The organism is Pedococcus sp. P5_B7 (assembly GCF_054049895.1).
This window is the reverse complement of the sequence record NZ_JBFULM010000007.1, coordinates 56,632-112,941: the sequence shown is the minus strand read 5'-3', so window position 1 is coordinate 112,941 and position 56,310 is coordinate 56,632. Positions and strand designations below refer to the sequence as shown.

The window sequence follows — 56,310 nt, the reverse complement described above, 5'->3', positions numbered from 1 at the left end:
GCCCGCCGCGATCTTGCCGGTCGCGGCGTCGATCACGACGATGACCGAGATGAAGCCCTCGTCACGCAGGATGCGGCGGTCCTTGAGCAGCGCCTCGTCGAACTCGCCGACCGACGACCCGTCCACGTAGACGTAGCCGCACGGCACGGCACCGACGATGCGGGCGACGCCGTCGACCAGGTCGACGACCACGCCGTCCTCGGCCAGCACGACCTGCTCACGCGGCACACCGGTCTGGACGGCGAGCTCGGCGTTGGCCACGAGGTGGCGCCACTCGCCGTGCACCGGCATGACGTTGCGGGGCTTGACGATGTTGTAGCAGTAGAGGAGCTCGCCGGCGCTGGCGTGACCCGAGACGTGCACCTTGGCGTTGCCCTTGTGCACGACGTTGACGCCGAGCCGCATGAGGCCGTTGATGATGCGGTAGACGGCGTTCTCGTTGCCGGGGATGAGGGACGAGGCCATCAGCACCGTGTCACCCTCGCCGACGTCGATGCGGTGGTCGCGGTTGGCCATCCGGGACAGGGCTGCCATCGGCTCACCCTGCGAGCCGGTGCAGATGAGGACCACCTGGTCGTCGGGGAAGTTGTCGAGCTTCTTGACGTCGACGAGCACGCCGTCGGGCACGTGGAGGTAGCCCAGCTCGGCCGCGATCCCCATGTTGCGGACCATCGAGCGACCCACCATGGCGACCTTGCGGCCGGCCTGCTCCGCGGCGTTGAGCACCTGCTGGACCCGGTGCACGTGCGAGGAGAAGCACGCCACGATGATCCGGCGCTCGGCGTCGCGGAAGACCTTGTCGATGGCCGGCGCGATGTCCTTCTCCGGCGTCGTGAACCCCGGGACCTCGGCGTTGGTCGAGTCGGTCATGAAGAGGTCGACGCCCTCCTCCCCCAGCCGGGCGAAGGCGCGCAGGTCGGTGAGGCGGTTGTCCAGCGGCAGCTGGTCCATCTTGAAGTCACCGGTGTGCAGGATCGTGCCGCCGGGCGTCCGCACAAACACCGCGAGCGCGTCGGGGATCGAGTGGTTGACCGCCACGAACTCGCAGTCGAAGACGCCGAGCTTCTCACGCATCCCCTCCTTGACCCCGAGGGTGTAGGGGGTGATCCGGTGCTCCTTGAGCTTGGCCTCGATGAGGGCCAGCGTCAGCATCGACCCGACGACGGGGATGTCGCGCTTCAGCTTGAGCAGGTAGGGCACGGCGCCGATGTGGTCCTCGTGGCCGTGGGTCAGCACGATCGCCTGGATGTCGTCCAGGCGGTCCTCGAGGTACTCGAAGTCGGGCAGGATCAGGTCGACGCCCGGGTGGTGGTCCTCAGGGAACAGCACACCGCAGTCGATGACGAGCAGCTGTCCGTCGTGCTCGATGACCGCCATGTTGCGGCCGACCTCGCCGAGCCCACCGAGCGCGATGATGCGCACGCCGTTCTTGGGCAGCGGCCGGGGCAGGTTGAGCTCGGGGTGGGGATGACTCACAGCAGGCCAGACTCCTTGAGACCGGCGCGCAGGATGTCCAGGTGCTCCGGTGGTGACTCGACGAGCGGCAACCGCACCGTCGCGTGGTCGATGACGCCGAGCTCGACGAGCGCGGCCTTCGCCATGATCGCACCCTGGGAGGTGCTCATGATGGCGTCGACGGCAGGGACCAGCCGTCGGTGGATGTCGCGGGCGGCGGCGAGGTCGCCGCGGTCGACGGCTGCGACCATCGCGGCATAGTCCTTGCCGGCCACGTGGCCGACGACGCTGACCGTGCCCACGGCACCCAGCGCGAGCCAGGGCAGGGTGGTCGCGTCGTCGCCGGAGAAGTAGAGCAGGTCGGTCTCGGCCAGCACGTGGGTGGTGGCCCACGGGTCACCCTTGGCGTCCTTGACGGCCACGATCCGGTCGTGGGCGGCGAGCTCGACGAGGGTGGCGGTGTCGAACGGGATGCCGGTGCGGCCCGGGATGTCGTAGAGCATCACCGGCAGGTCGGTGGCGTCGGCCACCGCGTGGCAGTGCGCGACCAGCCCGGGCTGGGTCGGCTTGTTGTAGTAGGGCGACACGAGCAGCAGCCCGGTCGCGCCGGCATCGACCGCACGGGTGGCCATCTCGACGCTGTGCGCGGTCGCGTTGGAGCCGACGCCGGCCACCACCGCGGCGTGTCCGTCGGCAGCCTCGGCGGCGACCCGGACCATCTCGATCGACTCGTCGTCGCTGAGGGTGGCGGCCTCGCCGGTCGTGCCGTTGACCACGATGCCGTCGTGGCCGCTGTCCAGCAGGTGGGCGACCAGTCGGCGGGCGCCCTCGAGGTCGAGGCTTCCGTCGGCCTGCATCGGGCTGACCATGGCGGTCAGGACGTGGCCGAACGGGGACGAGGTGCTCATGCCTGCAGGCTATCGCCCCGCCGAGCAGGCTCCGTGCGGCGGACACCGACCGGAGCGCAATTTGGCGGGAAGGCGACGCCGAGCTGGCGGCATCGACGCGGCGCCGGAGGTATGCCGATGGCTCGGGTTACGCTGCCTCCGTGCAGCAGTACCTCGATCTCCTCGACCACGTCATGACGACCGGCACGGACAAGTCCGACCGCACCGGCACCGGCACCCGTTCGGTGTTCGGCTACCAGATGCGCTTCGACCTGTCCGAGGGCTTCCCGGTGCTCACCACCAAGAAGCTCCACCTCAAGTCGATCATCGGCGAGCTGCTCTGGTTCCTGCGCGGCGACTCCAACGTGAAGTGGCTGCAGGACCGCGGCATCACGATCTGGGACGAGTGGGCCGACGAGAACGGCGACCTCGGACCGGTCTACGGCTACCAGTGGCGGTCCTGGCCGACTCCCGACGGCCGGCACGTCGACCAGATCGCGAAGGTCATCGAGTCGATCCGGACCAACCCGGACAGCCGCCGCCACATCGTGTCCGCCTGGAACGTCGCCGACGTCGACTCGATGGCGCTCCCCCCGTGCCACACGATGTTCCAGTTCTACGTCGCCAACGGTCGGCTGTCCTGCCAGCTCTACCAGCGCTCGGCCGACATCTTCCTGGGCGTCCCGTTCAACATCGCGTCCTACGCCCTGCTGACGATGATGGTGGCGCAGGTCTGCGACCTCGAGCCCGGCGACTTCGTGCACACCCTCGGCGACGCCCACCTCTACTCCAACCACGTCGACCAGGCGACCCTCCAGCTCACCCGGGAGCCACGTCCGCTGCCCACCATGCGGATCACCCCCGGCAAGGACATCGACCAGTTCGACCTCGACGACTTCGAGCTGGTCGGCTACGACGCCCACCCCTCGATCAAGGCGCCGATCGCGGTCTGACCCGACCGTCCCGTCGGGACGCTCGATAGCCTGTGCCCCATGACCAACGTGACGCTCATTGCCGCGGTCGGCCGCAACGGCGTCATCGGGGCCGACAACGACATGCCCTGGCACCTCCCCGAGGACTTCGCGTTCTTCAAGCGCACCACGATGGGCCACCCGATGGTCATGGGGCGCAAGACCTTCGACTCGATCGGTCGGGTGCTCCCCGGTCGGCGCACGATCGTCGTCACCCGGCAGGCCGACTGGACCCACTCCGAGGTCGAGACCGCGCACTCCCTGAGCGAGGCCCTCTCGCTGGCCGGTCCGGCCGACGAGGTGTTCGTGTGCGGGGGCGGTCAGGTCTATGCCGAGGCGATGCCCTGGGCCCGCCGGCTGCTCATCACCGAGGTCGACCAGTCCCCCGAGGGCGACGTGCGCTTCCCCGAGATCGACCCGCAGGACTGGCAGGAGGTCGCCCGCGAGGGCCGCGAGGGCTTCAGCTGGGTCACCTACGAACGCGCCTGACCGGGTCCTGACCGCGCGCGGGGACGCCGAGCCGTCGATGGAAGGATGCAGGGCATGGCCCACCAGCACGACCACCACGCCCACTCGCCCGGCCCGCTCGCGGACGCGAGCGTGCGCGTGGCCCGCGAGACCGACGCCCCCGCCGTGGGCCTGGTCCAGGCGGTGGTGTGGCGGGAGGCGTATGCCGCGGTGCTGCCCGAGGAGGTCCTCGCCACCTTCGAGCCGCAGGCCTTCGCCTCGGTCTGGCGCCAGTCCCTGGCGTCCCCGCCCCAGGGCGTCTACCGCCTGCTCGCGGCCTGCGCCGGTGACCAGGTCGTGGGGTTCGCCTCCATCGGGCCCAGCCAGGACCCCGACGCGTCACCCGAGACCGGCGAGCTGTCCGCGCTCGGCGTGCACCCCGACGCCCGTCGGGTCGGTCACGGCTCCCGGCTGCTGAACGCCGTCGTCGACACCCTGCGCGGAGCCGGGGCCACCCGGATGCATGCCTGGGTCCTGGCCTCCGACGAGGCGACCCGCGGGTTCCTCCTGGCCGGCGGACTCGGTCCCGACGGCGCCTTCCGCGACCGCGTGGTCTCCCCCGACGGCGACACCGCCCGTGAGGTGCGGCTCGTCGCCGAGCTCGGCCCGGAAGAGCCCGGCCCGGAAGAACCCGCCCCGGCGCCTCCGGCTCGGTGAGCGCGGTCCCGGCCGCCTCCACCGGCGCACTCGACCCGGACGAACGTCGCCGCGTCGTCCGGCAGTCGGTGTCCGTCGCGGTGGCAACCGGCACCTACGGCCTCAGCTTCGGCGCCCTCTCGGTCGCGGCAGGCCTGTCCGTCCTGCAGACGCAGGCGTTGTCGCTGCTGCTCTTCTCCGGTGGGTCGCAGTTCGCCTTCGTGGGTGTGCTGGCGGCCGGTCCCGCGGGGGCAGTGGCCGCCATCGCGACCTCGACCCTGCTCGGCGTGCGCAACGCCCTCTACGGTCTCCAGGTCTCCCGCATGCTGGGGGCCCGGGGGCTGCGCCGCGCAGCCGCCGCCCAGCTGACCATCGACGAGTCGACCGCCGTGGCCGTGGCCCAGCCCGGCCGCACCGCCGCCCGGGTCGGGTTCTGGACGACCGGGATGGGCATCTACCTGCTGTGGAACCTCATGACCTTCGTCGGCGCGGTCGTCGGTGACGCGATGGGCGACCCGCGTCGCTACGGCCTCGACGCCGCCGCTGCAGCGGCCTTCTGCGCGCTGCTCTGGCCCCGGCTGAAGTCGGCCGACGCGTTCGCGATCGCCGCGGTGGCCGCCCTGACCGCGGTGCTCGTGGCGCCGCACGCTCCCGCGGGTGTGCCCGTCCTCGTGGCGGCGGGCACCGCCCTGCTGGCCAGCCTGTCCCGGCGGACGCACCACGACCCGGCAGCACCGCACCAGTGGGAGGACCCGGCATGAGCACCTGGACCGCCGTGCTGGTCGCCTCCGGGCTGGCGTTCGTGCTCAAGCTGCTGGGGCACCTCGTGCCGGAGACGTGGCTGGACGGTGACCGCACCACGCGCATCACGTCGGCGCTGCCCATCGCCCTGCTGGCGGCCCTGGTGGCGGTGCAGACGCTGACCACCTCGACCGGCTCCACCGTGCTCGACTCCCGGGCGGCCGCCGTGGGCGTGGCCATCGTGGCCCTGCTGCTGCGCGCGCCGTTCCTGCTCGTCGTGGTGCTCGCCGCAGCGGTGGCCGCCGGGCTGCGCCTGTTGGGGGTGCCCTGACCTCACGGCGCCGAGGTCACGGCCACTCCCGGGCGTCCTCCTCGAACCGGTCACCGGTCTGGATGCCCACGACGCAGAACACGACGCCGCCCGGGTCGGCCATGATCACGTAGCCGTCCCGGCGCTCCACCACGGTGGCGCCGAGCGCCTCGAGGCGCGCCACCTCGGCCGGGATGTCGTCACTCTCGATGTCGAGGTGGACCCTGGGCTGCCCCTCGTCGAGGCGTTGGACCTCGAGGTTCAGCGACCCGATCTCCCCGACGCTGGCGTACGGCCCGTCAGGGACGGGCCGCACCCCCTGGACCCCGGCCCAGAAGGCCAGGGCCGCGTCGTGGTGCTCGCCGGGGTGGTCGACCAGGACGATTCCGATGCGCGAACGGTGCATGCCACCACGGTATGCCGGGGCGGCGCGGCTGGCGCCCTGATCACCCCACGCGGCTCGCGCGCCACGCCCGTACTGCGGCTCGGTAGTGCCGCTGCTCCCCTGCCCGGTCGCCCGCGACCCGGCTCGCCTCGGCCTGCTCGAGCTCGGCGCCCCAGGCTCCCTCGGCCCCACGCTCGCGGGCCTGCGCCATCATCGCCGAGCCGTCCCTGGCCAACCGCACGAGCGGCACCATGGCCAGGAGCGCGACGACGGGGATGAGGATGACGGCCAGCCCGAGGAGCACGGGGACCGGCCGTCCGTCACGGACCAGCTCGACCCCGCGCCACCCGATCGTGGCGGAGTAGAAGCCCAGGACCACGAGCAGGACGAGGGCGGTGACCTTCTCGCGCACTCAGTCGTCCAGGCCGAGGTAGTGCTCCAGCCCGACGGTGAGGCCGGGGTGGGCACCGACGTGGCGCACCCCCTCGAGGACCCCCGGCATGAACGAGGTGCGGTCGAAGGAGTCGTGGCGCAGCGTGAGCAGCTCGCCCTCCCCGCCCAACAGGACCTCCTGGTGGGCGACCAGGCCACGCAGCCGCACCGAGTGCACGGGAATGCCGTCGACCCGGCCGCCCCTGGTGCCCTCGGGGTCCTGGGTGGTGGCGTCCGGCACGTCGCCGAGGCCGGCGTCCGAGCGGGCCGCAGCGATGAGGTGGGCGGTGCGGGCCGCCGTGCCGGAGGGCGCGTCGACCTTGTTGGGGTGGTGCAGCTCGATGACCTCGACCGACTCGTAGAACCGAGCGGCCTGCTGGGCGAACCGCATCATGAGGATCGCGCCGATGGCGAAGTTGGGCGCGATGAGGACCCCGACCTCGGGGTGCGCGGCCAGCGGCTCCCGCAGGGAGTCCAGCTTCGCGTCGTCCCAGCCGGTGGTGCCGACCACGACGTGCACCCCCTGCCCGACACAGTGCGCCACGTTGCCCGGCGACGCCGCGGGGACGGAGAACTCCACCACGACGTCGGCCCCACTGAGGTCGCCGAGGTCGTCGCCCTGGTCGTACGTCCCGACGAGCGCGAGGTCGGCCGCGGCGGTGACCGCCCGGCATACCTCGGCGCCCATGCGCCCGGCCGCACCGATCACGGCCACCTTGATCGTCTCGCTCACGGGACCACCCTAACGACAGCCGGCCGCACGACAGCGGGCCCGGTGCCCGTGGCACCGGGGCACCGGGCCCGCTGGTCGATCTGGGTTGCTTACTGCACGAAGGCCTTGAGGCCCAGGACCACGGGGTCGTGGTCGGACGAGCGGTACGGACCCGACTGGTGGAAGTCGGTCGAGTGGTAGTTGTACCGGCTGTACTCCAGCGCCACCGACTCACCGGAGTTGATGTTCCAGTGGTCGGCACCCGTCGACATCCGCAGCGCGTAGTCGTTGACGAGGATGTGGTCCAGCGAGCCCGACAGGCCACTGAAGGAGTACGAGTAGCTCGACGGGTCGAAGGTGCTGCCCACGTCGGTGTAGCCGGCCTTGTAGAGCACGTCGAGCGGGTCCTCCATCGTGTAGGAGTTGTAGTCGCCCGCCATGACGATGCCCTTGGCGCCGTACTCCGCCGCGACCGCCGGCACCCAGTCGCGCAGGGCCTGGGCCTGCAGGATGCGGCTGGTCACCGAGGCACCCTGACCGTCGCCGCTGTCCTCGTCACCCGGGAACGGACCGGCCGAGCCCTTGGACTTGAAGTGGTTGACGACGAAGAGGAACTTGTCACCCTTGCCGGTCTTCGTCCGGAAGGTCTGGGCGATCGGCTCACGGGCGTTCCCGAAGGCCTGCGTCGGCCCGCTCTGGTCACCCAGGGCGCGCGAGCGGTCCACCCGCATGACCTTCGCCGGCTGGTAGATGATCGCACTGGTGATGAAGTCCTGGTCGTCGGCGGACGGCAGGTCCGTCGAGGACGGGACGAACGCCCAGGTGCCGGCGCCGGCCTTGGCGTTGAGGGCTGCGACGAGGGCCGCGAGCGCCGTGTCCCGGGGGTGGCCGAACTTGGCGGAGTTCTCGATCTCCATCAGCCCGACGACGTCGGCGTCCAGCGCGCTGATCGCCGACACCTCCTTCTCGGTCTGGCGAGCCAGGTCGCCCGCATCCCACGCGCCGCGGCGGTCGCAGCCGTCGCGGACCGTGACGCCGTTGTCGTCGCGGTCGTAGTAGGCCAGGCAGGTGGGGTCCTGGTCACCGAGGTCGGTGAAGTAGTTGAGGACGTTGAACGAGGCCACCTTCAGGTCGGCCGTGCCGAGCTGGTTGATGTCACCGTTGTCCGGTGCCGCGGTGCGGGTGTTCGTGAAGCTGGCCGGCGACGTGGCGTTGTCGGGACCGACGACCTGGGCCGTCGGCTGGAAGCGCCACAGGCTGAAGCGGAAGTCGACGACGACGGGGGCGCTGAAGGTCGCGGCCTCGCCCACCCGGACCGGCTTGGTGGTGGACACGTAGGCCGGGGTGAGGTCACTGTTGAGCAGGCACGGGATCGGCCGGGTGCCACACACCGCGGGGACGAAGCTGCTCGCCGTGAAGTTGCTCGACGCGCCGTCGTCCAGGGTGACCGCACGCTTGGCGTTGTCGGCCACGACCGCGGCGGCCTCGGGGCTGCCGGGGGCGGCCACCTCGGTGTTCTGGAGCAGCGGGTGGTCACCCACGGCCAGGCCGACCTCACCGAACTGGTTGGTGCCGAAGGTGTTGGTGACGGTGTAGTCGCCGGAGGGCTGGAACAGCATGCCCTCCAGGGACTCACGACCCGCGTCGGTCGCGGGCCACGGGACGGTGAGCGCCTGCACGGGACTGAAGTCCTCGCCCGCGTCGACGATGTCCGCCCCCGCAGCGGTCACCTCGGTCAGCCCGCTGAACTCGCTGACCTTGCCGGTGACCTCGACGTAGTTGCCGAGCACGGCGTCGGCGTCCAACGGCGTGGACGACCCGGACTGGAACACGAAGACGCCGTCCGAGGCACCGGTGGCGCTCGGCTCGGGGCCGGTGCCCTGGGTCTGCAGGTAGAAGCCGTGGAAGCCACCGGTCGGGTAGGCGGCGGTCACGACGCCCTTGATGATGACGTTCTCCCCGACCAGCGGCGAGGTCGAACCGGTGCCCTGCACCTCGGCGATGGTCTTGGGGACCGGGGTGCCGGGGGGCGGCGGGGTGCCCGCGCCGGGTGTCGGAGTGCCGACCGTGAAGTCAGCCGCGTTGTTCGCCGTGTTGGTGCTGGTGCTGTTGCGCGACACCGAGGTGGCGTTCGCCGTACCGGGTGCGGCGGCCGTGCCGGCCCAGTCGTTCGCCGTCGAGCCGTACCCGACGAAGTCGATGACCTGGGGCAGGTCGGAGCAGGCATCGGTGCAGGTGGTGCCGGGCAGGGCGGTCTGGGTGTTGACGAGCGCGACCTTGCCGGCGCTGCCGCTGAGGTTGATGCCGCCCTCGAGGTCCGGGGTGAATGACGCGCCGTTGGCGCCGCCTGCGCCTCCGACGACGAACCGCCCACCGGCCGGGATGGTGCCGGTCAGGTTGGTCTTCGTCGTCCAGCTCGTGCCGGTTGCCGAGGCGTACTGCACGGACCAGCCGGCGAGGTCGACCGCAGCGGTGGTCTTGTTGACCAGCTCGATGAAGTCGCGGTTGAAGGCGGCACCGGAGTTGCCACCCCCGCCGTAGACCTCGTTGATCACCACGGGTGCCCCCGTGGACGGTGCGCCCAGCGCACTCGTCGGGGCCACACCCACTACTCCAGCAGTGAGGGCGATCGCGCCCACCGCTCCCATCACGTGCTTGCGGGGTACGCGCACAGCAGTCCTCCAACAGCGAACTCAGGATTGGCAGCCCCAGGACGGTGGTCCGGGCCGTCGAGCATCACATCACGCGGACGGGGAATGCGGAATGTCTGGAATGGGTCAGGAAGGTAAAGTTCGGGTCAGAGTCTTCAGACGGGACCAGCGAGGCCCGCGAGGTCGACGTCCGGGTCGGCCAGCTGGTCCCGGTCCACGACCGTGCGCGAGCGGATCAGCGCCTTGATGCCGTCGCCGACGTCCCACACGTTGACGTTCATGCCGGCCACCACCCGCCCCTCGCGCAGCCAGAACGCGACGAACTCGCGGTCGGCCAGGCTCCCCCGGACCACCACCTCGTCGTCGGGGCCACCGAGCCCGTGGTACTCCATGCCGAGGTCGTACTGGTCGGTGTAGAAGTACGGCAGCTCGGGCTCGGGGCCGTCCTGGTCCAGCATCGCCGCGGCCACGAGGTCGGGCTGGTTGAGCGCGTTGGCCCAGTGCTCCACCCGCACCCGGTGCCCGAGGAACGGGTGCTCGACGTTCGCGAGGTCGCCCGCGACGAAGATGTCCGGGTCGCTGGTGCGCCCGACCGCGTCGGCCGTCACCCCGTTGTCGACCGCGAGCCCGGCCGCCTCGGCCAGCGCGACGTTGGGGACCGCGCCGATGCCGACGATCACCGCGTCCGCGGGGACGACCGAGCCATCGGCGAGCCGGACCCCGCTCGCGGCACCGTCCGAGCCCTCGATCTCCACGATGGTGACCGAGGTGCGCAGGTCGACTCCGCGCTCGCGGTGCAGGTCGGCGAAGACCTGGGCGACCTGTGACCCGAGCACCCGCACCAGCGGCAGCTCGAGGCTCTCCAGCACCACGACGTCGGCGCCGGCCTCGCGCGCCGCGGACGCCACCTCCAGGCCGATCCACCCGCCCCCGACGAACACCAGCCGCGCGTCGGGCTGCATCAGCGCACGGATCCGGTCGCTGTCCTCGATGGTCCGCAGGGACAGCACCCCACCGAGGTCGTGGCCGGGCAGGGTGAGGGTGCGCGGCGAGCTGCCGCTGGCCAGCAGGAGCCGGTCGTATGCCGTGCGCTCACCGTCCGCGGTGACGACCGCACGGGCGTCGCGGTCGATCGCCGTGACGGTGGTGCCGGTGCGCACGTCGACGTCGTGCGCGGCATACCACTCACGGGGGTGGACGAAGGCCTCGTCGAGGCCCTCGCCGGTCTTGAGGTAGCCCTTGGACAGCGGAGGACGCTCGTAGGGCAGGTGGTCCTCGGACCCGAACAGCACGATCGACCCCTGGAAGCCGCGCTCGCGCAAGGCCTCCGCTCCCTTGGCTCCGGCGAGCCCGCCACCGACGATCACGAACCTGCGCTGGTCAGCCATACCCTCATCCTCTGCGCAGGTGCACCGGTGGCGCCAGCCGGGAGAGCGCAACGGCGCCCGCGAGCAGCCCCACATCACGCAGGGCGACGTCGTAGTAGTCGCCCAGCGTCACGAGATCGACGATGATGCCGGCCAGCCACGCCGCCACGACGAGGCCCCCGACCCGCGGCGCCGCGGCGACGAGCAGTCCGGCCACCACCTCGGTCACGCCGACCGCGTACATCGCCTGCTGCGCCGTCCCGGGCACCAGGTGGTCGATCCACGGCGCGAGGTAGGCCGTCCAGTCGGTCATCAGGTTGGTGAACTTGTCGAGGCCGAAGAGGATCGGTGCGACCGTGAAGGCGGTGCGCAGGACGAGGAAGGCCTGCTTGGCTCCCGGCTGAGCCGGGCTGGTGACGTCGGTGGGAAGTGCTGTGGTGGTTGACGGTGTCGTGTCCATGACTGCTCCCAGACTTTCTATCGGAGTGATATTTTGACTTTACGACCGCAGTGCCAAAATAGTCAACGAATCTGTCCTTTAGAGGTGTCATGACCACCAGCGACGACCTGACCGCCCTCGGCGCGCTTGCCGAGCCTTCCCGACGGGCGCTGTACGACCACGTCGCCGCGGCCGACTCCCCCGTGAGCCGGGAACACGCCGCGACCGCGGTGGGGCTGCCGGTGCACTCTGCGAAGTTCCACCTCGACCGGTTGGTCGAGGCGGGCCTGCTGGAGGTCGAGTTCAAGCGCCTGTCGGGGAGGTCGGGACCGGGCGCCGGGCGGCCGACCAAGCTCTACCGCCGTGCGGGTCGCACGGTCGACGTCTCCCTGCCGCCACGGCGCTACGACCTGGCGGGGGCCATCCTCGCCGCGGCCATCGACGCGGTGACCACGACGGGCGGGACGCTGCCCGCTGCCGTCGCGACGGCGGCAGCCACGACGGGGCGGGAGCTCGCGGCTCAACCGCCGGCGCCCCGGGCCCGCCGGCCACTGGCCAGGGTGGCCCAGCTGTTGGAGCGGCACGGCTATGAGCCGCGGCTCAGCCCCGACGGCACCGAGCTGGCTCTGGACAACTGCCCGTTCGACCGACTCGCCCGGGACCACACCGACCTCGTGTGCGCGATGAACCTCGCCCTCGTCGACGGTGCGATCGAGGGGCTGGGGTGCCCTGAGGTGCGCACCCGCCTCGAGCCGACCCCGGAGCACTGCTGCGTCCGAGCCACGACGACCTGACCGCCATGAGCTGACCGACAGGACCTGACCAACAGGACCTGACCAACACAGAGCGGGCCGGCCCACCTCTCGGTGGACCGGCCCGCTCGTCACGCGTGGGTCAGTCGATCAGCCTGCGGCGTCCTCGGACGTGGCCGGGGCCGCGCCCTCCGCAGCGTCGCCGCCACGGTCGTCGCCACGGTCGTCGCCACGGCCGCCACGACGGCGGTTGCGGCTGCGACCACCCTCGCGACGCTCGCCACGGTCCTCGCGGTCCGCGCGGGGGGCGTCGGTCTGGGTCTCGGACTCGGTGTCGGCGTCGGCGTTCGCGGCCGGAGCCTCGCCAGCCTCGGCGTCGCCACCCTCACCCTCGGCCAGGACGGCCGCCAGCGAGAGCTTGCCGCGCGGGTCGATCTCCTTGAGCTCGACCTGGACCTTCTGGCCAACGGCCAGAACGTCCTCGACGGCCTCGATCCGCTTGCCACCGACGAGCTTGCGCACCTCGGAGATGTGCAGCAGGCCGTCCTTGCCCGGCAGGAGCGAGATGAACGCACCGAACGTCGTGGTCTTCACCACGGTGCCCAGGAAGCGCTCGCCGATCTCCGGCATCTGCGGGTTCGCGATGGCGTTGATCTGCGCGCGGGCGGCCTCGGCCGAGGGGCCGTCGGTCGCACCGATGTAGATCGTGCCGTCGTCCTCGATCGAGATCTGGGCGCCGGTCTCGTCCTGGATCTGGTTGATCATCTTGCCCTTCGGCCCGATGACCTCGCCGATCTTGTCGATCGGGACCTGCACCGAGATGACGCGAGGAGCGAAGGGGCTCATCTCGTCCGGTGCGTCGATGGCCTCGTTCATGACGTCGAGGATGTGCAGGCGCGCGTCGCGGGCCTGGGTGAGCGCGCCAGCCAGGACCGACGCGGGGATGCCGTCGAGCTTGGTGTCGAGCTGGATGGCCGTGACGAACTCACGGGTGCCGGCGACCTTGAAGTCCATGTCACCGAAGGCGTCCTCGGCACCGAGGATGTCGGTCAGCGCGGCGTACTGCGTCTCACCGTCGACCTCCTCGGAGATGAGGCCCATCGCGATGCCGGCGACCGGGGCGCGCAGCGGCACACCGGCGTTGAGCAGCGACAGGGTGGACGCGCAGACCGAGCCCATCGACGTCGAGCCGTTGGAGCCGAGGGCCTCGGACACCTGTCGGATCGCGTAGGGGAACTCCTCGCGGGTCGGCAGCACCGGCATGAGCGCACGCTCGGCGAGCGCTCCGTGGCCGATCTCGCGACGCTTCGGCGAACCCACCCGACCGGTCTCACCGGTGGAGTAGGGCGGGAAGTTGTAGTTGTGCATGTAGCGCTTGCGCGTCACCGGCGACAACGTGTCGAGCTGCTGCTCCATGCGGAGCATGTTCAGCGTGGTGACACCCATGATCTGGGTCTCGCCGCGCTCGAAGATGGCCGAGCCGTGCACGCGGGGCAGGACCTCGACCTCGGCGCCCAGGGCGCGGATGTCGGCGAGGCCACGGCCGTCGATGCGGACCTTGTCGCGCAGGATGCGCTGACGGATCAGCTTCTTCTGCACGGAACGGTAGGCCGCGGACAGTTCCTTCTCGCGCCCCTCGAACTCAGCGGCGAGCTTCTCCTTCATGGAGTCCTTCAGCTCGTCGATGCGCTCCTCGCGCTCCTGCTTGCCGGCAATGGTGAGCGCCTGCGTCAGGTCGTCCGAGGTCGCAGCCTCGACGGCGGCATACGTGTCGTCCTCGTAGTCGAGGAAGATCGGGAAGTCCTGGACGGGCTTGGCGGCCTTGCTCGCCAGCTCGGACTGGGCCTCGCAGAGCGCCTTGATGAACTTCTTGGAGGCCTCGAGGCCCTCGGCGACGACCTCTTCGGTCGGGGCCTGCTTGCCCTCGTTCTTGACCAGGTCCCAGGTGGACTCGGTCGACTCCGCCTCGACCATCATGATCGCGACGTCATCGCCCGCGACCCGGCCGGCGACGACCATGTCGAAGGTCGAGCGCTCGATGTCGGAGAAGTTCGGGAACGCGACCCACTGGCCGTCGATCAGGGAGACGCGGACGCCACCGATCGGACCGGAGAAGGGCAGACCCGAGATCTGCGTGGAGGCGCTGGCCGCGTTGATGGCGAGCACGTCGTACTGGTGGTCGGGGTTGAGCGCGAGCACCGTGATGACGACCTGGACCTCGTTGCGCAGACCCTTGGTGAAGGTCGGGCGCAGCGGGCGGTCGATCAGGCGGCAGGTGAGGATCGCGTCGGTCGACGGGCGACCCTCGCGGCGGAAGAACGAGCCGGGGATCTTGCCCGCGGCGTACATCCGCTCCTCGACGTCGACCGTCAGGGGGAAGAAGTCAAAACCCTCGCGGGGAGACTTCCCGGCGGTGGTGGTGGAGAGGAGCATCGTGTCCTCGTCCAGGTAGGCGGCGACTGCGCCACCGGCCTGCTTGGCCAGGCGTCCGGTCTCGAACCGGACCGTGCGGGTGCCGAACGAACCATTGTCGATGGTTGCTTCGGCGAACTGGATCTCTGGACCCTCCATGGGCCCTCCTTCTCTTCTGTTGAGAGTCTGTCTCTCAGATGACCCTGTGCATCGTCGTTGTGCACGGGTTCTTCTTCGTGGTGGTGCTGTCGGGCGGCACCGAGTGCCACCCTCATGCGAGAGGGACGGTCCTCGTGGCGAGGACCGTCCCTGTCGAATGCTTAGCGGCGCAGACCGAGGCGCTTGATCAGCGAGCGGTAACGCTCGACGTCGACGCTCTCGAGGTAGCGCAGGAGCCGGCGACGCTGGCCGACCAGGAGGAGCAGGCCGCGGCGGCTGTGGTGGTCGTGCTTGTGCTGGCGGCTGTGCTCGGTGAGGTCGAGGATGCGCTGCGTCAGCATCGCCACCTGGACCTCGGGGGAGCCGGTGTCGCCCTCGTGCGTGGCGTACTCGGACATGATCTTCTGCTTGACGTCTGCGCTCAACGGCATGGGTCGGCACTGCTCCTTCGTGTGATCGTTGCGCGGTGCACCAGGGCTGGTTCACCTGGGCTCTCTGAATCCGCGGCCGGTCTACGGCGAGCACAAGGTTACCAGCGGCGTGCTCCGCCTCCCTAATCGCCGTCGGGAGCCGCTGCCGGACCCATCGCCTCGCGAAGGGCCCCAGCGCTAATCCGGCCACGCGCGCCAGTTCCGAGCCGCGGAGCAACAGCCGTCGGGTTGCTACGACACTGCTCGCCCGCTGCGAGCAGTGTCGTAGCAGGGCGCTGGACGTGTGACCTCTGCTCGTGCGGGGGCCGGAGGCGCCAGGTCAGCTCCGCGCGGCCGCGGGTGCGCGCTCCGGCTCGGGGCTCGGACGCGCAGCGCGCGCGTGGAGGAGGCGTCGCGCCGGGCGTTCGACCAGCACGTGCATCAACCAGGCAGCCGCGCCGAGCGCCAGCACGAGGGCGACGACGGCCATCCCGGCCGACCACCAGGCGTCGTCACCCCACTCGCGCAGCCACGTCACGACCGGCCGCATCAGGTAGTGCGTCATGTAGAGGCAGTACGACGCCTCCCCTGCCGCGACCATGAGCGAGGTCGACAGCCAGGAGCCGACCCAGCCGCCGGCCGAGGCCACGACGACGACCACGAGGCCCATCACCGGAGCCATCCAGTAGTCGCCCGACGAGAGGGCCGGCACGAGCGCGACCGCCACCACCGCGACCGGCAGCACGGGCGCGAGCCGACCCAGGGCCAGACCACCCCGCACCCACGCCAGGCAGAGGAACATCCCGGCGATGAACTCCCCCATGATCCGCACGTAGAACATGTGCTCGAGGTTGCCGTTGGGCAGGGCAAAGACCGCGAAGACGGTGAGCATCGCGGCATACGAGAGGACCGCGAGCAGCAGCGAGGTGCGGGCCCGCACCACCCGCGCGACGACCACGAAGAGCAGGGGCGCGAGCAGGTAGGCGAACCACTCCGACGCGATCGACCACGCCGGACCGTTGAAGCTCGGGCGGTCGTTGAACCAGTTGTGCACCATCAGCACGTTCTGCCCGTATGCCGCGGGCGTGCGACGGTGCCCGCCCGCACCGATGCCGAGGGTCCCCGTCGCCACGGCCATCGCCAGGTCGATGTTCAGCGCGACGAAGTGCACCGGCCACACGCGGGCGAACCGGTTGCGCACGAATGACACGGCCGACCCCCGCGAGAAGGTGCGCATCGCGTCGGCGTAGTTGTAGGCGAGGATGAACCCGCTCAGGGGGAAGAACAGGTCCACGCCGAGGTAGCCGGCCCGCATGAAGGTGTCGGCGGGCAGCGTCCACGGGGCGAGCGCCTCGATGTCGGCGCGGTAGTGGAACAGCACCACCCAGACAGCGGCCAGCACCCGCAGCCCCGTCAGTGCCGGGAGCGGGGAGCGACGCTCCCCGGTCCCTGGCGTCGCGGCAACCGTGGCGGAGGTCAGGACGTGGCCCCGGACGTCCACTCGTCGGCGCGGATCGCGTAGACGGCCAGGTCGGTCCACCGTTCCTTGAACCAGGACCCCTTCTCGAAGTACGCCTCGCGCCGCATCCCGAGCCGCTCGCAGATCCGCGACGAGCCGGTGTTCTCCGGCTCGAGCTGCGCCCAGACCCGGTGCGCCCCGAGCTCGGTGAACGCGACCTCGGCGAGGGCACGGGCCGCCTCGGTGGCGTAGCCCTGCCCCTCCACGTCGGGGGTGAACACCCAGCCGAGCTCGACCTGCTTGCCGTCGGAGCCGTCGAGCCCGTTGAAGGCGAGCATGACGTCGCCGATGACCCGACCACCGCGGTCGACCGCGAGCGTGAGGTGTGTGCGCTTGTCGTCGATCAGGCCGGCCGTGGTCGAGTGGGCCACGAGGTCGGACACCTGCTCGCGGTTCCTCGGCTCCCCCGGGATGTAGCGGACCACGTCGGGCTGCGACCGGTAGGCGAGCACGTCGTCGACGTCACGCGGCAGGAAGCTGCGCAGGACGAGGCGCTCGGTCGTGATCGGCAGGCTGACGCGCGGCATACGAAGTCTCGGGTCAGAGGTTGATCATGTGGCCGGCGATGCCCTCGACGGCTTCCTTGACGGCCTCCGACAGGGTCGGGTGGGCAAAGACGTTGCGGGCCACCTCGTCGGCGGTGAGGTCCCACTTCTGGGCGAGCGTCAGCGCGGGCAGCAGCTCGGTGACGTCGGGGCCGATGAGGTGGGCGCCGATGATCTCGTTGTGCGTCGCGTCCGCGACCACCTTGACGAAGCCGACCGCGTCCCCGAGCCCCATCGCCTTGCCGTTGGCCGAGAACGGGAACTTGGCCACCTTGACGTCGAAGCCCTTCTCCTTGGCCTGCTCCTCGGTGTAGCCGAACGACGCGATCTGCGGCTGGCAGTAGGTCGCCCGCGGGATGAAGTCGTACTCGACCGGCATCGTCTCGGCGCCGGCCATCGTCTCCGCAGCGACGACGCCCTGGGCCTCGGCGGTGTGGGCCAGCATGAGCTTCCCGGTCACGTCGCCGATGGCGTAGACGTTTTCGACGTTGGTGCGGCAGTGGTCGTCGATGACGATGGCGCCGCGCTCGGTGGCCACGCCGAGCGCCTCGAGGCCGTAGCCCTCGAGCCGCGGGGCGAAGCCGATCGCCTGGAGCACCTTGTCGGTCTCGATGACCCGCGCGTCGCCCCCGGCCGCCGGCGAGACGGTGACCTTGACCTTCTCGCCGCTGTCGTCGATCGACTCGACCTTGGTCGACAGCAGGACGGTGATGCCGAGCTTCTTGTAGTGCTTGAGCAGCTCCTTGGAGACCTCGGCGTCCTCGGTCGGCACCATCCGGTCGAGGAACTCCACGATGGTGACGTCGACGCCGAAGTTCTTCATGACGTAGGCGAACTCGACGCCGATGGCACCCGAGCCGGCGATGACGATCGAGCCGGGCAGCTGGTCGGTGAGGATCTGCTCCTCGTAGGTCACGACGCGGTCGGACAGCGAGGTGCCGGGAATCAGGCGCGTGGTCGCGCCGGTGGCGATGATGAGCTTGTCGAACGTGACCGTCTGCTTCTCACCGGAGCTGAGCGCGACGTCCATCGAGGTCGGGCTGGTCAGGGTGCCCCAGCCGTCGATCTCGGTGATCTTGTTCTTCTTCATCAGGAAGTGCACGCCCTTGACGATGCCCGCGGACACCGCACGCGACCGGGCGTGCGTCGGGCCGAACGACATCGTGGCGTCGCCCTCGATCCCGAACTTCTCCTTCTCGTGGGTCAGGATGTGGCTCAGCTCGGCGTTGCGCAGCAACGCCTTGGACGGGATGCAGCCGACGTTGAGGCAGACACCGCCCCAGTACTTCGCCTCGACCACGGCGGCCCGGAGGCCGAGCTGGGAGGCGCGGATCGCCGCGACGTAACCGCCAGGACCAGCACCGAGAACTACGACGTCGAAGTCAGCCATGCGCGCCAGCCTACTGACTCGTCCGGCGACGCCCCACCTCGCCCGTGCCTAGCGCAGGGTGCGCAGGACGTCGTGGATCGCCCGGGCTGCGGGCGCGGCGGCCTCGGCGCCGGTGCCGCCCTGGGAGACCACGACCGCGACGGCATACCTCGGTCTGGTGGTCGGCGCGTAGGACACGAACCACGAGGTGTCCTGCTTGTCGAACGCCTCGGCGGTGCCCGTCTTGCCCGCCACCGGCCACTGCGCGAGGGGGAACCCGGCGAAGGCGCCGCGCGCCGTGCCCTTGGTCACGACCCCACCCAGCGCGCCGCGCAGGAAGGCCAGGGTGCCGGGCGGGAACGCCACGGTGCCGGCCTTCACCGGCGTCACCTTCTGCGTCGCGCCACCGGGCGTGACGAGGGCCCGCGCGACCTGCGGCTTCCAGAGCGTGCCACCGTTGGCGATCGCGGCATACACCTGGGCCATCTGGAGCGGGCTCACCGTGATGTCTCCCTGGCCGATCGCGAAGTTCGCCGCGTCACCAGCGCGGAACTGGAAGCCGGTCTGACAGTTCTCGACGGCCAGCTGCCTGAGGTATGCCGCGCGGCTGGGGTCCGTGGCGGCTACCTCGGGGTAGCCGGTCCGGGCCCGCTTGCAGGTGTCGACCCTGGTGTCCTCCCACTGGGTCTGCTTCCACTGCCGGTCGGGGATCCGGCCGGCCTGCTCGCCGGGCAGGTCGATGCCCGTGGTCCGGCCGAGCCCGAACCGGTCGGCCATCTCGACGAACGGGTCACGCGCATCGGACTTCGCCGCCAGCCCGCCCTGCGCCAGCCACGAGCGGTAGGCGAAGTCGTAGAAGATCGTGTCGCAGGAGACCTCGATGGCCTGCCGGAGCGAGATGGGTCCGTAGGCCCGCGACTCGAAGTTGGCGAACCGCCGGTTGCCGATCGTGTAGCCGGACGTGCAGTTGTACGTGCCGCCGAGGGAGTTCCCCGCTGCGACTGCGGCCGGCAGGCTGACCACCTTGAAGGTCGAGGCCGGCGAGAACGCCGCCGAGGTCACCCGGGAGACCAGCGGCGTGCCGGCCTTCGGGTCGGTGAGCCGGGCGAACTCGTCGGCGCCGACGCCGCCGGTCCACACCTGCGGGTCGTAGGACGGGTAGCTCGCCGCCGCCACCACCGCTCCGTTGGTGACGTCGAGGACCACTGCCGCGGCGGAGTCGGCCCGGTCGCCGCGCTTCCGAGCGCTCGCCACCGCAGTGGCCAGCGCCTTCTCGGCGGCGGACTGGACCCGGGCGTCGAGGTTGGTGACGAGGTCCTGTCCCGGTGTCGGGTCGACGTGGCCGAGCTGGCTCGTGACGATCCCGCGCGGGTCGACCGCGACGGTGGTCGTGCCCGGCGTGCCCCGCAGCTGGTGGTCGTACTGCTGCTCCAGACCGGCCCGCCCGACCAGGTCGAGGTCGCCGATCGCCCCCTTGGACGTCCTGACGTCGTCGGCATCCGAGCGACCGAGGTAGCCGAGGAGGTGGGCGGCGTTGACCGTCGGCTCGGCGGGGTAGTCCCGCACGGGTTGGGCGGAGACGCCGACGCCCGGGTAGAGGTCCGGGCGCTCGAGGAGGCTGAGCGCCTTGCGGGGATCCACGCCGCTGACCAGCGGGATGGGCACGTACGCCGAGCCCGCCCAGCAGACCGGGGCCGGCGGCGCACCACTGACCCCGCACAGCTGGGTGCGGCCCCAGAGCTGGCCGAACGGTGCGCCCACCACCATCGCCACCCGCCGGACGAGGTCGCGGCCGCCGTCAGCCGCGTCCACGAGCACCGCCCGGTCGACCGTGACGACGGTCTCGGTCGTGTTGTCGACCAACGGTGTGCCGTTGCGGTCGAGGATCCGGCCGCGCACCGCCGCCTCGGTGACCGTGCGCGTGTTGACCGTGGCCGCAGCGGCCCGGTAGTCCGCGTGGCCGGCGATCTGCACCTGTCCCAGCCTGCCGAGCAGGGCACCCATGAAGCACAGCACGACGAGCGCGAGCACCCACACCCGAGGTGAGTGGTCGGAGCGGACGGCGGGAAGGCTCACCGCCCGCTCCGGGCCAACCGCTGCTCGCAGCGCACGAGGACCGGGACGAGGACCGCGCAGAGGACGACGGTGAGCAGGAGCTCGGCGCCGACCACCGGCCACTGCACCGGCGCACCGGTCAGGGCCGCGACGGCGAGCCGCCCGGTCGTCACCACCACCGCGGCGGCCGCACCGACGGTGGCGATCCAGCCGAACGGCGACTGGCCCTCACGGCGGCCGGCACCGGCGACCAGGCCGGCCGCGGCATACAGGAGGGCTGCGGTGCCGAGCACCGCCGAGCCGGGCGGCATCAGGTCGACCAGCCAGCCACCGGCCAGCCCGAGGATGGCTCCGCGGGACGGCCCGACCCAGAGCGCCCCGGCCACGACCACCGGGAGGACGAGGTCGGGGAGGGCGAGCTGCGTGCGTGCCGAGAGGACCACCGAGGTGACCGCCGCGAGCAGCAGGGCGAGGCTCCGGAAGGTCAGGGTCAGCGACGGAACCGGCACGGCCTCACCCCGCCGTGCTGGGGGTGCGGGGCGTGGTGCGCGGTCCGGCGAGGAGGACCCCGACGACGTCGAGGGTCGTCAGGTCGACGGCGGGTCGCACCGACGCGGTCTTCGTGAGGTCACCGGGCGCCTGGTCGACGTCCTGCACGGTGCCGACCCGCAGGCCGGCTGGGAAGGGTGCCCCGCCGACGCTGCCCAAGGTGGTCACGGCGTCGCCGGCCCGCACCGTCCCGCGTTCGACGACGGTGAGGTTGAGCTGACCGGCCGGGCGGTGCTGGGGACCGCGCGCGCCGCTGCCCACCGAGCCGAGCGTGCCCGCTGCGCCCACGCGGATGCCGACGACCAGGTCGGCGCTGCCGACGAGCAGCACGTCGCAGGTCCAGGGCGAGACCGCGACGACCCGGCCGACCAGTCCCTCGGCGGCGACGACCGACAAGTCGGGCTTCACGCCGTCGCGAGCGCCGAGGTCGAGGGTGACGCGCTCGGGCCCGGCGGCACCCTGACGCCCCACGCCGACCACGCGAGCGGGCAGGAAGGTGCTCCCCGCGAGGTCGGGTGCCCCGGACAACGCGGCGAGCTCGCGGGTCTCGCGGGTCTGCGCGACCAGCTGGTCGCGCAGCACCCCGTCGCGGGCCCCGGACGCACCGGGTCCAGCGGCATCGGCACCCGGCGACAGGACCCGCTCGATCGGCCCGAACGCGGCACCCCCGGCGGACCGCAGCTGCCCCGCGCCCGGCCCACCGGCGACGTCGACCCCGAGCACGACCACGGTCACGGCCAGCAGCACCACGAGGAGGCGGCGTCGGGAGGTCTCGTGCATCGGTCACCCGAGCCCGTCAAAAGCGGCGCGTGTCGATGAGGACCCGCTCCAGCGTCGAGAACTCCTCCACGCACCGCCCGGAGCCGCGCACCACGGCCCGCAACGGGTCGTCGGCGACCCGTACCGGCACGCCGAGCTCGTGGCGGAGCCGCTCATCGAGTCCGCGCAGGAGCGCTCCCCCACCGGTGAGCGTGACGCCGTTGTCGAGGATGTCGCCCGCGAGCTCGGGCGGGCACACGTCGAGGGTGGCTCGCACCACGTCGACGATCTGGAGCACCGGCCCCTCGATGGCCCGCCGGACCTCCTGGCTGGTGATCGTCACGGTCTTAGGGAGGCCGCTCACCAGGTCGCGGCCCCGCACGCGCGTGCTGGTCTCCTCGCTGAGGGGGAACGCGGAGCCGGCCGCCACCTTGATGTCCTCGGCGCTGCGCTCCCCCAGCAGCAGGGAGTACTCGCTCTTGACGTGCGCGATCACCGCCTCGTCGATCTCGTCACCGCCGACCCGCACCGACCTGGCCGTCACGATCCCGCCGAGGCTGATCACCGCGACGTCGGTCGTGCCGCCCCCGATGTCGACGACCATCGAGGCGGAGGTCTCGTTGACCGGCAGGCCAGCGCCGATCGCGGCCGCCATCGGCTCCTCGATCACGTAGACCCGGCGGGCTCCCGACCGGATCGCGGCGTCCTCGAGGGCCCGGCGCTCGACCCCGGTGACCTCACTCGGGACGCACACCACCATCCGCGGGCGGACCAGCCGGGACGGTCGCACCTGGTCGACGAAGTAGCGCAGCATCTGCTCGGTGACGTCGGCGTCCGAGATGACGCCGTCGGCCAGGGGCCGGACCGCCCGGACATGCCCCGGCGTGCGCCCGAGCATCTCCCTGGCCCGGGTGCCGGCGGCGATCAGCCGGCCGGTGCCGGCCTCGACCGCCACGACCGACGGTTCGTCCAGGACGACTCCCCGACCGCGCTCGTAGACGAGGGTGTTGGCGGTGCCGAGGTCGATGGCCAGGTCCCTGCCCATCGTCATCCACCCGCGCGCACCGCTCCTCACGCCGCGATGCTAGGTCGGCGGCAGGGCGGGATCGGGGAGCCGCGCCCGACCCGCTCCGAGGATGGTGCGGGTGTGACTGGTGTGACGGTTCACTCGCCTCGTCGAGGCAACCGCCGGGCTGTGGTCAGGCAGCCAGGGCGGCCTGTCGGACGGGTTGGGCCACCTCGCGCGGCCGGCGCATCGCGGCCCGGAGGCGCCAGGCGGCGAAGACGGCCACCAGGCTGATGGCCACGTGCAGGCCGATGAACACGCTGCCGAGCCCGGCACCGAGGATCACGCCGGCGACCAGCGGTCCCACCGCCGAGAACCCGGTCTGCAGCGCGGTGAACATGCCGAGGGTCGTGCCGACCAGCCCGGACGGGGCCAGGCTCGCGGTCAGCGGGTTGAGCACCGGCGCGTACATCGTCTCGCCGACGGCGAAGATGCCGAAGGTCGTGACGAACAACGCGGCGGACAGCTCGGGGCTCAGCGACGCGGCGGCCAGCACCAGCCACGACACGGTCCAGATCGCGCCCACGCCCATGAGGAGGGTCGCCCCACTGCGCTGGGCCGTCAGCCGGACGACCAGCATCTGCAGCGCGATGATGACGACGCAGTTGACCGCGGCGGCCAGGCCGATGGTGGTCTCCTCGACGTGCAGGACCGTGAGGGCGTACGCCGGGAGGCCCGACTCGAACTGGGCGTAGAAGCCCAGCGCCAGGGTCACCGTGATGAGGGCGGTCCAGCGCAGCGCCGGGATCGCCCAGATGGCGCGCAGGGCCTCGCGCGGGCTGGTGGACCCGACGCCCTGGGAGGTGAGGCCGGGCTCGTCGACCGAGCCGACCGGCATACCCCAGCGGCGGGCGCCGGCCGCCAGGAGGAGGACACCCGAGACGAGGAAGCCGACGGCAGCGGCGGCGAACGCCGGCCACATGCCGGTGGCGCGGTCGAGGTCGACGACGTAGCCGGCGGCGAACGCACCCACGGCCATGCCGAGCGCCTGCCCGGTGAACTGCCACGCGAAGACCTTGCGGCGGTCCGCTCCGCCGACCCAGCGCAGCACGAGGACGGACTGGGCCGGACCCGCGGCGGTGATCCCCAGGCCGAAGACGAACATGCCGACGAGGAAGGAGACGGGGCCGTTCGCCCAGATCAGCGATGCGGCTCCGGCTGCGGCGACGACCTTGGCGGCGACGGCGACCGCGACCGGTGACCTGCGGTCGGCCAGGCGCCCGCCGACGGGCGCCGCGAGCAGCGCGCCCACCGAGAACAGGCTCGAGGCGGCGGCCGCGACGAGCGAGCCCCAGCCGCGCGTGGTGGCTGCGTAGGCGTACTGGTAGGGCAGGACGGTGCCCCAGCCGAGCATGGCAACGGCTGAGGCGATGATCAGGAGACGGGCGCGCATGGGAGGGTCAACAGTTCTTCGAGTCCGAATATTTCGATATCGAAATCTTAGCATGCGAAGATGGGGCCATGCCTCCCCGCGGAAAGCGCGCCCCGAGCGCCCAGGAGCAGTACCAGGAAGCCGTCGCCACCTATGTGGCGGCCGGCGGGGACGAGTCGGTGCAGCGGGTCATCACGGCGGTGAACTCGATGAGCCGCAAGCTCGAGCAGTGGTACACCCGCCAGCTCGTCGACCTCGACCTGTCGCACGGCGAGTGGTCGGTCGTGGCCCAGCTGGCCACCGCCGACGGCGCGCCCATGACGCCGAGCCGCCTCGCGGATGCCAGCAACGTGGCGGCGTCCTCGATGACGCACCGGCTCGACAAGATGACCGAACGCGGACTGGTCCGCCGCTCCCCCGACCCCGACAACCGCACCCGGGTGCTCGTCGAGCTCACCGACCAGGGCTGGGAGCTGTTCGGGGCGGCCGTGCGCGAGGCGAACGTCGTCGAGTCCGACGTCCTCGCCGGCCTGACCCGCAAGGAGCGCGGCCAGCTGGCCGCGCTCCTCGAAGTGGTGATCAGCAGTCTCGACGACCTCGAGACCCCGTAGGGCTCCGGGGCTCAGCGGCCCCGCCGGTCAGAGGTTCGGGAACCAGATCGCGATCTCGCGCGCGGCCGACTCCGCGGAGTCGGAGCCGTGCACGATGTTCTCCTGGACCTTCTTGCCCCAGTCGCGGCCGAGGTCGCCACGGATCGTGCCGGGCAGCGCCGCGGTCGGGTCGGTGGCACCGGCCAGGGCCCGGAAGCCCTCGATGCAGCGGTGGCCCTCGATGACGACTGCCGCGACCAGGCCGCTGGACATGAACTCGACGAGGGGCTCGTAGAACGGCTTGCCCTCGTGCTCGGCGTAGTGCTCGGCCAGCTGCTCGCGGGTCGGGGTGGTCACCGCGAGCGCGGCCAGGGTGTAGCCCTTGGCCTCGATGCGGCGCAGGACCTCTCCGGAGAGGCCGCGGGCGAACCCGTCGGGCTTGACCAGGACAAGGGAACGTTCGGTCTGAGTCGTCACGTCGGCCAGCCTACCGAGCAGAGCAGGGGCTAGCGTCACGGTGTGCGAGGGGCCAGGCGGACGAGCGAGGCCTTCGCGTATGCCGCCTGGCTGGCCCAGCCGCTCTACCTCGTCGGCGAGGTGGGAGTGGCCGCCCTGGCCGGGGTTGCCTACTCGGGGCGGGACGACACGATCAGCGCCCTCGGCACGGCCTGCGACCCCGGTGACGCGGGCTGCTCCTCGGCGCCCGTCGCCATGAACGCCGCCTTCGTCGTCTTCGGGCTGCTCCAGGCGGGCGGCGCGGTACCCCTGCTCGCGCGTCGAGGGCGCAGTGCCCGCAGGGTTCTGGTCGGCTGGCTCTGGGTGGTGGCCGGCCTCGCCTCCGTCGGCGTCGGCCTGCTGCCGGTCGACACGCATCCGACCGCCCACTCGCTGGTCGCCCTGCCCGTCTTCGCGGCGCAACCGCTGGCGCTGCTGCTCCACGCCCGAATGCTCGCTCCGGGCGTCGCCCGGCGGGTCGGACTCGGCCTCGCGACGGTCGCCCTGGTCGGCGTCGCCTGCTTCGTGGCGCTGCTGGGCCACGACGAGTGGGTGGGCACCGCCGAGCGGGCCGCCATCTGGCCGGCCAAGCTCTGGCTGCCCCTGGTCGCGGTGGCTACTGCTGGGTGGCTTCGACCCGGGCCGCCACCTGGTCCTCGACCCGGCGGCACAGGACCAGCGAGCCCACCCACAGCACGAGGAAGATGACCCCGACGCCGATCATGGCCGGCACCACCACGGCGCTCGCGAAGGTGAGCACCTGGATCAGCCAGCCCAGCGTCACCCCCCACGGGCGGCGCATCAGCCCAGCAGCCAGGAAGCAGAGCAGCGCCAGCCCGACACCGGTCCAGAGCCACGCGTGGCTGCGGTCGTCACCCTGGGCGCTGGCGAGCCCGCGCGCGACCAGGGCCCCGAGGAACACGACGACTCCCTGGCTGCCCAGCACGGTGGCGAGCATCCGCCAGGTGAACTTGCCGAGGGAGCCGTAGAAGACGATCCCCTTCATCGACCACCTCGGCCGTTGTCACGGAACCTCGTGACGAGCCAGAACACGACGGCCACGACGATGACGAGCACCACGAACTTCCCGATCATGCCTCGAGCGTATGCCGTGCGGTCACGGCCGCGTGCAGGCGCCGGGACGGCGTACTGTCAGAGCACGGAGTCATTCAGGCTTCCTAGCGCTGGGAGCACAGCCATGGCCGACAAGTCACCTCGACAACACCTGGCCAAGAAGGCGGGCAAGTCCATCAAGGAGAAGCGCGCCGAGAAGCACGCGAAGGCCGACGCCAAGACCCACCTCGACGTGGGCCAGATCGGCAAGAAGTAGCGGACCCCGCAGCGGCCCGGTCCCGTCGAGGGGTCGGGCCGCTCGGGTGGCCGGGGTCGGTCAGACCTCGGTGGCGCCGAGCAGCATGCGCACCTCGGCCGCAGTCGTCACCGAGCCGGTGGCGAGCACTCCCCCACCGACGCCGCCCTCGTCGGCCAGGCCCGCTGCGGTGTCGAGGGCGTCGGGCAGGTCCTGGACGACCGTGACCCGGTCCTCGCCGAAGATCTCGACCGCCAGCTCGCCGAGCTCGTCGGGGCGCATCGCCCGCGGCGAGGTGGTCCGTGACACGACGACGTGGTCGAGCACCGGCTCGAGGATCTCCAGCATCTCGGTGGCGTCCTTGTCCTTGAGGATGGCGATCACCCCGATGATCCTCGCGAAGTTGAACGAGTCCTCCAGGGCGGCTCGCAGCGCCAGCGCGCCGGCGGGGTTGTGCGCCGCGTCGACGAGGACGGTGGGCGAACGCCGCACGATCTCCAGCCGCCCCGGCGAGGCCACGGCCGCGATGCCCGCCCGGACGGTGTCGGGGTCGAGGCGCTGCTCGCCGCCGCCGAGGAACGCCTCGACCGCCGCGATGGCGAGCACCGTGTTGTGGGCCTGGTGCGCACCGTGCAGCGGAAGCAGCAGGTCCTCGTACTCGCCACCGAGGCCGCGGACCGAGATCTGCTGGCCACCCACGGCCACCTCACGCGTGAGCAGGCCGAAGTCGTTGCCCTCCAACGCGATCCGTGCGCCCACGGATTCCGCTCGCTGGGCCATGATCTCGGTGACCTCCGGCTCCTGCACGCCGATGACGGCCAGGGCATCGGCCTTGATGATCCCCGACTTCTCGTCAGCGATCGCCTCCACCGTGTCGCCGAGCATGCGGGTGTGGTCGAGGCTGACCGGCGTCACGACGGCCACCTGGCCGTCGGCGACGTTCGTCGCGTCCCACGCCCCGCCCAGCCCGACCTCCACGATGGCGACGTCGACCGGCGCGTCCGCGAACGCGGCATACGCGATGGCCACGAGCATCTGGAAGTAGTTCATCCGCGGGCGACCGACCTCCGCGGACTGGGCGTCGACGATCTCGACGAACGGCAGCACCTCGTCGTAGGCCGCGATGAACTTCTCCGGGCTGATCGGCACCCCGGACAGGGCGATCCGCTCACGCATCGAGTGGAGGTGGGGCGAGGTGAAGCGCCCGGTCTTCAGCCCCATCTCGCGCAGCAGCGAGTCGATGATCCGCGTCGTCGAGGTCTTGCCGTTGGTGCCGGTGAGGTGGATGACCGGATAGCTGCGCTGGGGGTCGCCGAGAAGGTCCATCACCGCACGGATCTGGTCGAGGGACGGCTCGATGTCGGTCTCCGGCGCGCGAGCGTCGATGGCCTGCTCGACCTCACGGAGCCGTTTCATGACCTCGAGGTTGTGCGCGGCCTCGCGCTGGGCGGTATCAGGAGCAGGCATGCCCCCATCCTCCCGCAGCGACCACCCCCGACGCGAAACGGGCGGCGGTCGCAGAGGACCGCCGCCCGTTTCGTCCCGCAGCGTCAGTTCACAGCTTCATCACCTTGATGCGCACGGGCTCACCGTCGCCGACCGTCGCGCTGACGACGTCGGCGCGCTCCGGCAGGGCCTCGAGCTGCGGTGCGGACCCGAACTGGCTGGCCAGCGTCTCCTCGACGATCAGGGCCTGGTGGGCCACCGTCGCCTCCCAGACCGCCTGGGAACCGGTGACGGTCAACGAGATCCGGTCGGACACGTCGAGCCCGCCGTCGCGCCGGGCCTGCTGGACGGCCCGCACGATGTCGCGAGCCAGCCCCTCCTGCGCGAGCTCGGGCGTGACCAGCGTGTCCAGGACGACGACGCCGCCGCCATTGGGCAGCAAGGCGCGGCTGTGCCGCTCGTCCTTCTCCCCGAGGAAGGCCTGCTCGAGGGTGAACTCGCCCTCCTGCAGCACCATCCCGCCGGCCTGCACGGTGCCGTCCTCGTCCACCGACCAGTCGCCCGACTTCGAGGCCTGGATGACCTTCTGCACCTCTCGGCCGAGTCGGGGCCCGGCCACCCGGGCGTGCACGGTCAACCGCTGGTCGACCGCGAACGCGGCCGCGGCCGGGTCGCTCTCGTCGATGAGGGTGACCTGCTTGACGTTGACCTCGTCGGCGATGATCGGCGCGTAGGCCTTCAAGGCGGCGGCGTCGGCCACCACCACGGTGAGGTCACCCAGCGGCAGCCGGGTGCGGAGCCCGTCGGCCTTGCGCAGCGACGAGGCGACGGAGCAGACGTCGCGGACCCGGTCCATCGCCGCCACGAGCGCGTCGTCGGCGGGCAGGTCCGAGGCCTCGGGCCAGTCGGTGAGGTGCACGGAACGGCCACCGGTCAGGCCGCGCCAGATCTCCTCGGTCACCAGGGGGAGCAGCGGCGCCGTCACGCGGCACAGCACCTCCAGCGCGGTGTAGAGGGTGTCGAACGCCTGCTCGGCAGCACCGCCGGCTCCACCGCCCGCCGTGGTCGCGGTGTCCCAGAACCGCTCGCGCGAACGGCGCACGTACCAGTTGGTGAGCACGTCGAGGAAGCCACGCGTCGTCTCGCACGCCGACGCCACCTCATACCCGTCGAGCTGGGTCGTCATCGTCTCGACGTACTGGCGCAGCTTGGCCAGCAGGTAGCGGTCGAGCGGGTCGGTGGAGGCCGTGGACCACCTCGCCTCGTACCCGCTCCCACTCGCACCAAAAGCGTTGGCGTACAGCGAGAAGAAGTACCAGGTGTTCCACAGCGGGATGATCACCTGTCGCACGCCGTCACGGATGCCCTGCTCGGTGACGATGAGGTTGCCACCGCGCAGGATCGGGCTGCCCATGAGGAACCAGCGCATCGCGTCGGCGCCGTCGCGGTCGAATACCTCGCGCACGTCGGGGTAGTTGCGCAGCGACTTCGACATCTTCTGCCCGTCGGAGCCGAGCACGATGCCGTGGCAGATCACCGAGCTGAAGGCCGGGCGGTCGAACAGCGACGTCGAGAGGATGTGCAGCATGTAGAACCAGCCGCGGGTCTGCCCGATGTACTCGACGATGAAGTCGGCCGGGAAGTGGTGCTCGAACCACTCGGCGTTCTCGAACGGGTAGTGCACCTGGGCGTAGCTCATCGAGCCGGAGTCGAACCACACGTCGAGGACGTCCTCGACGCGGCGCATCGTCGACTGCCCGCTGGGGTCGTCCGGGTTGGGCCGGGTCAGCTCGTCGACGAACGGGCGGTGCAGGTCGACCTGGCCGTCGGCGCTGCGGGGCAGCCGACCGAAGTCGCGCTCGATCTCCTCGAAGGACCCGTAGACGTCGATCCTCGGGTACTGCGGGTCGTCGGAGCGCCACACCGGCACCGGGCTGCCCCAGAACCGGTTGCGGGTGATCGACCAGTCGCGGGCGTTGTCGAGCCACTTGCCGAACTGGCCGTTCTTGATGTGGTCCGGGGTCCAGTCGATCTGCTCGTTGAGCTCGAGCATGCGGTCCTTGAACTTGGTCACCTCGACGAACCAGCTCGAGACCGCCTTGTAGATCAACGGCTGCCGGCAGCGCCAGCAGTGCGGGTAGGAGTGGTCGTAGGTCTCCCGGCGGACCAGGACGGTGCCGTCCGTGACCGAGCCGTGGTCGGCCTCGCCGCGGGTGGCGGCCTTGAGGTGGTCGATGATCGGCAGGTTCGCGTCGAACACGAGCATGCCCTCGTACTCGGCGACCGGGAAGGTGAAGCACCCGTCCGGGCCGACCGGCATGACCGGCTCGATGCCCTCGCGGTCCGTGACGATCTTGTCGTCCTCACCGAACGCCCCGGCGCTGTGGACCAGCCCGGTGCCGTCGCTGGTCGTGACGAAGTCGGCCTCGACCACGCGGTGGGCGTTCTCGTGACCCTCGTAGTAGTTGAACGGCGGCGTGTAGGAGCGACCCATCAGGTCGCGACCCTTGAGCCGCTCGACGACGAAGGACTCGACGTCGGCCTTGGGGTCGCCGAACAGGTCACGCGCATAGCTCGGGAGGCGCTCCGCACCGATGACGTAGCGCTCGGCGCTGCCCGTGGGGACGGCCGACTCCACGACGACGTAGTCGATGTCGGGGTGGACCATCACCGCCAGGTTCGACGGCAGGGTCCAGGGCGTGGTCGTCCAGACCAGGGCCAGCTCGCCGGTGTCCAGCCGCACGCCGACGGTGACGGCCGGGTCCTGCCGCATCTGGTAGACGTCGTCGTCCATCCGCAGCTCGTGGTTCGACAACGGCGTCTGGTCGTTCCAGCAGTAGGGCAGGACGCGGAAGCCTTCGTAGATCAGGCCCTTGTCGTGCAACGACTTGAACGCCCAGATGACCGACTCCATGTAGTCGGGGTTGAGCGTCTTGTAGTCGTTGTCGAAGTCGACCCAGCGGGCCTGGCGGGTGACGTACTCGCGCCACTCCCCCGTGTACTTCAGCACCGACTGCCGGCACTTGGCGTTGAACTCCTCGATGCCGATCTCGAGGATCTCGTCCTTGGTCTTGATGCCGAGCTGGGCCATCGCCTCGAGCTCGGCGGGCAGGCCGTGGGTGTCCCACCCGAACCGTCGCTCGACCCGGCGCCCGCGCATCGTCTGGTAGCGCGGGATGAGGTCCTTGACATAGCCGGTCAGCAGGTGGCCGTAGTGCGGCAGGCCGTTGGCGAACGGCGGGCCGTCGTAGAAGACGAACTCGTTGTCGCCGTTGGTGCCGGCCGACCGGTTCTCCACCGACGCGATGAAGGTGCCGTCCTCGTCCCAGTACTTGAGGATGCGCTCCTCGATCTCCGGGAAGCGCGGGGACGCGGGAACGCCCGAGGAGGTGCCCGGGGCGTCGCTGGAGACTGTGTCGCTCGAGACTGTGTCGCTGGAGACCTTGGGATAGGTCATGGTGTCGGCGGTCCTCACATCACTCGTGTTCTCACACGAGGACGACGTCGCCGGGTTTCCCGACGGCACCGCGGTGCCACCTCGCTTGCCGTGCCCCGCGTGCTGACGCACGCGGCATACGGCCGCTCTTGCCCAAGGTTGTGACGGACCCACCCGTCCGGTTCTAGTGAGCCGGGTGTCCTGCGTATGCCGCGGGGCGCCCTGCCGTTCTTCCGGAGGCTCCCCGGTGATGGCCGGTTCGACGCCTGTGCACCCCAGTCTAGCCATCCGTGACGAAGGGCACGTGCGCACGGCCGGAGGACGCCGTCGTGCGGTGTAGTCTGAGCGGCGTTGCCCTGAGGTCCCCGACCGCATGGCGACACCACGACGCGACACCAGGGGAAGCCGGTCAGATGCCGGCGCTGACCCGCAACCGTAGGCCGCCTGAAACGCGGCAAGCCGGAACACCTGGTACGCGAAGCGGCTCCATTTCCGTCGAGGTACGCGGGGCGGAGCCCGGACACCCAGTCCGAGGCCGCCCCCCGATGTCGCTCCAGCGACGCCGGGGGTCTTTCACGTTCTGGTGCCGGTGCACCGTCGCGACACCGTTCGCATTGAAGAGGCACCATGCACCGCACCCTTCGCACCGCCCGTCCGGCGGCGGCGCTCGCCCTGGCCCTGGCGGCCAGCCTGGTCGTCCCCGGCGCGGCGTTCGCCGGCACGACCGAGCCCACCGGCACGACCACCGGCACGAGCTCGAGCACCACCACGCCGTCGACGTCGACGTCGACGTCGACGTCGACCTCCACCTCCACCGAGTCGGCCACGACGTCGACCACCACGCCGCCCTCGACGACGACCACGACCCCGTCGAAGCCGAAGACCGCGGCGAGGTCCAAGGCCCTGGCCGCGACGTCGGAGCGGATGCCGTTCGGCACGGGGTCCACCCTGCGAGCGGCCCTGGTCCCGGGTGACCCCACCGACCAGGCCGCGTACGCCGCCGGCTTCATCGTGCGCACCCTCGCCGCGCGCGACGACCACTACAACTACCCCGCCTCGACGTTCTTCGACGGTGGCAACACCATTGACGCCGTCCTGGCGCTGGACGGCGCAGGCGCCGGCCTCGACCAGGCCGACGCCACCACCGACTACCTCGCCGCACACGTGAACGACTACGTGGGCTACCCCGACCCGCCCGGCTCCCCGACCGCCGAGACCTACGCCGGCCCGCTCGGCAAGCTCGTCCTCGGCGTGGTCGCCCAGGGCGGCAACCCCACCGCCTTCGGTGGGCAGGACCTCGTCGCCCGCCTCGAGGGCCTGATGACCGTTGGCGGTCGTTTCTCGGACAAGTCCAACTTCGGCGACGCGACCAACCCGAGCGGCGACTACTCCAACACCATCGGGCAGGTCCTCGACATCATCGCCCTCGGTCGCGCCACGGGCTCGGTGCCGGACGCCGCTGGGAACTACCTCCTCGACCAGCAGTGCGACGACGGCGGGTTCCGCGGCAACCTCGACGTCGCGGGTGCTGCCTGCTCCAGTGACGCGGACGCGACCGCCTTCGCCGCCCAGGCCCTCGTCGGCCTGCTGGGCGCGGACGACCCCGCGACCGTGGACGCGCTCGAGTGGCTCTCGTCGCACCAGGCGCCCAACGGCGGCTTCCTCAACGACGACGGTCAGTACAACGCCAACACCGCGGGCGTCGCAGCCCAGGCCTTCGCCGCGGGCGGCCTCGACGCCGAGCTCGCGAGCGCCCAGGACTTCCTGGCCGGTCTGCAGTTCGACTGCTCCTTCGCCGCCGGCCTCCGCGGCGGCATCGCCTTCACCGCGGCCGACCACGCCACCCTCAAGGCTGCCCCGACGACGGCTGCGGCGATCGACCGCGCGCTGCGGGCCACGCCCCAGGCGACCCTGGGCCTGGCCGGCGACTCGCTGCTGACGGTCACGGCTGACGGGGCTGCGGCCACCGCGCCGACGCTCGACTGCCGCACGACCACCACGACGACCACCTCTCCTGCGTCGTCCACCACGAGCACGTCCTCGACTCCCTCGACGGGGAGCAACGACCCGGCCGACCCCGGGTCGGCCACGCCCGGCTCGCTGGCCCTCACCGGCACCGACGTGGCGGCGATGACCCTGCTGGGCGCACTGCTGCTGCTGGCCGGTGCCGGCGCGATCGTCCTGGCCCGGCGCAAGGGCGTGCACGCCTGATGCGGCTGGTCGCGCGCTTCGTCGCCATTGCCGGTCTGGTGGTCGCCGGCGGCCTCGCCCTCCCGGGCGGGGCCGCCCAGGCGGCGGCCTGCAGCAGCTCGACCGGCGTGACGGTGGTGATCGACTACGGCTCGAGCAGCAGCACGCTCTGCGCCGCGGACGACACCTCCGCCATGAAGGTGCTCACAAAGGTCGCCACCGTCGTGAGCCCGGTCCAGTACCCGAGAACGGTGGTCTGCAAGATCAACAGCGTCCCTGCCGACCAGTCCTGCCAGCGGATGCCTCCGGCCAGCGCCTACTGGGCCTTCTTCCACGCACCCCGTGGCGGATCGTGGACCTACAGCAGCTCCGGCGTGGCGGACTACAACCCAGCGGCCGGCAGCGTGATCGGGTTCGCGTTCGGCTCCGGAGGGGCTCCCAGCAGCCCTCCGCCCGCCGCAGCCGCACCCAAGCCGTCGCCGAGCCCGTCCTCGTCGTCGAGCCGGCCGCCCGCCCCCAAGCCGAAGCCGAAGCCCACGACGACCACCCCCGCGCGTCCCGGGAGCTCGAGCACCTCGACCGGGTCGACGCCGGCAGCCGGGAGCAGCTCTGCTGCCGGCTCGGTGACCAAGCCCGGCGCGAAGCCGTCGACCACGACCCCGGGCAGCACGACCACCACGCCGCCGACGGGTGGCGCCACCACGGGCACGACGCCGTCGACGGACTCGACCGGCGACAGTGCGAGCACCGCAGCGGCCCAGGGGGACTCGACGGACTCGGGCTCGCCCACCACCCTGCTCGCCGGCCTCGGCCTGGTCGCGTTGGTCGGCGCCGGCGCGGCCTACGTCGCGATCCGTCGCCGAGCCACCAGCTGAGGACCGTGCGCACGGCCGGCTCCCCGCTGTCCCGACACCTCCACCCGGTCGCCTGGTGGGTGTGGGCGATCGGGCTGGCGGTGGCCTGCTCACGCACCAGCAACCCGGTGCTGCTCCTGCTCGCGGTGACCGTCGCCAGCCTGGTCGTCGCGGCCAAGCGCGGCAGCTCGCCGTGGGCACGGGCCTTCCGCCTGTACCTCGTGCTCGGGGCGGTCATCATCGTCCTGCGGGTACTCCTGCACGTCGTGGTGGGCTACAAGTTCGGCAGCACGAGGCTCTACCAGCTGCCCAGCATCGAGCTGCCCGGCATCACCCTCCTCGGCCCGCTCTACCTCGAGGGCCTGCTGGCGGCGGCGGTCGAAGGGCTGCGGCTGGCCAGCCTGATCGCCTGCATCGGCGCGGCCAACGCGCTGGCCAACCCCAAGCGCCTCCTCCGGGCCCTCCCGAGTGCCTTGCACGAGATCGGCACCGCCGTGGTCATCTCGGTCACCGTCGCGCCGCAGCTGGCCGAGAGCGTTCAGCGGGTCCGGCGGGCCCGAGTCCTGCGCGGCGAGGGTGGCACCGGGATCCGGTCGGTCGGCCGGGTCGCGCTGCCCGTCCTCCAGGACACGCTGGACCGGTCGCTCTCCCTCGCCTCGGCGATGGACTCGAGGGGGTACGGCCGCCGGACCGAGCAGTCACCGGTCACGAGGAGGGTCACCGCTGCGCTGACCCTCACCGGGCTCCTGGGCGCCGGCATCGGGATGTACGGCCTGCTCGACAGCACCGCGCCCGCGGTCATCGGCCTGCCCATGCTCGTCCTGGGCCTGGCCCTGTCGGCGATCGGCATGTGGGTCGGTGGGCGGAGCGTGCAGCGCAGCGTCTACCGGCCCGACCCGTGGGCGGTGCCCGAGTGGCTCGTCGCCGGCTCGGGTCTGCTGGCCGCGGTGCTCGTGGTCGTGCAGTGCGCCCGGGCGCCGGGCACCCTCGTCCTCCCCCTCGAGCCGCTGGCCGCCCCCGCGCTGCCGCTGCTCCCCGTCGTCGGCATCCTGGCGGCGGCCCTCCCGGCGTTCGTCGCCCCCGACCCACCGGTCGCGCGGCGCGGAGACCCGCGATGAGCCGCCCCGTCGACCCGCACGCCCCGGTCGTCTTCGACCGCGTCAGCATCCGCTATGCCGGGAGCCCACGTCCCGCGATCCGCTCGGTGTCGTTCGCGCTCCAGGAGGGTGAGCTCGTCGTCGTCACCGGCCGCACGGGCTCGGGTAAGTCGACCCTGCTCGGCGCCGTGAACGGCACCGTCCCCCACTTCACCGGGGGTCACCTCTCGGGCCGGGTCACGGTCTTCGGCCACGACACCCGCACGCACCGACCACGGGACCTCGCGGGCGTCGTCGGCGTCGTGCGTCAGGACCCGCTGGCGGGCTTCGTGACGGACACCGTGGAGGAAGAGCTCGCCTACACGCTCGAACAGCTGGCCCTCGACCCGGCCGCCATGCGCCGCCGGGTGGAGGAGGTGCTCGACCTCCTGGGGATCGCCGACCTGCGCGACGCACCCCTGCGCGACCTCTCGGGCGGGCAGCAGCAGCGGGTCGCGATCGGGTCGGTGCTCACGGCGAACCCGCGGCTCCTCGTCCTCGACGAACCCACCTCGGCCCTCGACCCGACCGGTGCCGAGGAGGTGCTCGCGACGCTCTCGCGGCTCGTGCACGACCTCGGCCTGACCGTCCTGCTGTCGGAGCACCGGCTGGAGCGGATCGTCGGCGCGGCCGACCGGGTCATCGAGGTGCACGACGACGGCACGGTCAGCGACGGCCGGCCGAGCGACGTCATGGCCACCTCGGCCCTCGCGCCACCGGTGGTCCACCTGGGGCGCTGGGCCGGCTGGGACCCCCTGCCCCTGACGGTCCGGGATGCCCGGCGCGCAGCCAACGCCCTGCGGGCCGAGCTCATCGAGACGGGTCCCGCCGGCACCGCCGACCCCAGCCGGCGCGCGCTGCCCCAAGGAGCCGCGCGGCTGGTCGCGTCTGCCCTCTCTGTCACCCACGGGACGGTGGCCGCGGTGCGCTCCGTGGACCTGGCCCTACGCGACGGCGAGGTCGCAGTCCTCATGGGCCGCAACGGTTCTGGCAAGTCCTCCCTGCTCTGGGCACTCCACGGCAGCGGCCCCCGCAGTGACGGTGCGGTCACCGTCGTCACGGCCACCGGCGCGCGGGTCGACCCCGCCACGGAGGCACCCCGCACCCGCCGCAGCCACGTCGGGCTGGTCCCCCAGAGCGCCCCCGACCTGCTCTACCTCGACTCGGTGCGCGCCGAGTGCCAGCAGGCAGACCACGAGTCAGGAGCCGCACCGGGCGCGACGCGCGCCACGCTCGACCGGCTCGCACCCGGCATACCCGACGACCACCACCCTCGCGACCTGTCCGAGGGGCAGCAGCTGGCCCTGGTGCTGGCGATCCAGCTCTCCGCGTCGCCCGGGGCGCTGCTCCTCGACGAACCCACCCGGGGGTTGGACTACCCCGGCAAGGCCGCCCTGGCCGAGGTCCTGCGCGACCTCGCCGCAGCCGGGACCGCCCTGGCGGTGGCGACCCACGACGTGGAGTTCGCCGCCACGGTGGCCGACCGGGTGGTCGTGCTGGCCGAGGGGACGGTCGTCGCGGACGGGACGGCCACCGACATCCTCTGCGACTCCCCCGCCTTCGCACCGCAGGTGGCCAAGGTGCTCGCCCCCGCGCGGCTGCTGTGCCTGGACCAGGTACTGAGCGCCGCCACCACCCTCGGGGCGCCCTGATGGCCACCCCGATGCGCGCCATCGCGCTGCGTCCGCGCTCCACCGCAGCGCTCGTCCTGGTGTCCGTGGCCGGGCTGCTCGCCTTCCTCTGGCCGCTGTTCGCGACGGCCGGCTCGCGGCTCGGCCAGAACGCCGATGCACCACTGGTCTTCGCCCTCCTGCTGCCGCTGCTGATGGCGGTGGTGCTGTTCGAGATCAGCGAGGGCGGGCTCGACGTCAAGGCCGTGGCGATGCTCGGCGTCCTGTCCGCGGTCGGGGCCGCCCTGCGCCCCCTGGGCGCCGGCACCGCAGGGCTCGAGACGGTCTTCTTCCTGCTCGTCCTGGGCGGCCGGGTGTTCGGGCCGGCCTTCGGGTTCGTGCTCGGCTCGACCACGCTCTTCGCCTCGGCGCTGGTCACCGGTGGGGTCGGCCCGTGGCTGCCCTACCAGATGCTCGGCGCCGCCTGGGTCGGCCTGGGCGCCGGCCTCCTCCCCCGGGTCCCCCCTCGCTGGGAGCTGCTCCTCCTGGCCGGCTACGGCGCGCTGGCCGGGCTGCTCTACGGCGTGGCGCTCAACTTCTCGTTCTGGCCCTTTGCCAGCGGGCTGGCGAGCGACCTGTCGTTCGTGGCGGGTGCCCCTGCGTGGGAGAACCTGCGCCGGTTCGGGCTCTTCTCCCTGGCCACGTCGGTCTGGTGGGACCTCGGGCGCGCGGTCACCAACGTCGTCCTCATCGTCGTCACCGGGCGCGCGGTCCTCGGGACCCTGCGCCGGGCCTCGCGTCGGGCCGCCTTCGACGCCGACGTGGAGTTTGCTGACGCGGAGCGTGCCGACGTGGCGCTTGCCGACGCGGAGCTTGCTGACGTCGCGCTCGAGCACGGTGACCGCGCCGACCAGCCGGCCCCGCGGCATACGCTGCACGAGTGAGCACGCACACCTCGCTGCCCATCCGCACCGTCACCGACCCCGACGTCAAGGCGACCTACGCCGTCGACCAGTCAGTCGGCGCCACCGCGCCCGCCGACTTCGAGGTGGTGCGGGCGCGTGACCTCGGTGACGTCGTCGAGGTGATGCAGTGGGCGCACGAGACCCGCACGCCGGTCGTGCCGCAGGGCGCGCGCAGCAGCCTCACCGGGAGCTCGGTCGCGATCGAGGGCGGCGTGGTCCTCAACACCGAAGGGCTCGACACGATCTCCACCGTCGACCCACTCGAAGGGCTGGCCGTGCTCGGGCCCGGCGTCATCACCCAGAGCCTCAAGGACGCTGCGGCCGCCGAGGGGCTGTTCTACCCACCGGACCCCGCCAGCTCGGCGTTCTGCACGGTCGGCGGCAACGTCGCCACCAACGCCGGTGGCCTGTGCTGCGTGAAGTACGGCGTGACCGCCGACTACGTCCGCTCCCTCCAGGTCGTCCTGCCCGGCGGGGAGGTCATCCGCACCGGACACCGCACCGCGAAGGGAGTGGCCGGCCTCGACCTCACCGGCCTGTTCGTCGGGTCGGAGGGCACCCTCGGGGTGGTCACCGAGGTGACCACCCGCCTGGTGTCGGCGCCCGACCCCGCCCTCACCGTGCTGGCGACCTTCGACTCCCTCGACACCGCCTCCGTGGCGATCGTCGCCCTGCGCCGCGAGCGCCACGTGCCCTCGCTCGTCGAGCTGCTCGACCGCGCCGCCGTGGCGGCGGTGCAGGCGCTCGCCGACTACGGCTTCCCCCAGGACTGCGAGGCGGTGCTGCTCGTCCAGTCGGACCGCCCGGACCACACCGGCGAGGACGTGCAGCGGTATGCCGCGCTGCTCACCGACGCGGGCGCCGTGGACGTGGCCGTGGCCGACGACCCCGCCGAGGCCGACCTGCTGCTGGCCGGCCGTCGCGCGCTGAGCCCGGCGCTGGAGGCCAAGGGCCCGCGCTACCTCGAGGACGTCTGCGTCCCCGTGGGTCGGCTGACCGACCTGATCCGCGCGGGTCAGGCCATCGCCGCCAGGCACAGCCTCGAGATCGTCATGGCCGGTCATGCCGGGGACGGCAACCTGCACCCGAGCATCTTCTTCGACCCGGCCGACCCCACGAGCCGGAGGCGGGCGCACCAGGCGTTCTCCGAGGTGGTCACCGCGGCCCTGCAGATGGGGGGCACCATCACCGGCGAGCACGGAGTGGGCACCCTCAAGGCGCCGTGGCTCGCGGAGGAGCTCGGTGAGCGTGAGCTCGAGCGCCAGCGCGCGGTGAAGGCACTGTTCGACCCGCGCGGAATCCTCAACCCCGGCCGGGTCTACTGGTCCTGACGGATGGGGCGCATGGTTCGACTGGTAGAAACAAGGCCATGAGCAACCTCGAACTCGACCGTAGTGAGGCCTGGTTGACCCGCGAGGAGCTCGACGCCGCGCGCGAGCGGCTGCCCATCCTGTACGTGGACGCCGTGCCGGTGCGGGTCGACGAGCGCGGGGCCGTGAGTGCGGTCGGTCTGCTCCTGCGGGCCTCCGACGGCGCGATCAACCGCGAGCTCGTCTCCGGCCGGGTGCTCTACCACGAGCGGGTCCGCGACGCCCTGATCCGGCACATCGAGAAGGACCTCGGGCCGATGGCCCTGCCCCAGGTCCCCGCGAGCCCCCAACCGTTCACCGTGGCCGAGTACTTCCCCACGCCCGGCGTCACCCCCTTCCACGACCCTCGCCAGCACGCCGTCTCGCTCGCGTTCGTGGTGCCGGTGGCCGGTGACTGCCAGCCGCAGCAGGACGCCCTCGACCTCGCGTGGCTGACCCCCGAGGAGGCCGTGGCGCCCTCGCTCCTGGAGGAGATGGACGGCGGGCACGGCGTGCTGCTCCGCCAGGCGATGGCCCATCTGGGACACCCGCTCTGAGCGCGGCAGGGCGGACCCGAACCACCCTTTGTAAGCCTGTCGACGCCGGTTTCGCGGCGTCATCCGGGCAACATCACCCGAACGGATGACGCGCATTCGCACGCAAGAGGACGAAACTGGGTACGTGCCGGGGGAAATCGCCATATACCTCCTCGGCGCCCAAGGCGGCGTCGCGGACGATTTCGCACGCCTCCACGCGGCCACGAACCCGGTGCTCCTGCGCTACCTGCGAGTGACCGCCGACGGCGACCACGCGGAGCTCGCCCGCACTGCCTGGACGACGGCCCTGCCGCAGCTGCAGGTCTGCCCGCCCGACGACGACGCCTGGCTCGAGCTGGTCGTCGGCGCTGCCCGCACCGCCGTCCTGGCCGGCGACGGCGCCTCCTCGTTGGCGCCCGCAGGCACGTCGACGCCGCCTTCCGACGTGGAGCCCGACGCACTGGGACACGCAGTCGCCGCGTTGCGCGCCTGCCCGCCGGCGGAGGCGGAGGTCCTCGCCATGGGCGCAGTGGCCAACCTCGGCCGCGACGCCGTGTCCCGGCTGACCGGCCTGGAGCCGAACACCGTCCTCACCCTCGTGCTGCAGGGCCAACAGCACCTCGACATGTCGCTGGAGGTGCTGATCGCCTCGCTGCGGGTGCCGGCAACTCCCGGTGAGCTCGCCGACCTGCCCTTCGCCGCAGGACTGTTCGCGGCTGGTTTCCCGGTGCTGCTCAGGCCGGTGGCTCCCGCAGGACTGGTCGCGGCGGCGACGGCGCCGGCGGCGCTGGCGGCTCCGGGTCGCGCGTTCGGCGCGGCCGCCACCGCAGCGCCCTCGATGGTGCCCGTTGGCGCGCTCCAGCAGCCGTCGGTGGTCGACATCCACAGCCTGCAGTCGTCCGCCCCGGCGAGCGCCCAGCGGATCCTCGGCACCCCCAGCCGGTCGGCCCGAGCCGGGGCCGCCGCTGCCGCCTGGCTGCTCGCCGTCGGCGGCATCAGCACGGCCGCAGCCATGAGCGGCCTGCTCAGCGTGGCCATCGACGGCATCCTCGGCCGCGATCGCGGTCCACTCGTCACGGCCGACGGCCCGATCGTCCCCGGCCCGCTGCCCTCGACCGAGACGCCCAACCAGACACCATCGCCCGGGCGGGTGCCCGCCCCGACGGAGCCCTCCACCGGCACTCCCGGCTCCGGCGGGGGTCAGGACGGCAGCGGCGGCACCGACCAGGTCGTGAGCCCGCCCCGCGGCACCGGGGTCCAGGTCGTGGTGGCCGTCTTCAACCCGAACCCCGTGACGCCCTCCACGCCGACCGACACGCCGGCTCCCACGCCCACGCCCACCGAGCCGCCGGCCACCCCGACGCCTCCGGTGGTCCCCACCCCGTCGACGCCGCGGCCGCCCGTCGTGCCCACCGGCAACGGCGAGAGCAAGGCGAAGGGCAAGGTCCAGACCATCGGGAAGGGCAGCGGCAAGGCCCGGGGCAACGGGACCGTCAAACCGACCGCGACCGGGAACGGCAACGGCAAGGCGAACGGCAAGGGCCACGCCAAGCACCAGGGCAAGCACCTCGCCAAGGGCCACGCCAAGCAGCACGGCACGCACCTCGCCAAGGGCCAGGCCACGACGCAGGGGAAGGCGAAGGCCCAGGCCAAGCAGGCCCTGCAGGATCAGGCGCACGGCAAGGGTCACGTCAACAAGGGCAAGCACTAGACCCTCGCGGGCTGGGCACCGACCGGCTCGGTCAGTGGCTGCTGCGCCGGCGCCGGTCGGCCCGGTCCATCTCCTCGGCCTCCTCGACGGTGGGGGCCGTGCCCCCGAGCCGGACGGGCAACAGGTGTCGCTCCGCGTCGGGCCAGTGGGGGTAGCGGTCCTGCATGGCGTGCAGCTGCGTCTCCATCGCCGCCCGCACCCGAACCGTGGCCAGGCCCGGCTTCTCGTCGGCGCCGACCACGATGGGGGCGCCGGCCGTGATGAACAGGGGGATGCCGTGCCGGCCCATCCTGCGCGGCTGGCCCTTGGTCCAGACGCGCTGCGAACCCCAGATCGTGACGGGCAGGATCGGCACGCCGCCCTCTTGTGCAAGGCGGACGGTGCCGGACTTGAAGGCCTTGAGCTCGAAGGACCTGGAGATGGTGGCCTCGGGGAAGACGCCGATGATCTCTCCGCTGCGCAGCGCGTCGCGGGCGGCATCGAAGGACCCCAGACCAGCCTCGCGGTCGACCGGGATGTGCTTCATCCCCTTCATCAGCGGGCCGGCCACCGGGTTGGACCAGATCGACTTCTTGGCCATGAACCGCACGTAGCGCCCGGCCTTGACACCCACCAACCCGGCATACGTGAAGTCGAAGTAGCCGGTGTGGTTGATCGCCATCACCGCCCCGCCGTGGCGGGGCACGTGCTCGGTGCCGGTCATCGTGATCTTGAGGCCCTGGGCAGCGAAGAGTGCGCGGGCCAACCCGATGACCGGGGTGTAGACGGGTTCCATGGACCAACCCTAGGGGGTGGTCAGCGACCGCCCCTACGGGTCGAGCTTGCCCAGCAGGCGCGCCAGCGTCGCCTGACCGCGCGAGCGAGCCCGCGGCATACCCGCAACCCGTTGGTCACCACTGGTGACGGGATGGGAAGATTCACGCCATGACCGATGCACCCACCACGTCCGGCGCCGCCACCATCCCCGACAAGCCCTCGATCGAGGGGCTCGAGGACAAGTGGGCGCAGGTATGGCGGGAGCAGGGCACCTACAGCTTCGACCGCGCCACGGCGCTCGCCCAGGGGCGTGAGTCGGTCTTCTCGATCGACACTCCCCCGCCGACCGCCTCGGGGTCCCTGCACATGGGGCACGTGTTCTCCTACACGCACACCGACTGCATGGCCCGGTACAAGCGGATGCAGGGCCTGGAGGTCTTCTACCCGATCGGCTGGGACGACAACGGCCTGCCGACCGAGAAGCGGGTCCAGAACTACTACGGCGTGCGGGGCGACGCGTCGCTCCCCTACGTCGAGGGCTTCGAGCCGCCGCACCGCGGTGACGCCAAGAGCCTCAAGGCCGCCGACACCCTCCCCATCTCGCGCCAGAACTTCATCGAGCTGTGTGACGAGCTGACCGTCGAGGACGAGAAGGCCTTCGAGTCGCTGTTCCGCCGGATGGGTTTCAGCCTCGACTGGGAGATCAGCTACCGCACCATCGACGACCACTCGCGCGCCACCGCCCAGCAGGCCTTCCTGCGCAACCTCGCCCGTGGTGAGGCCTACCAGTCCGAGGCGCCCGGCCTGTGGGACGTCACCTTCCAGACCGCGGTCGCCCAGGCCGAGCTCGAGGCCCGCGACTACCCCGGCGCCTACCACCGCGTCGCCTTCCACGGCGCCGACGGCCCGATCCACATCGAGACGACGCGGCCCGAGCTCATCCCCTCCGCGGTCGCTTTGATCGCCCACCCCGACGACGAACGGTATGCCGCGCTGTTCGGGACCACCGTCCGCTCACCGCTGTTCGGGGTCGAGATCCCGGTGGTGGCCCACTCCGCGGCCGAGCCCGACAAGGGCGCCGGCATCGCCATGTGCTGCACCTTCGGTGACCTGACCGACGTGCTGTGGTGGCGTGAGCTGCAGCTGCCGACCCGGTCGGTCATCACCCGGTCCGGACGCATCCAGGCCGAGACTCCCGAGTGGCTGGCCGGGAGCCCGGGTGAGCAGCTGTTCGCCGAGCAGGTCGCGGGCAAGACCACCTTCAGCGCTCGTGAGGCGATCGTCGCCGCGCTGCGCGAGTCCGGTGACCTCGACGGTGAGCCCAAGGCGACCCAGCGCAAGGCCAACTTCTACGAGCGCGGTGAGAAGCCGCTCGAGATCGTCACCTCCCGGCAGTGGTACATCCGCAACGGTGGGCGCGACGCCGACCTCAACGCGGAGATGATCGAGCGCGGCCGGCAGGTCGACTTCCACCCCGCCTTCATGCGGGCCCGCTACGAGAACTGGGTGAGCGGGCTGAACGGCGACTGGCTGGTCTCCCGCCAGCGGTTCTTCGGCGTGCCGATCCCCGTCTGGTACCCGCTCGACGACCACGGCGACCCGGTCTTCGACAAGCAGCTGGTGCCCACCGAGGACCAGCTGCCCGTCGACCCGGCCGCGCAGGCCCCTGAGGGCTACGAGGAGTCCCAGCGTGGGCAGGCCGGCGGCTTCGTCGGCGACCCCGACATCATGGACACCTGGGCCACGTCGTCCCTGACCCCGCAGATCGCCGGACGCTGGCGCGACGACCCCGAGCTGTTCGCCGGGGTGTTCCCCATGGACGTCCGACCGCAGGGGCACGACATCATCCGCACCTGGCTGTTCTCGACGGTCGTGCGCTCGCACTTCGAGTTCGGCTCGGTGCCGTGGCGCAATGCCGCCCTGTCCGGGTGGATCCTCGACCCCGACCGCAAGAAGATGAGCAAGTCCAAGGGGAACGTCGTCACGCCCGAGGACGTCGTCAAGGAGCACAGCACCGACGCCGTCCGGTACTGGGCCGCCTCGGGCCGCCTCGGCGCCGACGCCGCCTACGACACCGGGCAGATGAAGGTCGGTCGTCGCCTGGCGATCAAGATCCTCAACGCCACCAAGTTCGCGCTGTCCTTCGGCGAAGTCGACATCCAGCACAGCGGCGAAGTCGACATCCAGCACAGCGGCGAAGTCGACATCCAGCACAGCGGCGAAGTCGACGGCGCACTGGTCACAGCGGTGACCAACCCGCTCGACCGCGCCATGCTCGCCCAGCTCGGCGACGTCGTCGCCAAGGCGACTGCCGGCTTCGAGTCGTGGGACCACACCCGCGCGCTCGAGGTCAGCGAGACCTTCTTCTGGACGTTCTGCGACGACTACCTCGAGCTGGTCAAGGACCGCGCCTACGGCGGGCAGGGCGACGGCGAGGCGGCGTCCGCGCGCGCGGCGCTGCGCATCGCGCTCGACGTGATGCTGCGCCTCTTCGCGCCGATGCTGCCCTACGTCACCGAGGAGGCCTGGTCGTGGTGGCACGAAGGCTCCGTGCACCGGGCCCCGTGGCCGACGGCTGCTGACGCGGCGGTCGGCGAAGGCGGAGACCCCGCCCTGCTCATCGCCGTGGGCGAGGCCCTGGCCGGGGTCCGCAAGGCCAAGTCGGAGGCGAAGGTCGGCATGCGCGCCGAGGTGGCGTCGATCGTGCTGGCCGGCCAGGGCGCGTGGACCGACCGGGTCCGGCTCGCCGAGACCGACCTGCGAGCGGCCGGCCGGATCACCGGGACGGTCGACTACGCCGAGGCCGAAATGCCCGTCGTGCGCGACGCGGAGCTGATCCCCGTGGAGAAGCCGAAGGCCTGAATGCGGCGGGTTCCGTTGGGCTGCACCGTGATCCACGGCACGTCCCACCCGGCGATCCGCAGCTCACGACTGGCGAACCTGCCCTCGTCCAACATGGTCACCTGACCCGTCGCCGGATCGTAGACGTCGAGCACCCGGTCGCCGTCACCCGGCAGCACCAGCGTGACGTGGCGTGGCAGGAGGCCGTTGCCGATGTAGAGCAGGGCGGGCTCGCCGTCGGCGACGACCTCGACCAGGCGCGCGTGCGCGTCACGCAGCGCGCTGCGGGTGAGCTGCCGGACCACCCGAAGCTCGTACTCGGTCCCCCGCCGCGACGCCCCGAACTCGAGCTCCTTGCGCGCCCCCCAGGGCGGGGTGCCCAGCGACCGGGGCCACGGGATGTTGAGCCGTCCGCCGCCGGAGAACAGGCGGTTGGTGCGCCTCATCACGACCCGCTCGTAGGCCGCGAATCGCTCCTTCTCGGTGGCGCCGGGTGGGGCGTCGGCGCGCGGGCCGTCACCGGAGGTGATCCACCGCGCGAAGACGGGGTTGACCAACATCCTGGCCACCGTGAGGCAGGCCGAACCGCAGGTCACCGGGGACTGCTGGACCGGCCCGATGTCACCGCTGCGCAACCGGTACCCCGAGGACATGCCCTCATCCTCGCGGGTGGCGCCGCAAACTTCCACCAACGGCGCGCCCGGTCACCAGCGGGTCGACCGCCCGGCGTGGGCGAGCAGCCTCGCAGCCGGGGTCGCCCAGTCCGACACCTGGACCGGCTGACCGAACCGGACCGGCCGGTCGGCGTCGGTGATGTGGTCGCGGGCCACCGGCCACAGGTCCATCGCCAGCCCCGGGGGGATCGAGCGCGGCTGGCCGATCGACTCGGCGACGTCCCAGCCGTGCAGGACGATCTCCAGCGCCCCGACCGCGCCGAGGAGGTCCCGCGACAGGCTCAGGTCACCCAGGCCCACCGGGCCGTCCGGCACCTCCTCCACCGGGTGCCAGTGGGCGAGCAGCCCCCGGGCCCGGTGGCAGATGCTGTCGAGCAGGTCGGTGCCCTCGGTCGGCGGGACGGACGGCACGAGGCTGAGCGAGGTGGCCTGCGCCGCCACCGCCATCGCCTCCAGCGAGTCGTCCATGTGGGTGAGCAGGTCGTGGAGCAGCCACCCACGGCACGGCGTGCGGCGCCCGAGGTCGGCTTCGGTCACGAGGACCAAGCTGGCCCGGGTGTAGCCGATCGCCCGCTCGAGTAGCTCGACGGCCCGCGGTGGCCGGCTCTGGCCGGCCGCGCTGGACACCTGCTGCCTCACGTCGGGCCGGAGTAGCCGGCCGGGAGTGAGGCGGGCAGACCGAAGGTCTCGAAGAGCGTCAGGTCGAAGAAGGCGGCGACGTGGCTGACCCCACCCGAGGCCTCGAGGGTGAGCACCTGGAGGTGGAAGGGCGTGAACGTGCCGTCGGGCTGGCGCATGTAGAGACCGAAGGCCGGCTGGCCGTTGGCGCTGGTCGCCACCATCGGCATGTCGTGGCGCTCCCCGGGGCACTGGGTGTCGATCAGGCGGCCGATGTTCTCGGCGCCGGTGTACCAGCCGGTGAAGGGCGGCATCTCCCAGACGGCCTCACGGGTGAGCATGGCGACGATGGCGTTCACGTCCTTGTCCCAGAACGCCTTGACGTAGCGGTCGAGCAGCTCCTGCTGGGCGGCGTCCAGCTCGGCGTGGACCTCGTCCTGGCTCACCTTCGCCTTCGCGATCTGGGCGTGCGCGCGCTGCAGGGCGCTGTTGACCGCGGCCTCGCTCGTCTCCAACGCCTCGGCGACCTCGGAGGCCTTCCAGCGCAGGACGTCGCGCAGGATCAGCACCGCGCGCTGGCGGGCGGGCAGGTGCTGGAGGGCCGCGACGAACGCGAGCCGGATGCTCTCTCGCTGCGCGACGATCGTCGCCGGGTCACTGGCGTCACCCGCGACCAACGGGTCAGGCGCCGGCTCCAGCCAGGACACCTCGGTCGACTCAACGAGCCGGTCGGCCGCGTCGCTCGACGGCGTACCCAGCCCGGCCGGGAGGGGGCGGCGGTCCTTGCCCTCGAGCGCCGTGAGGCACACGTTCGTGGCGATCCGGTAGAGCCAGGTGCGCACCGACGACCGGCCCTCGAACGCCGCGTAGGCGCGCCAGGCGCGCAGGTAGGTCTCCTGCACGAGGTCCTCGGCGTCGTGGATCGAACCCGTCATCCGGTAGCAGTGGGCGGTCAGCTCGCGCCGGTAGCCGTCGGCGGCCTCCGGGAAGTCCTGCACGTCCACCCGCTCGCGCACCTCGGTCATCGGGTCCTCCTCCGTCGTCCGACCACTGGGCCTGCCCTGAACACCGTGCCCACCTTAGGCACACCGGTACGACAACCACACCGGTACGACAACCACACCGGTGCGACATCAAGGCAGACTCCGGTGGTCGCGCAAACTCATCGGTTCGTCACGAATCGGAGGGGATTTGCCGTGCTCGCTCGCCACCACGGGAGCCGTTGCTAGGGTCGACCATCGTGAACCAGCGTGGTGTGGCAGTGGGTGTGGGGGCAGGGGCGACGCTGCTGCTGGCTGCCTGGGTTTCCGCAGCCGGTCCGGTGGGCGTCTTCGCGCGCAAGGACTTCTCCGGCAAGGAGTCGAGCGCCCCCGGCGAGGACTTCGGGCCGGGCGCCAACCCCTTGCCCACCGGACGAGGTCTCAAGGGCGCGGATGTCCACCATGCCGACCCGTGGCTCGTCACCCTCGTCGAGCTCGCCATGAAGATCGTGCTCGTGGTCGTCATCGTCATCGTGCTGGTCGCCATCGGCAGGGCGCTGCTCGACCGCTGGCGCACGCGCGAGGTCACCGCGGACCTGGTGGGCTCGGTCGACGTCGTGCCGGAAGCGCTCCTCGAGGCCGCGCTCGAGGGAGAGCGCCAGCTGTCCCATGGCGCGCCGGCCAACGCCGTCATCGCCGCCTGGGTGGCCATGGAGGACGCGTGCCGCGCCGCCGGCGTCAGGGACGACGACTCTCGCACCTCAGCCGAGCTCGTCACGGCCGTCCTGCGCTCCCACCGGGTCGACCGCGCGCCCCTCGAGACACTCGCAGCGCTCTACCGCGAGGCCCGGTTCTCCGCCCACCCGATCGGCGAGGAGCACCGGACCTCCGCCCGCGACGCCCTGGTGCAGGTGCAGGCCGACCTCCGGCGCACCATGGCGCGACTCGCCCAGGAGAGGACCGTCACCCGGTGATCCGCCGTCTCGCGGGCCGCTCGCCGGCCCAGCTCTTCCTCGTCGTCCTCGGCGTCACCGTGGTCATCGGCGCCCTCGCGGTGTCGGTGTCTGCCCTGGGCAACGTCGGCCTGCTGATCGCCTCCACCGGGCTGGTCGCGGCGCTGGCGATCGTGGCCCAGTGGCTCTGGCAGGCACGCCAGTCGACGGACTGGGACAACACCTTCACCGACACGGCCACGGCCCGCGGCGTCGACTCCCGGATCAGCAGGCTCGCCACGGACGTGCGCGAGGCCGGCTCCGGCGCCCCCGTCCCGAGCGCCCGACTCCACGCCACGCTCAGCAGCCTGGCCACCGAACGGCTCCGCAGCCGCGGCGACGGGACCATGACCGACGCTGGCGCGGTCCTGGGTCGCGACCTCGCGGCATACCTCGCCGCACCCCCGACCACCCGCCTCACCGCCGCCCAGCTCGCGGCGTTCACCACCACCTTGGAGGAGCTCTCGTGACCCTGACCCTCGACGAGGTCGCCGCACGCGCGACCGCCATCCTCACCGAGGTCGAACGCGCCGTCGTCGGCAAGCGCCAGAGCCTGGAGATCGTGCTGTCCGGCATCCTGGCCGGTGGCCACGTGCTGATGGAGGACTTCCCCGGGCTTGGCAAGACGCTGGCGGCACGATCGTTCGCGCAGGCGTTGGGGCTCGACTTCGCGCGGGCCCAGTTCACCCCCGACCTGTTGCCCAGCGACCTGACCGGCTCGTTCCTCTACGACCAGCGCAGCCACGAGTTCACCTTCCGCAAGGGGCCGTTGTTCACCGGGCTGCTGCTCGCCGACGAGATCAACCGGACGCCTCCCAAGACCCAGTCCGCGCTGCTCGAGGCGATGCAGGAGGGTCAGGTGACGGTCGAGGGCGAGACCTTCGTGCTGCCCAAGCCGTTCCACGTGCTCGCCACGGCGAATCCCGTTGAGTACGAAGGGACTTACCCGCTTCCCGAGGCGCAGCTCGACCGGTTCCTGCTGCGGGTGAGCTTCGGCTACCCGAGCGCTGCCGACGAGTGGGAGGTCCTCCAGCGGCGGATGGCGCGCCAGCAGGAGGCCCAGGTGGTCGCCAGCGTGACCGACGGTGCGGGCCTCATCGAGATGCAGCGGGCCGTCGAGACCGTCACCGTCGACGAGGGCGTCGGCCAGTACTGCGTGCGGCTCGTCGGAGCGACGCGCACCCACCAGAACCTGCTCATGGGCGCCTCGCCGCGCGCCTCGCTCGCCCTCCTGCTGACGTCCCGCGCGTATGCCGTGCTGCGCGGCCGCGACTACGTCACCCCCGAGGACGTCAAGGCGGTGGCGCACGCGGCCCTCGACCACCGCGTCACCGTGCGTCCCGAGCTGTGGATGAACGACGTCTCCGCGGCCAGCGTCGTCGACAGCGTGCTGTCCTCGGTGCCGACCCCGGCGGCCACGGCAACCGGCCCGCGGACTGGTTTCGAGCGTCCGTGACCACCACACCCGGGCGCCCGCTGGAGGCGCGCTGGCGCGTGACCTCGGCCCACCTCCGGGCGCTGTTCCTGGGGCTGCTGCTGGCGGGGATCGGCGTCCTGCTGCGCCGTCCGGACGCCCTGGTGATCGGCGCCCCGCTGCTCGTCGTCGGGCTGTGGGCCACCGTCACCCGCCCCAAGGCCACCCCGACCGTCGTCGCCAGGCTGGTCCACCCCCTCCTGCGGGAGGGACAGGCGACCAGGTGGCAGGCCACGATCTCGCCCGGCGCAGGGGTCGAGGAGGCCGGCCTCGCGCTCCTGCCGACCCCGCACACCGAGTTCACCCCCGGACACCGAGCCATCGCCGCGGCCTTCGGCGGTGACGACCAGCCCCGCTCCCTCGAGGTCATCTGCCGGAGCACGCGCTGGGGTCGGCGCCCCCTCGGGCCGGCGATCCTCGCCGTGAGTGGGCCGTTCGGCGCCTTTCGGTGGGAGCCGCAGTCGGTGTCCCTGCCGGCCATCCCGACCGTCCCGCTCCCCGACACCTTCTCGGCCCGGGTGCCCGTGCCTCACCCCGACGGCCTGGTCGGCCAGAACCGCTCCCACCACCAGGGCTCCGGCGGCGAGCTCGACCAGATCCGGCCGTTCCGGTTCGGCGACCGGCTCCGCCGGGTGCACTGGCCGGTCTCGGTGCGCACCGGCGAGCTGCACGTCACCGCGACCCACGCCGACCAGGACACCGAGATCCTCCTGCTCGTCGATGCCATGCACGACATCGGGCAGAGCACCGGCATCGAGGGGTCGAGCAGCAGCCTCGACAACGCCGTGCGAGCCGCGGGCGCGATCGCGGAGCACTACCTGCGCAGCGGCGACCGCGTCGGGCTCCTCGTGCTCGGGTCCCGCGACACCCCTCACGTCACCGCGGCCGCCGGGAGCAACCACCTTCGCCGCCTGCTCGACGTGCTGGCCCGCGTCACCGTCGCCGACGGCACCGTGAGCGACGAGAAGCGCCTCCGGTCCCAGCTGCGACACCACGTCTCGGCCGGCACCCTCGCCATCATCCTCACCCCGGCCGTCTCTCCCGAGGTGCTCGCCCACGCGGTCKCCCTGGCCAGGCGCGGCATCTCCGTCATCACGGTCGACACGCTGCCTTCGGGCCTGGCCTCCCCCGACATCCCCCAGGAGTCGCTGGCKCAGCTCGCCTCGACCGCGCAGGAGCACCCCACGGAGACCCGGCTGGCCTGGCGGCTGCGGCTGCTCGAGCGCCACCGAGAGATGACGAGGGCGCGCGAGGCGGGCGTGCCGATCGTCCCGTGGGCCGGACCGGGCACGCTCGACCTCGTGCTCCGCGACCTCCACCGTCGGTCGCGCGCCCCGAGGGTGGTGAGCCGCTGATGTCGCGCTCCCAGCTCGTCCTGCGCGGTCTGCTCTGCGGGGCGTCGCTGACCTTCCTGGTCCTCACCCTCGTCTCGTCCCCCCACCCGATCGTCGTGGTGGCCATCGGCATCGTGGCGCTCACCGGGTATGCCGCGGTGGAGCCGGACTCGGTGCTCGTGACGGTGCTGCTCGGGGCCCAGGCGCTGCACTGGGCCGCTGCCGTCCCCGTCCCCACCACCACCGGTGCGTGGGTCGCGCTGCTGGGTGCTGCGTGGTCCGGCCTGGTCCTGCACCTCACCGCCAGCCTCGCTGCCAGCCTGCCGGGCCCGGCTCCCGTCCCGGCCGTGAGCCTGCGCCGGTGGGCCCGCCGTGGCGCCGTCGTGGCCGCCGCCACGGTGCCGGTGTGGGCCGTGGCGCTGCTCGCCGGGCAGGAGAGCACCCGGGGTCAGGTCTCCCTGACGTATGCCGCGATCGCCGCCGTCGCGCTGCTCGCGTTCGCGACCTGGCTGCTCAGCCGCGAGGACCGCCCCCGCCCCTGACGCACACGTTCCACCTCCCCGACTTCTGGCCACCCATGCCCCACGCAGCGGCAGGAAAGCCCTCCACACCCAGCACGCGTGGCCAGAAGTCGGTGCTGTCCGGGGCAGCCGTGAGGGCCGCCCGGAGTACCGGACGGCCCTCACGAGGTGACTGCGGGCGAACGCCCTCTCAGGCGGAGCGCTTGCGGGTGCGCTTGGGCTCCTCGTCGCGCCGGACGATGGTCGGCAGCACGTTGTCGAGAACGACCTCGCGGCTGACGACCACGCGGGAGATGCCCTCGTCGCTCGGGACGTCGAACATCACCGGCATGAGCACCTCCTCCATGATCGCGCGCAGGCCGCGGGCACCCGTGCCGCGCTTGAGGGCCTGGTCGGCGATGGCCTCGAGGGCGTCGTCGGTGAACTCGAGCTCGACGTTGTCGATCTCGAACATCTTCTTGTACTGCTTCACCAGGGCGTTGCGCGGCTGCGACAGGATCGTCACGAGCGAGGCCTGGTCGAGCGGGCTCACCGTGGTGATGACGGGCAGGCGGCCGATGAACTCGGGGATGAGCCCGAACTTCATGAGGTCCTCGGGCATGACCTCGTGGATCGAGTCGGCGAGGTCCTTGGGCGTGTGGAGCTCGGAGCCGAAGCCCAGCCCCTTCTTGCCGTTGCGCGACTCGATGAGCTTCTCGAGACCGGCGAACGCGCCACCCACGATGAACAGCACGTTCGTCGTGTCGATCTGGATGAACTCCTGGTGGGGGTGCTTGCGTCCACCCTGCGGCGGGACCGAGGCGGTGGTGCCCTCGAGGATCTTCAGGAGGGCCTGCTGCACGCCCTCACCGGACACGTCGCGGGTGATCGACGGGTTCTCGGACTTGCGGGCGATCTTGTCGACCTCGTCGATGTAGATGATGCCCGTCTCGGCCTTCTTGACGTCGTAGTCAGCGGCCTGGATCAGCTTGAGGAGGATGTTCTCGACGTCCTCGCCGACGTAGCCGGCCTCCGTCAGCGCCGTCGCGTCGGCGATCGCGAACGGGACGTTCAGCATGCGGGCCAGGGTCTGCGCGAGGTAGGTCTTGCCACAGCCCGTGGGGCCGATCAGCAGGATGTTGGACTTCGCGATGTCGACCGACTCGGCGTCCTTCTTGCCGGCGGTCTCGCCCGCCTGGATCCGCTTGTAGTGGTTGTAGACCGCGACCGCCAGCGCGCGCTTGGCCACGTCCTGGCCGATCACGTAGTTCTCGAGGAACTCGAAGATCTCGCGGGGCTTGGGCAGCTCGTCGAGGCCCAGCTCGGAGGACTCGGCCAGCTCCTCCTCGATGATCTCGTTGCACAGGTCGATGCACTCGTCGCAGATGTAGACCCCGGGGCCGGCGATGAGCTTCTTGACCTGCTTCTGGCTCTTTCCGCAGAACGAGCACTTCAGCAGGTCGCCGCTCTCTCCCATGCGTGCCACGCGAAGTCCCTCCGGTCTGTCTGACGAACCTGTCTGACGAATCTGCCCGACGGTGTGCGGTCCACCTCGGACCGGCAACGCCCCGACGCTACAGCGCAGGAGACCGCCTTCGCTCCATTGAAACGGTCGAGTCGCCGGTTCGTCGCGCTTGTCCGCTGAGGGCGGACAACACGCCGAGGGACCGCCGCGACCCCTCGTCACTGTCTCCGGCGACCACGCTGGACCACCACGACCAGGGCCACTCCCAGCACGAGCGCGAGGGCCAGTCCACCGAGCAGCGGGACCAGCCAGGCCCGCTCCGACACCGGGGAGGCGAACACCAGCGGGACGACCAGCAGCGCACGCTTCATGACGGTCGGACGCACCTCACCAGTGTGCCGTTCCCCACCCCCGACGCAGGTATGCCGCCCGCTCTCGTGAGCGGGCGGCATACCGGTGGTGCGGGGTCGGGGACGCTGCCCCGGGGCAGGTCAGTCCGAGAGGGTGCCCTTGCGCGAGAGCAGGACCTCGTCGATCAGGCCGTACTCGACGGCCTCGGCCGCGGACAGGATCTTGTCGCGCTCGATGTCAGCGCGGACCTGCTCAGGGGTGCGGCCCGAGTGCGCTGCCCAGGTCTCCTCGAGCCAGGTGCGCATGCGCAGCACCTCGTTGGCCTGGATCTCGATGTCGGACGCCTGGCCGTAGTCGCCACCGACCAGCGCGGGCTGGTGGATGAGGATCCGGGCGTTCGGGAGGGCGAACCGCTTGCCCTTGGCGCCGGCCGACAGCAGCACCGCGGCAGCCGAGGCGGCCTGGCCGATGACGAACGTCTGCACGTCGGGCTTGATGTACTGCATCGTGTCGTAGATCGCGGCCATCGCCGTGAACGAGCCACCGGGGCTGTTGATGTACATCAGGATGTCGCGGTCGGGGTCCTGGGACTCCAGCACGATCAGCTGGGCGATGACGTCGTCCGCGGACGCGTCGTCGACCTGCACGCCGAGGAAGATGATGCGGTCCTCGAAGAGCTTGGTGTAGGGGTCGAGCCGCTTCATGCCGTAGGAGGTGCGCTCCTCGAACTGGGGCAGGATGTAGCGGCTGGACGGACCCGGCACGTGCAGGCCACCGGGGCCTGCGGAGTGCATGGAGGGGTTGATGTTGGCGTTCATGTGTCGATCCCTCACTTGTCCCCGGTGACCGGGTTGTCGTCGCTGCCGCTGCGGCCACCGGCCTGTGCGGCACTGCTGAACACGTGGTCCACGAAGCCGTACTCCTTGGCCTCCTCGGCGCTGAACCAGCGGTCGCGGTCGGAGTCCTTCTCGATCTGTTCCTTGGTCTGACCCGTGTGCTCGGCGATCAGCTCGGCCATCTGCTTCTTGACGTAGAGCATCTGCTCGGCCTGGATCTTGATGTCCGAGGCCGTGCCACCGATGCCGCCGGAGGGCTGGTGCATCATCACGCGGGCGTGCGGCGTGGCGTAGCGCTTGCCCTGGGTGCCGGCGGAGAGCAGGAACTGGCCCATCGAGGCCGCCATGCCCATCGCCACGGTCGCGACGTCGTTGGGGATCCACTTCATCGTGTCGTAGATCGCCATGCCCGCGGAGATGGAGCCGCCGGGGCTGTTGATGTAGAGCCAGATGTCCTTGCTCGGGTCCTCCGCGGCGAGTAGCAGCAGCTGTGCGCAGATCGCGTTCGCGTTGTCATCGCGCACGTCGGAGCCCAGGAAGATGATCCGCTCCTTGAGCAGACGGTTGTAGATGTGGTCGTCCAGACCACCCTGCGGGCCCTCGCCCGCGCCGACAATCTCGTTCACCATGTCTCCATCACTTGAGGTCCTTGCCTGTCAGTGACCCTAACGCGGTCATGGTGGGCAGAAGTCCCCGATCCGGTCCATGTTCGCCCTGAGCGCACAGGACTCAAGGCGGCGACTCAGGCAGCTGGACGCTCGCCCGACTCGCGGGTGGCCGGGATGACCAGCATCGCGAGCGCCACCATGCCGGTGACGGCCATCAGGGCCCGCAGCACGGTGAAGTGGTCGCCCAGGAAGCCGAGCAGCGGCGGACCGGCGATGAACGCGGTGTAGCCGATGGTGGCGACGACCGACATGCGGGCGGCGGCGCGGGCCGGGTCGTCGGCCGACGCGCTCATGCCGACCGGGAAGCCGAGCGACGCGCCGACACCCCAGACCGCCGTGCCCAGGTAGGCCAGCCAGGCCGGTCCGAAGATCACCATGAGCGAGCCGACGGCAGCCAGGGCGAAGGTGACGCGCAGGACCGGGACGCGCCCGTGGGTGTCGAGCAGCCGGGTGCCGACCAGCCGGCCCAGCGTCATGAACGAGAGGAAGGAGGCGAAGGCCAGCACCCCGGCCCACGCGGGCACCCCGTGGCCCTCGACGAAGGCGACCGAGATCCAGTCGTTGGCGGTGCCCTCGGTGAAGGCAGCGGCCAGGACGACCAGCCCGATCATGAGGGTCCGCGGCTCCAGCCAGGCCGACCGCGGCCGGGTGCCTGCCGCAGCGGCGGCCTCCTGCTCGTCCGTCTGCGTGACCTCGACGTCCCGCGGCAGGAACGACCGAAGGGCCCAGACCCC

54 protein-coding genes and 1 riboswitch (2 of these 55 cut by a window edge) are annotated in these 56,310 nt (G+C 71.5%); of the genes, 23 read left to right on the top strand and 31 right to left on the bottom strand.

Annotated elements, in window-relative coordinates; genetic code table 11:
• Positions 1-1,476 carry the 5' portion of a ribonuclease J gene (locus ACXJKD_RS16540; protein WP_056923559.1) on the bottom strand. It extends 210 nt beyond the left edge of the window, so only the first 1,476 of its 1,686 coding nucleotides appear in the window; it begins with the start codon at positions 1,474-1,476; its stop codon lies beyond the left edge, outside the window.
• Positions 1,473-2,363, bottom strand: coding sequence for a 4-hydroxy-tetrahydrodipicolinate synthase (gene dapA, locus ACXJKD_RS16535; RefSeq protein WP_457255702.1), 891 nt, complete (start codon positions 2,361-2,363; stop codon positions 1,473-1,475). The genes ACXJKD_RS16540 and dapA overlap by 4 nt, the downstream gene beginning before the upstream one ends.
• A 140-nt stretch (positions 2,364-2,503) precedes the next feature.
• On the opposite strand from dapA, the gene ACXJKD_RS16530 reads away from it, so the two are divergent.
• Genes ACXJKD_RS16530 through ACXJKD_RS16510 form a run of 5 tightly spaced genes read left to right on the top strand, consistent with a single transcriptional unit; the run spans position 2,504 to position 5,528 of the window.
• Positions 2,504-3,295, top strand: coding sequence for a thymidylate synthase (locus ACXJKD_RS16530; RefSeq protein WP_457255701.1), 792 nt, complete (start codon positions 2,504-2,506; stop codon positions 3,293-3,295).
• Between the two features lie 39 nt (positions 3,296-3,334).
• Positions 3,335-3,802, top strand: a complete 468-nt coding sequence (locus ACXJKD_RS16525) for a dihydrofolate reductase (RefSeq protein WP_457255700.1) — start codon at positions 3,335-3,337, stop codon at positions 3,800-3,802.
• Positions 3,803-3,856: 54 nt separating this feature from the next.
• Positions 3,857-4,477 (top strand): N-acetyltransferase family protein, encoded by a 621-nt coding sequence (locus ACXJKD_RS16520; RefSeq protein WP_457255699.1) that lies wholly within the window; start codon positions 3,857-3,859, stop codon positions 4,475-4,477.
• Positions 4,474-5,217: an AzlC family ABC transporter permease gene (locus ACXJKD_RS16515; RefSeq protein ID WP_457255698.1), complete on the top strand. Its 744-nt coding sequence runs from the start codon at positions 4,474-4,476 to the stop codon at positions 5,215-5,217. Before ACXJKD_RS16520 ends, ACXJKD_RS16515 begins: the two co-directional genes overlap by 4 nt.
• Complete coding sequence (locus ACXJKD_RS16510) at positions 5,214-5,528, top strand: AzlD domain-containing protein (RefSeq protein ID WP_457255697.1); 315 nt, start codon at positions 5,214-5,216, stop codon at positions 5,526-5,528. The genes ACXJKD_RS16515 and ACXJKD_RS16510 overlap by 4 nt, the downstream gene beginning before the upstream one ends.
• 16 nt (positions 5,529-5,544) lie before the next feature.
• Here ACXJKD_RS16510 and ACXJKD_RS16505 read toward each other — a convergent pair whose 3' ends face one another.
• The 6 genes from ACXJKD_RS16505 to ACXJKD_RS16480 form a co-directional block, all read right to left on the bottom strand.
• On the bottom strand, positions 5,545-5,913 hold the full coding sequence (locus tag ACXJKD_RS16505; protein ID WP_457255696.1) for a VOC family protein: 369 nt from the start codon (positions 5,911-5,913) through the stop codon (positions 5,545-5,547).
• Positions 5,914-5,953: 40 nt separating this feature from the next.
• Complete coding sequence (locus ACXJKD_RS16500) at positions 5,954-6,304, bottom strand: hypothetical protein (protein ID WP_457255695.1); 351 nt, start codon at positions 6,302-6,304, stop codon at positions 5,954-5,956.
• Positions 6,305-7,057, bottom strand: a complete 753-nt coding sequence (gene dapB, locus ACXJKD_RS16495; protein WP_457255694.1) for a 4-hydroxy-tetrahydrodipicolinate reductase — start codon at positions 7,055-7,057, stop codon at positions 6,305-6,307.
• Positions 7,058-7,146: 89 nt separating this feature from the next.
• Positions 7,147-9,708, bottom strand: a complete 2,562-nt coding sequence (locus ACXJKD_RS16490; RefSeq protein WP_457255693.1) for an ExeM/NucH family extracellular endonuclease — start codon at positions 9,706-9,708, stop codon at positions 7,147-7,149.
• Between the two features lie 134 nt (positions 9,709-9,842).
• Positions 9,843-11,075 (bottom strand): NAD(P)/FAD-dependent oxidoreductase, encoded by a 1,233-nt coding sequence (locus ACXJKD_RS16485; protein WP_457255692.1) that lies wholly within the window; start codon positions 11,073-11,075, stop codon positions 9,843-9,845.
• Between the two features lie 4 nt (positions 11,076-11,079).
• Positions 11,080-11,514, bottom strand: a complete 435-nt coding sequence (locus ACXJKD_RS16480) for a hypothetical protein (protein WP_457255691.1) — start codon at positions 11,512-11,514, stop codon at positions 11,080-11,082.
• 89 nt (positions 11,515-11,603) lie between these two features.
• On the opposite strand from ACXJKD_RS16480, the gene ACXJKD_RS16475 reads away from it, so the two are divergent.
• Complete coding sequence (locus ACXJKD_RS16475; RefSeq protein WP_457255690.1) at positions 11,604-12,287, top strand: helix-turn-helix transcriptional regulator; 684 nt, start codon at positions 11,604-11,606, stop codon at positions 12,285-12,287.
• Positions 12,288-12,395: 108 nt separating this feature from the next.
• On the opposite strand, the gene ACXJKD_RS16470 is transcribed toward ACXJKD_RS16475, so the two are convergent.
• The 10 genes from ACXJKD_RS16470 to ACXJKD_RS16425 form a co-directional block, all read right to left on the bottom strand.
• Positions 12,396-14,816: a polyribonucleotide nucleotidyltransferase gene (locus tag ACXJKD_RS16470; protein WP_457255689.1), complete on the bottom strand. Its 2,421-nt coding sequence runs from the start codon at positions 14,814-14,816 to the stop codon at positions 12,396-12,398.
• A gap of 161 nt (positions 14,817-14,977) precedes the next feature.
• A complete protein-coding gene (gene rpsO, locus ACXJKD_RS16465; protein ID WP_056923573.1) occupies positions 14,978-15,247 on the bottom strand; it encodes a 30S ribosomal protein S15 in 270 nt (89 codons plus the stop codon).
• Between the two features lie 319 nt (positions 15,248-15,566).
• Positions 15,567-16,727: an acyltransferase family protein gene (locus ACXJKD_RS16460; protein WP_457255688.1), complete on the bottom strand. Its 1,161-nt coding sequence runs from the start codon at positions 16,725-16,727 to the stop codon at positions 15,567-15,569.
• Positions 16,703-17,272 carry a GNAT family N-acetyltransferase gene (locus ACXJKD_RS16455; RefSeq protein ID WP_457255687.1) on the bottom strand — a complete coding sequence of 190 codons (570 nt, stop codon included), beginning with the start codon at positions 17,270-17,272 and terminating at the stop codon, positions 16,703-16,705. Before ACXJKD_RS16455 ends, ACXJKD_RS16460 begins: the two co-directional genes overlap by 25 nt.
• Positions 17,273-17,285: 13 nt before the next feature.
• Positions 17,286-18,680, bottom strand: a complete 1,395-nt coding sequence (gene lpdA / locus ACXJKD_RS16450; protein WP_457255686.1) for a dihydrolipoyl dehydrogenase — start codon at positions 18,678-18,680, stop codon at positions 17,286-17,288.
• A gap of 48 nt (positions 18,681-18,728) precedes the next feature.
• A complete protein-coding gene (gene mrdA / locus ACXJKD_RS16445; protein ID WP_457255685.1) occupies positions 18,729-20,735 on the bottom strand; it encodes a penicillin-binding protein 2 in 2,007 nt (668 codons plus the stop codon).
• Complete coding sequence (locus ACXJKD_RS16440; protein ID WP_457255684.1) at positions 20,732-21,223, bottom strand: rod shape-determining protein MreD; 492 nt, start codon at positions 21,221-21,223, stop codon at positions 20,732-20,734. Before ACXJKD_RS16440 ends, mrdA begins: the two co-directional genes overlap by 4 nt.
• Before the next feature lie 4 nt (positions 21,224-21,227).
• Complete coding sequence (mreC, locus tag ACXJKD_RS16435) at positions 21,228-22,043, bottom strand: rod shape-determining protein MreC (RefSeq protein WP_457255683.1); 816 nt, start codon at positions 22,041-22,043, stop codon at positions 21,228-21,230.
• A 16-nt stretch (positions 22,044-22,059) separates the two neighbouring features.
• Complete coding sequence (mreB, locus tag ACXJKD_RS16430) at positions 22,060-23,073, bottom strand: rod shape-determining protein MreB (RefSeq protein WP_457255880.1); 1,014 nt, start codon at positions 23,071-23,073, stop codon at positions 22,060-22,062.
• A gap of 148 nt (positions 23,074-23,221) precedes the next feature.
• Entirely contained in the window at positions 23,222-24,481 is a 1,260-nt protein-coding gene (locus tag ACXJKD_RS16425; protein ID WP_457255682.1) for an MFS transporter, read from the bottom strand.
• Between the two features lie 68 nt (positions 24,482-24,549).
• Here ACXJKD_RS16425 and ACXJKD_RS16420 point away from each other — a divergent pair, with 68 nt between their 5' ends.
• Complete coding sequence (locus tag ACXJKD_RS16420) at positions 24,550-25,071, top strand: MarR family winged helix-turn-helix transcriptional regulator (RefSeq protein ID WP_457255681.1); 522 nt, start codon at positions 24,550-24,552, stop codon at positions 25,069-25,071.
• Between the two features lie 27 nt (positions 25,072-25,098).
• Here the strand turns inward: ACXJKD_RS16420 and ndk are convergent, their stop codons facing one another.
• A complete protein-coding gene (ndk, locus tag ACXJKD_RS16415; protein WP_457255680.1) occupies positions 25,099-25,527 on the bottom strand; it encodes a nucleoside-diphosphate kinase in 429 nt (142 codons plus the stop codon).
• A gap of 42 nt (positions 25,528-25,569) precedes the next feature.
• Between ndk and ACXJKD_RS16410 the strand changes: the two genes are divergently transcribed.
• The gene (locus ACXJKD_RS16410) at positions 25,570-26,253 is read left to right on the top strand and encodes a DUF998 domain-containing protein (protein WP_457255679.1); all 684 of its coding nucleotides are present in this window, start codon (positions 25,570-25,572) and stop codon (positions 26,251-26,253) included.
• Here ACXJKD_RS16410 and ACXJKD_RS16405 read toward each other — a convergent pair.
• Positions 26,162-26,551: a DUF4233 domain-containing protein gene (locus ACXJKD_RS16405; protein ID WP_457255678.1), complete on the bottom strand. Its 390-nt coding sequence runs from the start codon at positions 26,549-26,551 to the stop codon at positions 26,162-26,164. The genes ACXJKD_RS16410 and ACXJKD_RS16405 overlap by 92 nt on opposite strands.
• Before the next feature lie 192 nt (positions 26,552-26,743).
• On the opposite strand from ACXJKD_RS16405, the gene ACXJKD_RS16400 reads away from it, so the two are divergent.
• A complete protein-coding gene (locus ACXJKD_RS16400; protein ID WP_255358323.1) occupies positions 26,744-26,875 on the top strand; it encodes a hypothetical protein in 132 nt (43 codons plus the stop codon).
• Between the two features lie 60 nt (positions 26,876-26,935).
• Here ACXJKD_RS16400 and ACXJKD_RS16395 read toward each other — a convergent pair whose 3' ends face one another.
• Together ACXJKD_RS16395 and ileS are read right to left on the bottom strand one after the other, a co-directional pair.
• A complete protein-coding gene (locus tag ACXJKD_RS16395) occupies positions 26,936-28,321 on the bottom strand; it encodes a bifunctional folylpolyglutamate synthase/dihydrofolate synthase (RefSeq protein WP_457255677.1) in 1,386 nt (461 codons plus the stop codon).
• An 88-nt stretch (positions 28,322-28,409) separates the two neighbouring features.
• Complete coding sequence (gene ileS / locus ACXJKD_RS16390; RefSeq protein ID WP_457255676.1) at positions 28,410-31,757, bottom strand: isoleucine--tRNA ligase; 3,348 nt, start codon at positions 31,755-31,757, stop codon at positions 28,410-28,412.
• Between the two features lie 377 nt (positions 31,758-32,134).
• Positions 32,135-32,262, top strand: a riboswitch (cobalamin riboswitch).
• Positions 32,263-32,363: 101 nt separating this feature from the next.
• On the opposite strand from ileS, the gene ACXJKD_RS16385 reads away from it, so the two are divergent.
• The 8 genes from ACXJKD_RS16385 to ACXJKD_RS16350 all read left to right on the top strand — a co-directional run bounded on the left by ACXJKD_RS16385 (position 32,364) and on the right by ACXJKD_RS16350 (position 42,087).
• Positions 32,364-33,947 (top strand): hypothetical protein, encoded by a 1,584-nt coding sequence (locus tag ACXJKD_RS16385; protein WP_457255675.1) that lies wholly within the window; start codon positions 32,364-32,366, stop codon positions 33,945-33,947.
• Positions 33,947-34,801: a hypothetical protein gene (locus ACXJKD_RS16380; RefSeq protein ID WP_457255674.1), complete on the top strand. Its 855-nt coding sequence runs from the start codon at positions 33,947-33,949 to the stop codon at positions 34,799-34,801. Before ACXJKD_RS16385 ends, ACXJKD_RS16380 begins: the two co-directional genes overlap by 1 nt.
• Positions 34,802-34,806: 5 nt before the next feature.
• The gene (locus ACXJKD_RS16375) at positions 34,807-35,898 is read left to right on the top strand and encodes an energy-coupling factor transporter transmembrane component T (RefSeq protein ID WP_457255673.1); all 1,092 of its coding nucleotides are present in this window, start codon (positions 34,807-34,809) and stop codon (positions 35,896-35,898) included.
• Positions 35,895-37,568: an ABC transporter ATP-binding protein gene (locus ACXJKD_RS16370; RefSeq protein WP_457255672.1), complete on the top strand. Its 1,674-nt coding sequence runs from the start codon at positions 35,895-35,897 to the stop codon at positions 37,566-37,568. Before ACXJKD_RS16375 ends, ACXJKD_RS16370 begins: the two co-directional genes overlap by 4 nt.
• Positions 37,568-38,470, top strand: a complete 903-nt coding sequence (locus ACXJKD_RS16365) for an ECF transporter S component (protein WP_457255671.1) — start codon at positions 37,568-37,570, stop codon at positions 38,468-38,470. The genes ACXJKD_RS16370 and ACXJKD_RS16365 overlap by 1 nt, the downstream gene beginning before the upstream one ends.
• Positions 38,467-39,822 (top strand): FAD-binding oxidoreductase, encoded by a 1,356-nt coding sequence (locus tag ACXJKD_RS16360; protein ID WP_457255670.1) that lies wholly within the window; start codon positions 38,467-38,469, stop codon positions 39,820-39,822. Before ACXJKD_RS16365 ends, ACXJKD_RS16360 begins: the two co-directional genes overlap by 4 nt.
• 38 nt (positions 39,823-39,860) lie before the next feature.
• Positions 39,861-40,397: an NUDIX hydrolase family protein gene (locus tag ACXJKD_RS16355; protein WP_056923590.1), complete on the top strand. Its 537-nt coding sequence runs from the start codon at positions 39,861-39,863 to the stop codon at positions 40,395-40,397.
• A gap of 124 nt (positions 40,398-40,521) precedes the next feature.
• The gene (locus tag ACXJKD_RS16350) at positions 40,522-42,087 is read left to right on the top strand and encodes an RNA polymerase sigma factor (protein ID WP_457255669.1); all 1,566 of its coding nucleotides are present in this window, start codon (positions 40,522-40,524) and stop codon (positions 42,085-42,087) included.
• 31 nt (positions 42,088-42,118) lie between these two features.
• Here ACXJKD_RS16350 and ACXJKD_RS16345 read toward each other — a convergent pair whose 3' ends face one another.
• Entirely contained in the window at positions 42,119-42,862 is a 744-nt protein-coding gene (locus tag ACXJKD_RS16345) for a lysophospholipid acyltransferase family protein (protein ID WP_457255668.1), read from the bottom strand.
• Between the two features lie 149 nt (positions 42,863-43,011).
• Here ACXJKD_RS16345 and valS point away from each other — a divergent pair, with 149 nt between their 5' ends.
• Positions 43,012-45,705, top strand: a complete 2,694-nt coding sequence (gene valS, locus ACXJKD_RS16340; protein WP_457255667.1) for a valine--tRNA ligase — start codon at positions 43,012-43,014, stop codon at positions 45,703-45,705.
• On the opposite strand, the gene ACXJKD_RS16335 is transcribed toward valS, so the two are convergent.
• The 3 genes from ACXJKD_RS16335 to ACXJKD_RS16325 are packed head-to-tail and all read right to left on the bottom strand — an operon-like array spanning position 45,636 to position 48,001.
• Positions 45,636-46,337, bottom strand: coding sequence for a hypothetical protein (locus ACXJKD_RS16335; protein ID WP_457255666.1), 702 nt, complete (start codon positions 46,335-46,337; stop codon positions 45,636-45,638). The genes valS and ACXJKD_RS16335 overlap by 70 nt on opposite strands.
• A 51-nt stretch (positions 46,338-46,388) precedes the next feature.
• Complete coding sequence (locus ACXJKD_RS16330) at positions 46,389-46,997, bottom strand: TIGR03086 family metal-binding protein (protein ID WP_457255665.1); 609 nt, start codon at positions 46,995-46,997, stop codon at positions 46,389-46,391.
• Positions 46,994-48,001 carry a sigma-70 family RNA polymerase sigma factor gene (locus tag ACXJKD_RS16325; RefSeq protein WP_457255664.1) on the bottom strand — a complete coding sequence of 336 codons (1,008 nt, stop codon included), beginning with the start codon at positions 47,999-48,001 and terminating at the stop codon, positions 46,994-46,996. The genes ACXJKD_RS16330 and ACXJKD_RS16325 overlap by 4 nt, the downstream gene beginning before the upstream one ends.
• A gap of 215 nt (positions 48,002-48,216) precedes the next feature.
• Between ACXJKD_RS16325 and ACXJKD_RS16320 the strand changes: the two genes are divergently transcribed.
• Genes ACXJKD_RS16320 through ACXJKD_RS16300 form a run of 5 tightly spaced genes read left to right on the top strand, consistent with a single transcriptional unit; the run spans position 48,217 to position 52,298 of the window.
• Positions 48,217-48,930, top strand: coding sequence for a DUF4129 domain-containing protein (locus ACXJKD_RS16320; RefSeq protein WP_457255663.1), 714 nt, complete (start codon positions 48,217-48,219; stop codon positions 48,928-48,930).
• The gene (locus tag ACXJKD_RS16315) at positions 48,927-49,418 is read left to right on the top strand and encodes a hypothetical protein (RefSeq protein ID WP_457255662.1); all 492 of its coding nucleotides are present in this window, start codon (positions 48,927-48,929) and stop codon (positions 49,416-49,418) included. The genes ACXJKD_RS16320 and ACXJKD_RS16315 overlap by 4 nt, the downstream gene beginning before the upstream one ends.
• Before the next feature lie 2 nt (positions 49,419-49,420).
• The gene (locus tag ACXJKD_RS16310; protein WP_457255878.1) at positions 49,421-50,404 is read left to right on the top strand and encodes an AAA family ATPase; all 984 of its coding nucleotides are present in this window, start codon (positions 49,421-49,423) and stop codon (positions 50,402-50,404) included.
• On the top strand, positions 50,401-51,777 hold the full coding sequence (locus ACXJKD_RS16305; RefSeq protein ID WP_457255661.1) for a DUF58 domain-containing protein: 1,377 nt from the start codon (positions 50,401-50,403) through the stop codon (positions 51,775-51,777). The genes ACXJKD_RS16310 and ACXJKD_RS16305 overlap by 4 nt, the downstream gene beginning before the upstream one ends.
• Positions 51,777-52,298, top strand: coding sequence for a hypothetical protein (locus ACXJKD_RS16300; protein WP_457255660.1), 522 nt, complete (start codon positions 51,777-51,779; stop codon positions 52,296-52,298). The genes ACXJKD_RS16305 and ACXJKD_RS16300 overlap by 1 nt, the downstream gene beginning before the upstream one ends.
• Positions 52,299-52,467: 169 nt before the next feature.
• Here the strand turns inward: ACXJKD_RS16300 and clpX are convergent, their stop codons facing one another.
• The 5 genes from clpX to ACXJKD_RS16275 form a co-directional block, all read right to left on the bottom strand.
• Entirely contained in the window at positions 52,468-53,742 is a 1,275-nt protein-coding gene (gene clpX, locus ACXJKD_RS16295; RefSeq protein WP_457255659.1) for an ATP-dependent Clp protease ATP-binding subunit ClpX, read from the bottom strand.
• 197 nt (positions 53,743-53,939) lie between these two features.
• Complete coding sequence (locus ACXJKD_RS16290) at positions 53,940-54,107, bottom strand: hypothetical protein (RefSeq protein ID WP_457255658.1); 168 nt, start codon at positions 54,105-54,107, stop codon at positions 53,940-53,942.
• A gap of 105 nt (positions 54,108-54,212) precedes the next feature.
• Entirely contained in the window at positions 54,213-54,866 is a 654-nt protein-coding gene (locus ACXJKD_RS16285; RefSeq protein WP_457255877.1) for an ATP-dependent Clp protease proteolytic subunit, read from the bottom strand.
• Positions 54,867-54,901: 35 nt separating this feature from the next.
• Entirely contained in the window at positions 54,902-55,537 is a 636-nt protein-coding gene (locus ACXJKD_RS16280; protein ID WP_457255657.1) for an ATP-dependent Clp protease proteolytic subunit, read from the bottom strand.
• A gap of 113 nt (positions 55,538-55,650) precedes the next feature.
• Positions 55,651-56,310 carry the 3' portion of an MFS transporter gene (locus tag ACXJKD_RS16275; RefSeq protein WP_457255656.1) on the bottom strand. It continues 567 nt past the right edge of the window, so 660 of the gene's 1,227 nt are visible here — the last part of the coding sequence; its start codon lies off the right edge, out of view — the gene reads right to left on this strand; the stop codon is at positions 55,651-55,653.

Coding starts and splice junctions, on each gene's coding strand:
- dapA (WP_457255702.1), bottom strand. CDS start 2,363: ATGAGCACCTCGTCCCCGTTCGGCCACGTCCTGACCGCCATGGTCAGC.
- ACXJKD_RS16525 (WP_457255700.1), top strand. CDS start 3,335: ATGACCAACGTGACGCTCATTGCCGCGGTCGGCCGCAACGGCGTCATC.
- ACXJKD_RS16520 (WP_457255699.1), top strand. CDS start 3,857: ATGGCCCACCAGCACGACCACCACGCCCACTCGCCCGGCCCGCTCGCG.
- ACXJKD_RS16510 (WP_457255697.1), top strand. CDS start 5,214: ATGAGCACCTGGACCGCCGTGCTGGTCGCCTCCGGGCTGGCGTTCGTG.
- ACXJKD_RS16505 (WP_457255696.1), bottom strand. CDS start 5,913: ATGCACCGTTCGCGCATCGGAATCGTCCTGGTCGACCACCCCGGCGAG.
- ACXJKD_RS16485 (WP_457255692.1), bottom strand. CDS start 11,075: ATGGCTGACCAGCGCAGGTTCGTGATCGTCGGTGGCGGGCTCGCCGGA.
- ACXJKD_RS16480 (WP_457255691.1), bottom strand. CDS start 11,514: ATGGACACGACACCGTCAACCACCACAGCACTTCCCACCGACGTCACC.
- ACXJKD_RS16475 (WP_457255690.1), top strand. CDS start 11,604: ATGACCACCAGCGACGACCTGACCGCCCTCGGCGCGCTTGCCGAGCCT.
- ACXJKD_RS16470 (WP_457255689.1), bottom strand. CDS start 14,816: ATGGAGGGTCCAGAGATCCAGTTCGCCGAAGCAACCATCGACAATGGT.
- rpsO (WP_056923573.1), bottom strand. CDS start 15,247: ATGCCGTTGAGCGCAGACGTCAAGCAGAAGATCATGTCCGAGTACGCC.
- ACXJKD_RS16455 (WP_457255687.1), bottom strand. CDS start 17,272: ATGCCGCGCGTCAGCCTGCCGATCACGACCGAGCGCCTCGTCCTGCGC.
- lpdA (WP_457255686.1), bottom strand. CDS start 18,680: ATGGCTGACTTCGACGTCGTAGTTCTCGGTGCTGGTCCTGGCGGTTAC.
- mreC (WP_457255683.1), bottom strand. CDS start 22,043: ATGCACGAGACCTCCCGACGCCGCCTCCTCGTGGTGCTGCTGGCCGTG.
- mreB (WP_457255880.1), bottom strand. CDS start 23,073: ATGACGATGGGCAGGGACCTGGCCATCGACCTCGGCACCGCCAACACC.
- ACXJKD_RS16425 (WP_457255682.1), bottom strand. CDS start 24,481: ATGCGCGCCCGTCTCCTGATCATCGCCTCAGCCGTTGCCATGCTCGGC.
- ACXJKD_RS16420 (WP_457255681.1), top strand. CDS start 24,550: ATGCCTCCCCGCGGAAAGCGCGCCCCGAGCGCCCAGGAGCAGTACCAG.
- ACXJKD_RS16405 (WP_457255678.1), bottom strand. CDS start 26,551: ATGAAGGGGATCGTCTTCTACGGCTCCCTCGGCAAGTTCACCTGGCGG.
- ACXJKD_RS16400 (WP_255358323.1), top strand. CDS start 26,744: ATGGCCGACAAGTCACCTCGACAACACCTGGCCAAGAAGGCGGGCAAG.
- ACXJKD_RS16395 (WP_457255677.1), bottom strand. CDS start 28,321: ATGCCTGCTCCTGATACCGCCCAGCGCGAGGCCGCGCACAACCTCGAG.
- ileS (WP_457255676.1), bottom strand. CDS start 31,757: ATGACCTATCCCAAGGTCTCCAGCGACACAGTCTCGAGCGACACAGTC.
- ACXJKD_RS16385 (WP_457255675.1), top strand. CDS start 32,364: ATGCACCGCACCCTTCGCACCGCCCGTCCGGCGGCGGCGCTCGCCCTG.
- ACXJKD_RS16380 (WP_457255674.1), top strand. CDS start 33,947: ATGCGGCTGGTCGCGCGCTTCGTCGCCATTGCCGGTCTGGTGGTCGCC.
- ACXJKD_RS16370 (WP_457255672.1), top strand. CDS start 35,895: ATGAGCCGCCCCGTCGACCCGCACGCCCCGGTCGTCTTCGACCGCGTC.
- ACXJKD_RS16365 (WP_457255671.1), top strand. CDS start 37,568: ATGGCCACCCCGATGCGCGCCATCGCGCTGCGTCCGCGCTCCACCGCA.
- ACXJKD_RS16355 (WP_056923590.1), top strand. CDS start 39,861: ATGAGCAACCTCGAACTCGACCGTAGTGAGGCCTGGTTGACCCGCGAG.
- ACXJKD_RS16345 (WP_457255668.1), bottom strand. CDS start 42,862: ATGGAACCCGTCTACACCCCGGTCATCGGGTTGGCCCGCGCACTCTTC.
- valS (WP_457255667.1), top strand. CDS start 43,012: ATGACCGATGCACCCACCACGTCCGGCGCCGCCACCATCCCCGACAAG.
- ACXJKD_RS16335 (WP_457255666.1), bottom strand. CDS start 46,337: ATGTCCTCGGGGTACCGGTTGCGCAGCGGTGACATCGGGCCGGTCCAG.
- ACXJKD_RS16325 (WP_457255664.1), bottom strand. CDS start 48,001: ATGACCGAGGTGCGCGAGCGGGTGGACGTGCAGGACTTCCCGGAGGCC.
- ACXJKD_RS16300 (WP_457255660.1), top strand. CDS start 51,777: ATGTCGCGCTCCCAGCTCGTCCTGCGCGGTCTGCTCTGCGGGGCGTCG.
- ACXJKD_RS16285 (WP_457255877.1), bottom strand. CDS start 54,866: ATGCACTCCGCAGGCCCCGGTGGCCTGCACGTGCCGGGTCCGTCCAGC.
- ACXJKD_RS16280 (WP_457255657.1), bottom strand. CDS start 55,537: ATGGTGAACGAGATTGTCGGCGCGGGCGAGGGCCCGCAGGGTGGTCTG.